Origin of the sequence: Paenibacillus sp. ICGEB2008 (assembly GCF_000307675.1) — a bacterium.
In the GTDB taxonomy this organism is placed as follows: Bacteria; Bacillota; Bacilli; order Paenibacillales; family Paenibacillaceae; genus Paenibacillus; species Paenibacillus polymyxa.
Map to the genome: position 1 here is coordinate 1 of NZ_AMQU01000009.1, position 57,671 is coordinate 57,671.

44 protein-coding genes, 2 rRNA genes and 4 pseudogenes (1 of these 50 running past the window's edge) are annotated in these 57,671 nt (G+C 44.3%); 34 read left to right on the top strand and 16 right to left on the bottom strand.

Features of this window, described 5'->3' with window-relative positions:
* The 5 genes from C400_RS0110050 to C400_RS0110075 form a co-directional block, all read left to right on the top strand.
* Nucleotides 1-412 (top strand): 23S ribosomal RNA (locus C400_RS0110050); the annotation flags it as partial.
* Nucleotides 413-564: 152 nt separating this feature from the next.
* Nucleotides 565-681, top strand: a 5S ribosomal RNA gene (rrf, locus tag C400_RS0110055).
* Between the two features lie 381 nt (nt 682-1,062).
* A complete protein-coding gene (locus C400_RS0110065) occupies nt 1,063-1,914 on the top strand; it encodes an alpha/beta fold hydrolase (protein ID WP_017426875.1) in 852 nt (283 codons plus the stop codon).
* Between the two features lie 419 nt (nt 1,915-2,333).
* On the top strand, nt 2,334-3,056 hold the full coding sequence (locus C400_RS0110070; RefSeq protein ID WP_016818751.1) for a YjjG family noncanonical pyrimidine nucleotidase: 723 nt from the start codon (nt 2,334-2,336) through the stop codon (nt 3,054-3,056).
* Complete coding sequence (locus C400_RS0110075; protein WP_017426876.1) at nt 3,057-3,617, top strand: GNAT family N-acetyltransferase; 561 nt, start codon at nt 3,057-3,059, stop codon at nt 3,615-3,617. It begins immediately after the preceding gene.
* 65 nt (nt 3,618-3,682) lie between these two features.
* Here the strand turns inward: C400_RS0110075 and C400_RS0110080 are convergent, their stop codons facing one another.
* Together C400_RS0110080 and C400_RS0110085 are read right to left on the bottom strand one after the other, a co-directional pair.
* Entirely contained in the window at nt 3,683-5,959 is a 2,277-nt protein-coding gene (locus tag C400_RS0110080; RefSeq protein WP_017426877.1) for an alpha-galactosidase, read from the bottom strand.
* Between the two features lie 39 nt (nt 5,960-5,998).
* The gene (locus tag C400_RS0110085; protein ID WP_016818754.1) at nt 5,999-6,997 is read right to left on the bottom strand and encodes a LacI family DNA-binding transcriptional regulator; all 999 of its coding nucleotides are present in this window, start codon (nt 6,995-6,997) and stop codon (nt 5,999-6,001) included.
* A 175-nt stretch (nt 6,998-7,172) separates the two neighbouring features.
* Here C400_RS0110085 and C400_RS0110090 point away from each other — a divergent pair, with 175 nt between their 5' ends.
* From C400_RS0110090 to C400_RS0110125, 8 genes are all read left to right on the top strand, one after another.
* Nucleotides 7,173-8,981 (top strand): cache domain-containing sensor histidine kinase, encoded by a 1,809-nt coding sequence (locus C400_RS0110090; RefSeq protein WP_016818755.1) that lies wholly within the window; start codon nt 7,173-7,175, stop codon nt 8,979-8,981.
* Nucleotides 8,974-10,080, top strand: coding sequence for a response regulator transcription factor (locus tag C400_RS0110095; RefSeq protein WP_016818756.1), 1,107 nt, complete (start codon nt 8,974-8,976; stop codon nt 10,078-10,080). The genes C400_RS0110090 and C400_RS0110095 overlap by 8 nt, the downstream gene beginning before the upstream one ends.
* A gap of 245 nt (nt 10,081-10,325) precedes the next feature.
* Nucleotides 10,326-11,579, top strand: a complete 1,254-nt coding sequence (locus C400_RS0110100) for an ABC transporter substrate-binding protein (protein ID WP_017426878.1) — start codon at nt 10,326-10,328, stop codon at nt 11,577-11,579.
* A 78-nt stretch (nt 11,580-11,657) separates the two neighbouring features.
* The gene (locus C400_RS0110105) at nt 11,658-12,536 is read left to right on the top strand and encodes a carbohydrate ABC transporter permease (protein ID WP_017426879.1); all 879 of its coding nucleotides are present in this window, start codon (nt 11,658-11,660) and stop codon (nt 12,534-12,536) included.
* A gap of 28 nt (nt 12,537-12,564) precedes the next feature.
* The gene (locus C400_RS0110110) at nt 12,565-13,407 is read left to right on the top strand and encodes a carbohydrate ABC transporter permease (protein WP_013371135.1); all 843 of its coding nucleotides are present in this window, start codon (nt 12,565-12,567) and stop codon (nt 13,405-13,407) included.
* A 194-nt stretch (nt 13,408-13,601) separates the two neighbouring features.
* A complete protein-coding gene (locus C400_RS0110115; RefSeq protein WP_017426880.1) occupies nt 13,602-15,203 on the top strand; it encodes an alpha-amylase family glycosyl hydrolase in 1,602 nt (533 codons plus the stop codon).
* A 167-nt stretch (nt 15,204-15,370) separates the two neighbouring features.
* Entirely contained in the window at nt 15,371-16,093 is a 723-nt protein-coding gene (locus tag C400_RS0110120; protein WP_068981553.1) for a hypothetical protein, read from the top strand.
* Between the two features lie 156 nt (nt 16,094-16,249).
* On the top strand, nt 16,250-17,314 hold the full coding sequence (locus C400_RS0110125; protein WP_017426882.1) for a Gfo/Idh/MocA family oxidoreductase: 1,065 nt from the start codon (nt 16,250-16,252) through the stop codon (nt 17,312-17,314).
* A gap of 110 nt (nt 17,315-17,424) precedes the next feature.
* Here C400_RS0110125 and C400_RS0110130 read toward each other — a convergent pair whose 3' ends face one another.
* Nucleotides 17,425-17,943 carry a DUF3231 family protein gene (locus C400_RS0110130; RefSeq protein WP_017426883.1) on the bottom strand — a complete coding sequence of 173 codons (519 nt, stop codon included), beginning with the start codon at nt 17,941-17,943 and terminating at the stop codon, nt 17,425-17,427.
* 151 nt (nt 17,944-18,094) lie between these two features.
* On the opposite strand from C400_RS0110130, the gene C400_RS0110135 reads away from it, so the two are divergent.
* From C400_RS0110135 to C400_RS0110155, 5 genes are all read left to right on the top strand, one after another.
* The gene (locus C400_RS0110135) at nt 18,095-18,358 is read left to right on the top strand and encodes a WGxxGxxG family protein (protein WP_016818763.1); all 264 of its coding nucleotides are present in this window, start codon (nt 18,095-18,097) and stop codon (nt 18,356-18,358) included.
* Between the two features lie 253 nt (nt 18,359-18,611).
* A complete protein-coding gene (locus tag C400_RS0110140; RefSeq protein ID WP_016818764.1) occupies nt 18,612-19,040 on the top strand; it encodes a MarR family winged helix-turn-helix transcriptional regulator in 429 nt (142 codons plus the stop codon).
* 215 nt (nt 19,041-19,255) lie between these two features.
* Entirely contained in the window at nt 19,256-20,278 is a 1,023-nt protein-coding gene (locus tag C400_RS0110145) for an NADH:flavin oxidoreductase/NADH oxidase (protein ID WP_016818765.1), read from the top strand.
* Nucleotides 20,279-20,542: 264 nt separating this feature from the next.
* The gene (locus C400_RS0110150) at nt 20,543-21,592 is read left to right on the top strand and encodes an AraC family transcriptional regulator (RefSeq protein ID WP_016818766.1); all 1,050 of its coding nucleotides are present in this window, start codon (nt 20,543-20,545) and stop codon (nt 21,590-21,592) included.
* 212 nt (nt 21,593-21,804) lie between these two features.
* Nucleotides 21,805-22,599, top strand: a complete 795-nt coding sequence (locus C400_RS0110155) for an SDR family NAD(P)-dependent oxidoreductase (RefSeq protein ID WP_016818767.1) — start codon at nt 21,805-21,807, stop codon at nt 22,597-22,599.
* Between the two features lie 76 nt (nt 22,600-22,675).
* On the opposite strand, the gene C400_RS0110160 is transcribed toward C400_RS0110155, so the two are convergent.
* The gene (locus C400_RS0110160) at nt 22,676-24,061 is read right to left on the bottom strand and encodes an MFS transporter (protein ID WP_016818768.1); all 1,386 of its coding nucleotides are present in this window, start codon (nt 24,059-24,061) and stop codon (nt 22,676-22,678) included.
* Between the two features lie 112 nt (nt 24,062-24,173).
* On the opposite strand from C400_RS0110160, the gene C400_RS0110165 reads away from it, so the two are divergent.
* The 7 genes and pseudogenes from C400_RS0110165 to C400_RS0110200 all read left to right on the top strand — a co-directional run bounded on the left by C400_RS0110165 (nt 24,174) and on the right by C400_RS0110200 (nt 33,885).
* Nucleotides 24,174-25,061, top strand: a complete 888-nt coding sequence (locus tag C400_RS0110165; RefSeq protein ID WP_016818769.1) for a LysR family transcriptional regulator — start codon at nt 24,174-24,176, stop codon at nt 25,059-25,061.
* Nucleotides 25,062-25,400: 339 nt separating this feature from the next.
* Nucleotides 25,401-26,774, top strand: coding sequence for an MFS transporter (locus tag C400_RS0110170; protein WP_016818770.1), 1,374 nt, complete (start codon nt 25,401-25,403; stop codon nt 26,772-26,774).
* Between the two features lie 274 nt (nt 26,775-27,048).
* A complete protein-coding gene (locus C400_RS0110175; RefSeq protein ID WP_017426884.1) occupies nt 27,049-28,113 on the top strand; it encodes a polysaccharide deacetylase family protein in 1,065 nt (354 codons plus the stop codon).
* Between the two features lie 223 nt (nt 28,114-28,336).
* Nucleotides 28,337-29,340 (top strand): annotated as a pseudogene (locus C400_RS0110185) (LacI family DNA-binding transcriptional regulator).
* A gap of 560 nt (nt 29,341-29,900) precedes the next feature.
* Nucleotides 29,901-31,382 (top strand): glycoside hydrolase family 5 protein, encoded by a 1,482-nt coding sequence (locus C400_RS0110190; RefSeq protein WP_016818773.1) that lies wholly within the window; start codon nt 29,901-29,903, stop codon nt 31,380-31,382.
* A gap of 381 nt (nt 31,383-31,763) precedes the next feature.
* Complete coding sequence (locus C400_RS0110195; protein ID WP_025364861.1) at nt 31,764-32,447, top strand: response regulator transcription factor; 684 nt, start codon at nt 31,764-31,766, stop codon at nt 32,445-32,447.
* Between the two features lie 433 nt (nt 32,448-32,880).
* Nucleotides 32,881-33,885 carry an aldo/keto reductase gene (locus C400_RS0110200; RefSeq protein WP_017426888.1) on the top strand — a complete coding sequence of 335 codons (1,005 nt, stop codon included), beginning with the start codon at nt 32,881-32,883 and terminating at the stop codon, nt 33,883-33,885.
* A 36-nt stretch (nt 33,886-33,921) separates the two neighbouring features.
* Here C400_RS0110200 and C400_RS0110205 read toward each other — a convergent pair whose 3' ends face one another.
* The gene (locus tag C400_RS0110205) at nt 33,922-34,743 is read right to left on the bottom strand and encodes a helix-turn-helix domain-containing protein (protein ID WP_017426889.1); all 822 of its coding nucleotides are present in this window, start codon (nt 34,741-34,743) and stop codon (nt 33,922-33,924) included.
* Nucleotides 34,744-34,872: 129 nt separating this feature from the next.
* Nucleotides 34,873-35,531 (bottom strand): annotated as a pseudogene (locus C400_RS0110210) (LysR family transcriptional regulator).
* 152 nt (nt 35,532-35,683) lie between these two features.
* Here C400_RS0110210 and C400_RS28565 point away from each other — a divergent pair.
* The 6 genes and pseudogenes from C400_RS28565 (at nt 35,684) to C400_RS0110240 (ending at nt 40,575) form a co-directional block, all read left to right on the top strand.
* Nucleotides 35,684-35,854: a hypothetical protein gene (locus C400_RS28565; RefSeq protein WP_155764922.1), complete on the top strand. Its 171-nt coding sequence runs from the start codon at nt 35,684-35,686 to the stop codon at nt 35,852-35,854.
* 136 nt (nt 35,855-35,990) lie between these two features.
* Nucleotides 35,991-36,503: pseudogene (locus C400_RS28570) on the top strand (oxidoreductase).
* Between the two features lie 253 nt (nt 36,504-36,756).
* Entirely contained in the window at nt 36,757-38,268 is a 1,512-nt protein-coding gene (locus C400_RS0110225) for an aminotransferase-like domain-containing protein (protein WP_017426892.1), read from the top strand.
* Nucleotides 38,269-38,304: 36 nt separating this feature from the next.
* On the top strand, nt 38,305-39,234 hold the full coding sequence (locus C400_RS0110230; RefSeq protein WP_017426893.1) for a D-alanine--D-alanine ligase: 930 nt from the start codon (nt 38,305-38,307) through the stop codon (nt 39,232-39,234).
* Nucleotides 39,235-39,371: 137 nt separating this feature from the next.
* Entirely contained in the window at nt 39,372-39,926 is a 555-nt protein-coding gene (locus tag C400_RS0110235; RefSeq protein WP_016818780.1) for a GNAT family N-acetyltransferase, read from the top strand.
* Nucleotides 39,927-39,963: 37 nt separating this feature from the next.
* Nucleotides 39,964-40,575, top strand: a complete 612-nt coding sequence (locus C400_RS0110240; RefSeq protein WP_016818781.1) for a DUF1349 domain-containing protein — start codon at nt 39,964-39,966, stop codon at nt 40,573-40,575.
* Nucleotides 40,576-41,021: 446 nt separating this feature from the next.
* On the opposite strand, the gene C400_RS0110245 is transcribed toward C400_RS0110240, so the two are convergent.
* The 4 genes from C400_RS0110245 to C400_RS0110260 form a co-directional block, all read right to left on the bottom strand.
* The gene (locus C400_RS0110245; RefSeq protein WP_017426894.1) at nt 41,022-41,750 is read right to left on the bottom strand and encodes an HAD family hydrolase; all 729 of its coding nucleotides are present in this window, start codon (nt 41,748-41,750) and stop codon (nt 41,022-41,024) included.
* A 30-nt stretch (nt 41,751-41,780) separates the two neighbouring features.
* Entirely contained in the window at nt 41,781-42,830 is a 1,050-nt protein-coding gene (gene gutB1 / locus C400_RS0110250) for a 2-amino-2-deoxy-D-mannitol dehydrogenase GutB1 (RefSeq protein ID WP_016818783.1), read from the bottom strand.
* Between the two features lie 34 nt (nt 42,831-42,864).
* On the bottom strand, nt 42,865-44,133 hold the full coding sequence (locus C400_RS0110255; RefSeq protein WP_017426895.1) for an aspartate aminotransferase family protein: 1,269 nt from the start codon (nt 44,131-44,133) through the stop codon (nt 42,865-42,867).
* A 223-nt stretch (nt 44,134-44,356) separates the two neighbouring features.
* A complete protein-coding gene (locus tag C400_RS0110260; RefSeq protein ID WP_017426896.1) occupies nt 44,357-45,565 on the bottom strand; it encodes an MFS transporter in 1,209 nt (402 codons plus the stop codon).
* A 307-nt stretch (nt 45,566-45,872) separates the two neighbouring features.
* Here C400_RS0110260 and C400_RS0110265 point away from each other — a divergent pair, with 307 nt between their 5' ends.
* Nucleotides 45,873-46,634 (top strand): SDR family oxidoreductase, encoded by a 762-nt coding sequence (locus C400_RS0110265; protein ID WP_016818786.1) that lies wholly within the window; start codon nt 45,873-45,875, stop codon nt 46,632-46,634.
* A 106-nt stretch (nt 46,635-46,740) separates the two neighbouring features.
* Here C400_RS0110265 and C400_RS0110270 read toward each other — a convergent pair whose 3' ends face one another.
* Entirely contained in the window at nt 46,741-48,348 is a 1,608-nt protein-coding gene (locus C400_RS0110270) for a mannitol dehydrogenase family protein (RefSeq protein ID WP_017426897.1), read from the bottom strand.
* Nucleotides 48,349-49,424, bottom strand: a pseudogene (gene uxuA / locus C400_RS0110275) (mannonate dehydratase). It abuts the gene before it with no gap.
* 159 nt (nt 49,425-49,583) lie between these two features.
* Between uxuA and C400_RS0110280 the strand changes: the two are divergent.
* A complete protein-coding gene (locus C400_RS0110280; RefSeq protein ID WP_017426899.1) occupies nt 49,584-50,237 on the top strand; it encodes a GntR family transcriptional regulator in 654 nt (217 codons plus the stop codon).
* A gap of 304 nt (nt 50,238-50,541) precedes the next feature.
* Here the strand turns inward: C400_RS0110280 and C400_RS0110285 are convergent, their stop codons facing one another.
* Both C400_RS0110285 and C400_RS0110290 read right to left on the bottom strand, forming a co-directional pair.
* Nucleotides 50,542-51,396, bottom strand: coding sequence for an SDR family oxidoreductase (locus C400_RS0110285; protein WP_017426900.1), 855 nt, complete (start codon nt 51,394-51,396; stop codon nt 50,542-50,544).
* 98 nt (nt 51,397-51,494) lie between these two features.
* Complete coding sequence (locus C400_RS0110290) at nt 51,495-52,307, bottom strand: AraC family transcriptional regulator (protein ID WP_017426901.1); 813 nt, start codon at nt 52,305-52,307, stop codon at nt 51,495-51,497.
* Between the two features lie 139 nt (nt 52,308-52,446).
* Here C400_RS0110290 and C400_RS0110295 point away from each other — a divergent pair, with 139 nt between their 5' ends.
* The gene (locus C400_RS0110295) at nt 52,447-56,091 is read left to right on the top strand and encodes a glycosyl hydrolase 115 family protein (RefSeq protein WP_017426902.1); all 3,645 of its coding nucleotides are present in this window, start codon (nt 52,447-52,449) and stop codon (nt 56,089-56,091) included.
* Nucleotides 56,092-56,180: 89 nt separating this feature from the next.
* Here C400_RS0110295 and C400_RS0110300 read toward each other — a convergent pair whose 3' ends face one another.
* Both C400_RS0110300 and C400_RS0110305 read right to left on the bottom strand, forming a co-directional pair.
* Nucleotides 56,181-57,068: a dihydrodipicolinate synthase family protein gene (locus tag C400_RS0110300; protein ID WP_017426903.1), complete on the bottom strand. Its 888-nt coding sequence runs from the start codon at nt 57,066-57,068 to the stop codon at nt 56,181-56,183.
* Between the two features lie 172 nt (nt 57,069-57,240).
* Nucleotides 57,241-57,671 carry the 3' portion of a YczE/YyaS/YitT family protein gene (locus tag C400_RS0110305; protein ID WP_017426904.1) on the bottom strand. It continues 223 nt past the right edge of the window, so only the last 431 of its 654 coding nucleotides appear in the window; the start codon falls outside the window, past its right edge; its stop codon occupies nt 57,241-57,243.

Below are 57,671 nucleotides of genomic sequence, written 5' to 3' on the forward strand. Positions count from 1 at the left end.
TCGACGGGGAGGTTTGGCACCTCGATGTCGGCTCATCGCATCCTGGGGCTGGAAGTAGGTCCCAAGGTTGGGCTGTTCGGCCCATTAAGCGGTACGCGAGCTGGGTTCAGAACGTCGTGAGACAGTTCGGTCCCTATCTGTCGTGGGCGTAGGAATTTGAGAGGAGCTGTCCTTAGTACGAGAGGACCGGGATGGACGTACCGCTGGTGTACCAGTTGTTCCGCCAGGAGCACCGCTGGGTAGCTATGTACGGAAGGGATAAGCGCTGAAAGCATCTAAGCGTGAAGCCCCCCTCAAGATGAGATTTCCCAATTAGTAAGACCCCTTGGAGACGACGAGGTAGATAGGTTGGGGGTGGAAGTGCAGTAATGCATGGAGCTGACCAATACTAATCGGTCGAGGGCTTATCCTAAAGATAAGGCGCAATGAGTTTCGGATCCAGTTTTCAGGGTGTAACACCTTGAAGGTATGTAGAAATACATACGACAAGCGTATGGCTATTCATTCACACAATCCGTGATGAACCGAATAACCTTACGGAAGAATTTGCGAGGCAAATTCATGTTTGGTGGCGATAGCGGAGGGGTTCCACACGTACCCATCCCGAACACGACCGTTAAGCCCTCCAGCGCCGATGGTACTTGGACCGCAGGGTCCTGGGAGAGTAGGACGTTGCCAAGCACGAAAAAAGAGCACAGCCATTAGGGTTGTGCTCTTTTTGTATAACCAATTTATTTATCGGTCACCTGAACGGCTCATGCCATGCCTTCGGTTAAAAGTACTACAATACTCTGGTTGTTCCTTATACAGTACTGCCTGGAGGGCACTTAAGGATTGAAGTTTATGGGTAATTTCCTTTTGCCACTTTGTATCTCCGACTTGTACGGCAAGATTGAGAAGATCCAAATTCGGTTTTGTTTTTGAAAAAATCATGTTAAACTTTTCTCATAAAATAAACGGACTTTCAGAGGTGAGTTGTAGTGCTGGAACGCTCTATGGAGAATACAAGGGATTTAAACAACGGAAAGGGAGTGATTTAAAGAAGAAAAGGAGACGATGAGGATGAGCACTTATCAAACGGTTATTAGTGATGGATTTGAGCTGAAATATACTATAAGAGGTAACGGAAAGTCGATATTGGTGATCGGCAGTAGTGTATATTCTCCTCGCATATTTTCAGACCATTTATATAAAAAGTTTCAGTTTATTTTCTTAGATCATAGAGGGTTTGCAAAACCGACTCGTGCTTTAAAACCAGAAGACTATACTTTGGATAAAGTCATCAAAGACATAGAAACAGCAAGACAATGCCTTCATTTAGATCCATTTATCATATTAGGACATTCCGGGCATGCTTTTATGGCTTTGGAATATGCTAAACAATACCCAGAATATGTTGAAAAAGTGGTGCTATTAAATTCAGCGCCTACGAACAGCCAAGAAAGACAACGGCAAAGCTTGTCATACTTTTATGAAACGGCCAGTCCAGCCAGAAAAGAACGTTTTGAAAAAGATATTATTTTATTAGAGGATGATATCAAAAGAGATCCCGACAGAAGATTTGTTCACATGTGTATACGTATGGGAGCCCAAAGTTTTTATGATTATACCTATGATGCAGCTCATATGTGGAATGATGTGCACACGAACATGCCTATCATTGATTATTTATGGGGAGAAGCCTTCGGAAAGATAGATTTGATACAGTCCTTGGCAGATGTCGATAAGCCCATGTTTATTGGTCTTGGAAGAACTGATTACTTAGTCGCGCCTGTTTCATTGTGGGATCGGGTCGATGATAGCTATACGAACGTAAAAAAGGTGGTTTTTGAGCATAGTGGCCATAATCCGATGTTTGAAGAACCTCATTATTTTGATCAAACATTAACCGAATGGATTAATGAAAATCACTAGGTTTTTAAAACAGTCGATTCCGGTACTGGAAACAGACCTGAAGATGATGGCAGGTTGACCCTAAAGATCTACGAATGGAGAACAAATAGTTTGAATTTTAAAAGGAGAATGTTTACCTTTAGGCTTGTCACTGAAGCATCGGGGACAACTTGAGTTAGCATTCTCCTTTCATTTATAAATCGCTATGGTAGTAGTTTGGCACGAAGCATGTTACTTCGCACTGGCTCAAACTCATAGAAAATATTACTCTATTCTTTTTGTCATGACTTGACGGATCAATGAGGTTCTGTATAATAACCGAGAGATCATACTGTAATGATTGTCTATTTTCCGTTTTTTTATATCCCATCTGGAACAATTCCAAGGCTCACGGAGCTTAACCACAAAGTAAAGTTATGATATGGAGGTTGGAGGTCGTTTTGAAATACGAAATTATTTTGTTTGATGTTGATGATACGCTGTTTGATTTTAAAATGGCAGAGAGTCATGCGCTACATAATACGTTCACCCAATTTGGATTGCCGCAAGGGGCCACAGAGTACAAATCCAGCTATGATGAGATTAATAGTGTGTTGTGGCGAGAGGCAGAGGAAGGACTTATTACCTCGGCACAGTTGCGGGTGGAAAGATTTAAACGATTGTTTACTGTCCATAAGCTAGACTTCAATCCAGACGCCTTTAGTGCTGCTTATTTACGTTATTTGGGTGAAGGTGCTTTTTTGATGGACGGAGCGGTTGAACTATGTGACGTACTATCTGAGTATCGTTTGGCGATTATTACGAATGGAATCAAAGAGGTACAAACCTCCAGAATTCAGCTCTCTCCGCTGCGTGATGTGTTTGAGCAGGTAATTATTTCAGAAGAAGTGGGTTGCCAAAAGCCACAAGCTGGTATTTTCGATTACGCATTTGCCAAGCTAGCCATTTCAGATAAAAGTAAGGTCCTTATGGTCGGCGATTCTTTAACCTCTGATATTCAAGGAGGGAATAAGTACGGAATTGATACCTGCTGGTTCAACCCTGCCAGAAAAACAAATACGTCTGGTATTCAACCCACTTATGAAATAACAAGTTTAATGGAACTACTGAGTAGTGTACTTTCAATAGGGTCTGTACTGAATCGTACGTCGGCGGAAATCTAGATGAATGATGTAGAAATCAGAAGACCGAAAGTTAAAGATGCCGAAAAGTTAAATGAATTGTTTAGAATAGTGATTACAGACACATTTGCTAAAGAAGGTATTGGAAGCAAGCTGGAGGATATAGAGGATGAAATTGAGACTAAAAGAGCGTATTTGGAAAGTGACTTAGAAAGCCACGGTGAGCAACGATATTTTTTAATCGCTGTAGACGGGGATCGAATAATGGGTTCAATTGAATATGGCCCGGCAAGTGAACTTATAAGTAAATCTACCAATGATGCATTAAAAAATTTGTGCGAGGTAGGAACTGTATTTGTTCACCCTGACTACCAGAGGATTGGAGTAGGAAATTTATTATTGAAATCAATGTATCTGGCGTTGAAAGATAGAGGAGTAGAAGAATTTTGTTTAGATAGTGGGTATCGTATTGCACAAAAAATATGGGAAAAGAAGTTTGGAACTCCTGATTATTTATTAAAAGATTATTGGGGAAAAGGCTTTGATCATATGATATGGAGAATCAAAATCAAGGATGCTATTAAATGGTCACAAAGTTATTAAACAAGGCAGGTCGGAAAATCGACCTGCCTTGTTTTAATTTTTTATCGTCACCGGCTGAACTATGATTAACAAGAGATAGCTTTAAGGCGGAAGGTAGAGCTGGCAAAATCCCCAGTGAGATCCGAGACAACAAGTCCAATCTTCATTAGACGGTCACCTCCAAAAATTTCACCGTCGAACGCCACACGGAAGGGGGAGACGCCATCTTCAGCCAAGGTACCACCGACAGGTTCTGAAGTATTGCTGGTTGCCCCGGTTTCGATTATATACTTTTTAGCTGGGTCAAGTCCTTTTAGAGTTAGTCGCCGGATAGGACCATTTGGCTCAGCCAACACACGGAAGTAAGCGACAAAAGCTTCGGACTGGTCCTCGCTAACAAACATCCAGGCAGTATTGCCTCGGCCCTCAAACGGACTAAGAAGTCGATACATATCTCCCTGCTGTACAAGGGAACGGATTTCTTTATACTGGGCAATTTGTCTGGCAGCAAGCTCTTTTTCTTCATTCGTAAATGCAGTAAGGTCAAGCTCGTAGCCAAAATTCCCGCTCATTGCCACGTCGCCACGTATGGCGAGGGAGGTGTTTCGTCCCACCTGGTGGTTCGGCACGTTCGATACGTGGGCCCCCATGGTACTGGCCGGATACACGATGCTGGTGCCGTACTGGATAGCCAATCTTTCAATAGCATCAGTGTCATCACTGGTCCATGTCTGCGGCATATAGTAGAGCATCCCGGGATCGAATCGGCCACCTCCACCAGAACAGCTTTCAAACAAGATGTCCGGGAAGCGTGAGGTCAGGCGTTCCAGCAGATCATAAAGTCCGAGCATATAACGGTGCGCAGTTTCTTTTTGACGTTCGCTAGTAGCGGTAGCCGAAGCAATCTCCGTCATATTACGATTCATGTCCCACTTGACATAAGTAATTGGGGCGATCGAGAATACGGAGCTCAGCGTCTCGTACAAGTAATCGCATACTTCCTTGCGGGAGAGATCAAGCACCAATTGGGATCGGCCTTCCGTCCGCCGCCGACCTTCCGCATGTAGGCACCAGTCGGGATGGGTGCGGTACAGTTCACTATCAGGTGATACCATTTCCGGCTCAACCCACAAGCCAAATTGTAATCCTTGTTCATTAACCCGTTTGGCTAGGTCGGTGAGACCTCCAGGTAGCTTGCGGCGGTCTTCGAACCAGTCCCCAAGCGAACTGTTGTCGTTGTCGCGCTTGCCAAACCAACCGTCATCAAGAACAAATAGCTCAATTCCAAGAGGTCCCGCTTCTTTGGCAATCGCCTCGATTTTATTGGCGTCGAAGTCAAAATATGTGGCTTCCCAATTGTTCACGAGAATCGGGCGTTCCTTGTCGCGATAAGTTCCTCGGCACAGACGTGTGCGGTAGAGTCGGTGATAGGTGCGCGACATGCCCCCAAGACCTTCTTCGGAAAAGACCAGCACGGCTTCAGGGGTCTGGAATGACTGACCCGGTTCAAGCCGCCAGGAGAAGTCAAAAGGATTGATTCCGATACTTACACGGGTCTGATTAAACTGCTCTACTTCCGCCTGCGCAACGAAATTGCTGCTGTAGATTAGACTGAAGCCGTACACATCCCCACGATCTTCTGTTGCATCTGGACGAAGCAGGGCCAGAAAGGGATTCATTTGGTGACTGCTCGAGCCTCGCCGGCTTTCCAACCGAATGGCGCCGGGTCCAAGATCGCGGCGTTGGATATGTCTTTCCCGAACCCAGGCGCCAGATAGATAGAGAGCTTGATAATTGGAATCGGCGAAGTCGACAGAGGCGCTCATTGCCTGCTCAATATTCATGACAGCGCTTCCCTTATGTTCAAAAAGAGTAGACCTAGCAATAGCGCTGTGATTCGCAAATACAGTATAGAGCAGTGTAGCCTTAAGACCTGAGTGCTGGTCCTCAAGGAACAACAGGAGAGTTGTTGCTTCATCATCCGATTCGGTATAGACGGAAGGGAGGCCTTCAAGCTTTGGTTTGCCCGGTTCAACACGGTGGCCACTATATTTTAGCTCCGTAGTTCGAGTTCCATCCGCAAGCGCAACCTGATAAGCCGGTTGACGGAAGTCGCTTGTCCCATACTGTGGATATTCCTGTGGAAGCGCATCCAAAGAAAGCGCACGATTAGAAGAAACGGGAGTGGGGGAGAAGGAGCAGCGCTCTCTAAGCTCCAATATACTTGCGAGACTTTGGTCATGATGAAGTTGAGCTCCCCAATAGACATGTGCAGGATATCCTTCGACCAACTGGATAATATAGCTGCAATCCTTGGACTGCAGGTGAAACAAACCAAGCGCTTCGTTAACATGAATGTTCATGATATTCACTCCTTAGGGGGTTATCATCTCGATTGACTCTCAAATATTGATTTTACTGTTGATGCATGAGCTTTCCCGTATGACAAGCTTAGTCCCGATCACGCTGTACGCAGGTGGTTCACGTCCCTCAAACCGTTCAGAGAGCAACTGCACGGCAGCTTTTCCCATTTGTTCGGGATAGGCACGTACAGTAGTTAGCGGAGGCTGCACGAAGGCCGCCATCTCAATGTCGTCGAAGCCGACAACAGCCATATCTTCGGGCACCTTGACTCCATGTCCATGAAGGGCGCGGAGGGCTCCAATGGCGAGCGGATCGCTGGCAGCGAAGCAGGCTGTCGGTCGTTCCTGCTCGGCTAGAAGCTCGTTCATCATGAGATATCCATCCGCAGTACTCCAGGCGCCTATGCGGACGAACTTCGGATTATACAAACCTCGTTCCCGCATGAATCGTTCAAAATAATGCGCCCTTCGCTCTCCATCGCTCTTCCCGCCAATAAATCCGATTTGTCGGTGGCCAAGCTCGAGCAGATGTCCAAGTGCCTGGTCCACCGCCTGCCGAAAATGGAGTCGTACGGAATCGTATTCCAGCTGCTCATGGTACTGGTCGACAAGGACAATGGTGTTCTTGTCCGGATACAGCTTGGACACCTCTTCAGGATCAACGCCGCCCACGACAATCAGACCATCCGCCTTCTGCAAGGTGTCGAGAGATGAACGGCCTCGCAGCGTCTGTCCCAATGTCAGGCCAAGCTCCTCACAGCGCAGTTCGATTCCACGGCGGATCGAGGCGTAATACGGATCGTCTCTTTCCTCCTCTATGGAACACCACAGCAGGAGGGAGACCGTTTTCCCGGCACGTTCCGTGTTCCTCTTTAACTGCCTCAGGCGGGAAGGCTTATACCCGAGCTGCTCAGCAATTAAAAAAATTCTGTTTTTGGTGTCTGGACTCACGGATAGTGACAGATCGTTATTTAAAACCCTTGAAACGGTTGCGGCAGACACTCCCGCTTCGCGGGCAATGTCTTTAATGGTTGCCAAAGAGCTCACACCTTTTTAGTTAATAATTTTACTAAAAATCGACTTTATCCTAACACATACTTTTGGTACTTTCAAGATGGATTGTTGAATTTTTTTAACATTATTTTAGTTCTACTACTGTTCAGATTAGTTGTGTTAACATGATGAATATTCTCTGATGACGGAGGGGTCTTATTTGAATATTCTGTCCCTAGCTCGTAAGTGGTTTGGTCGCCTTCGCTTTAAAAGCAAGGTTATAGCGGTATTTCTCCCGCTGATCATTATTTCTCTGCTCATTCTTGGACTTGTGTCCAACCAACTTTTCAGTCGTTCATTGATAGAGCAAACGACCAGCAACGTAGTTGACGAATCTCAGCTTATCCTGTCCCGGACCGACTACATATTCAGTAGTGTGGAAACGGCGGCCAACATTATGGTCACGAATATTAACCGGATGTATGATTCATACGGTGCTAGACCTGATACTGCCATAGATCGTGTTCAATTTGGTAACCTGATGCAAAGCCGTCTATCTATTGATTTATCAATCTTTCGCGAAGTGGATGCGGCGGTATTTATTGATAATGAAGGGACAATTTTTGCTTCTTATACCGAAAGTGGGGATGATAGTAAAGTCTATAGCATGCTCAAGCGGGTAAGGGAATCCGAAAGTTATGGACAAGCACTCTGGTTTGATATGGAGAAGAGAGATTTCCTAACACCGGATTCCAACTCTCCGGTTTTGACGCTGGGAAAGATGGTCATTAATATAGACACCGGCGAACCCTATGGAACGCTTTTTCTGTTAGTGAAGGAAGAAGGGTTGTCTGATTATTTTCGTTCCAGCGATCCCGATGCGCCCAAATCTTATTATTTTTTAGATAACGAGATGCGTGTGGCTGTGGCAGAAGACAATGGGATGCTGATGAAGCCAGTGAGTTCACAGTTAGCGGAGGCCATCCAAGGCTGTGGATCTGATGTGTCCCCAAAAACATGTTCATTTGAGGATGGCGGCAATCTCGTAACGGTCAATGATTATAACCGGATGGGTTGGAAGCTGGTCAATATTGTTTCTCTTAGCCTGCTTACAGCTGATGTCCGGCAAAATGTAAGGCTTTCACTCTTAATCGGCGTATTTTGTCTTGCTTTTTCCTGGCTCGGTGCTAGCTTCCTGTCCAAAATGGTCGTTAGTCCTCTCGAACAGCTGACTAGAGCCATGCGAAAAGTAGTAGCCGGCGATTTACAATCGGTTGCGATAGTTCGAACAGAAGATGAAATCGGTACCATTGCTGAAGCTTTTAACTTTATGATAAGACGGATTCGGGAATTGCTGGATGAAGTGAGGCAGGAGCAAAACCGCAAGCGTGAATATGAACTCGCACTGATGACGGCTCAAATAAAACCGCATTTTCTGTACAACACTTTAGATACCATTTATGCACTGAATGAGTTGGATCGTAATGATGAGGCTAGAGATACTACGAAGGCGCTGGCAGATTTTTATAGAATGGTGCTAAATAAAGGACGGGAACTCATTATTTTAGAAAAGGAAGCTCAGATTACTGATGATTACCTGACTATTCTGCAAATCCGTTATCCCGATGTGTTCCGCTATGAAGTGGATATCCCTCCAGAGCTTGCGGGTACACCGATCCCGAAACTCTCGCTCCAGCCACTTGTCGAGAATTCGATTTACCATGGTCTTAAGAAGAAAGGAACCAAAGGTTTTATCCGTATTTTCGCTTTTACACAGAACGATAGGGTGATCGTCCGGGTGGAGGACAACGGTGTAGGAATGGACGAAATTCAAGTTCAGAACATTATGTCCAGACATTTACCGAAAGAAGGAATACGATCAATCGGTACCTATAGCGTTCAGCAACGGCTGAGCCTGTATTTTGGCGAGGAGTATGGGATATCCGTGCAGAGTGTTCTCGGAGAGGGAACCATTGTTGACCTGTCGCTACCAACGCAGCCAAAGGGGAGTGTACACCAAGATGTATAAAGTGATGATTGTTGATGATGAGCCGCTGTTTCGAGACTTTCTGCGAATTAAGATAGACTGGGAAAGTCACGGCTTTCGGGTTTGCTGTGAAGCAAGGAACGGGCAGGAAGCACTTCAGGAAGCCGAGCGGCATCAGCCGCACCTTGCCCTCGTTGATATCAATATGCCCTTTATTGACGGAATTGAATTAGCCGAGAGGTTGAAAGTCAAGTTCGAACGAATCGTAATTGTATTCATATCCGGGCATAACGAGTTTGAATATCTACAGAAGGCCGTTCGAACTGGAGTGCAGGATTATTTGCTGAAACCGTTCAATGCAGAAGAAATGCTCTCAATGTTGGAGCGTATTAAAGCGAAATTACCAGTGCTTCCACAGGAGAGTGAAAGTGCAGAGTTAAGGGGACAGGACGGCGAAGTGTTGCATAGCAGAGCAGGTATGCCTGATTTGGGTCATCTACGCGATGCGGTTGTGCTTGACCTCCGAATGAAAGACAGTGAAACGCTAGAGGAGGTCCGCAAGGCAATCCGCCAGCTTAGTAAATATAAATGGGGAGATGAATACGCAGATGCGATGCTTATGGGAATCGTCTCTTTAGCCCTTTCTTTTGCCAGTGAACGTGGCATTCCTTATGACCAGCTATGGGAAAACGGAGGAGACAAGTCTCCTTACGAACGGCTGCGAGAGTTAGATTCCTGGGAGGCTGCTGAAGGTTGGATGCTCGCCCTATACCGCAAGCTGATCCTGCTGATGGAGAATATGCGTCCTACGAAGGCTTCCAATTTATTCGCGGCGGCGATCAACTATATTGAGGAACATTATGCAGACGCAGAGTTGTCTGCTGAGCAGGTGTCGTGCGGAGTATTCGTCGATCCCAGCTACCTGCGCCGCGTATTTCGCAAGGAGTCTGGCTTTTCCATAGTGGATCACATTACACACATCCGAATGAAGAAGGCTAAGGAGCTTCTGCTGAAAGGCAATCGGAAGCTGTCAGAAATCGCTGAAAGTGTCGGTTATAGTGACCCCAATTATTTCAGCAAATGTTTCAAGAAACGTTTTGGTATGACACCCACTGAATATGAGCAACTCAAAAAGAGATAGTATCTGCCTTGTGAGGCAGAACACATCAATTTAAGCCTGGCGGTTTTCCTATATGGAGGACCGCTGCTCTATTTGTCCCGTTTTTTACTGATAATACCCGTTTTATTCCTTAAAGAAGAATAGAGGCAGCGGTATACTGTAGTCAAGCAAATGAAAGCGCAATCATCAAAGACTCTTCATGAGGGGGATAAAACAAATGAAAAAAAAATCTTAAAATTTGGAGTGCAGCCTTGCTAGTACTCACCATGTCCGTAGGATTGGTTGCTTGTGGCGAAGACAACTCAGCCTCTTCCCATAACGGATCAGGGGACGGAACGATCAAATTGAAGGTGTATGCGCAGCATTTCGATGACGATACCATTAAGCCGTTCGATTATGCGGTGGCAGAGCTCAAAAAGAAGATGCCAAACGTAGAAATTGAATTGGATCCTGCCGTGCAGGACGGAGGCCAGAAGCTTAAAACATATGCGGCAACGGGCAACATGCCAGATGTTTATTTAGCGGATTGGTCTGTCCTGCAAACTTTTGCAAAATCGAAAAATGTCGAGGTTCTTGACAACTATGACACAACAGCCGAATTCAAGAAGAGTCTTAACCCGGGAGTTGAATCGCGTTTGGTAGCTCCTGACAATCATGTGTATGCTTACCCTGAAACTGGTATTGAATTCCAAATGATTTATTACAACAAGTCCATTTTTGAGAAGGTAGGAATCAAAACACCGCTTAAGACGATTGACCAGATGGCCGATGCAGCGAAAAAGTTAAAAGCTGCTGGTTATGTACCGATGTCGATCTTTGCAAAGGAAAAATGGATTACGACCGCTTTTTATAACGGACTGGTTACAAGAGAGCAGCCGCGTGGATTTGGAGCACTTGAGGAGAAGGATGTAAAAGCATTGCCAGAAGCATTCGTAACAGCAGCACAGCAAATGAAGCAACTGCAAAGAGCCGGATTGTTCGATGCCAACGCTACGAACACCAATTATGATCAGGCATCCTCCCTATTTTATCAGGGCAAAGCTGCCATGTTCGTGAATGGACAATGGGAAATTTACAGTTCCCAGGAAAAGCTGGGCGATCAAGTCGATTGGATGTACTGGCCTGCAAAGGATGAAGCAACCTACGAGAAGTCCAAATATTTTATTGACGGCTCAGGTTCTCCGCAAGGTTATGCAGTATCAGCGAATAGCAAAAATAAGGAAACAGCCATAAAGGTAGCGGCATTCCTTGCCTCGAAGTCAGCAGAGTACAGATACACTCAACTTGGAAGTCCGATAGTTCCAGTGAAAGTAGATAAGCCAATGGCCTCCAATGTTCCAGCAATGATGCAGCGAGTTGTCAAAGAGTTGCTGCCTAATGCGCAGGAATATGCTCAACTTCTGAGCAATACAAAAATTCAGAACACCATTAATGACAATACTCAAAATATGATGGTAGACAACTTTTCTGAAAACGATTTTGTGAGCAATCTGAATAGCACATTGAATAAAGAAAACTGAGAATTCAGGGAATCGGCAACCCTTGGCGGCATAAGGCGCTGGGGGTGCTGTTCCAAAGATAAGGGGTGGAAGCAAGACATGAATAAATATTTGGGGAACAAACCGGCGCTCGCACTGTTTCTCCTCCCTGCTTTGATACTGTATAGCGTGATTCTAATCTATCCTGTTTTGCAAACCGTTCTTCGCAGCTTTTATGATTGGGATGGTCTTAGTACGCTGACCTTTTCGGGATTGAATAATTACCGAGAATTATTCTCCGATCCTCTACTTGGGACTTCGCTTAAGAACGGATTGATCTTTGCAATTGTACTGGCAGTCTTTCAGATCGGACTGGGAACGATATTGGCACTAATCTGTGCGGACCCACGTACACGCGGGCGGAAAATACTGAAAACGGCTTATTTTATCCCAGTTGTCCTATCGGTAACCGTGGTGTGCCAGCTATGGATTGCAATCTACGATCCAACCAACGGATTAATCAACCGACTGTTTGACCTCTTGAACATCCCATATCAGCAAAATTGGTTGAGCTCCCCAACAACATCCATTATTGCCATCGCCTTTGTTAATGCCTGGCAGTTTATGGGATACCAATTCTCGTTGTTATATGCGGGAGTTAAGTCAATACCCGAAGACTACTTTGAGGCGGCCACGATTGACGGTTGCAGCAAATGGAAAGCGCATCTGCATGTTACGCTTCCTTTAATGAGGGAAACATACAAATTTTGCTTCATTATCGCGATAACCTCTGGAATAGGGGCGTTTGTGCAGATGCTGATTATGACAAATGGTGGGCCCGGCACTACAAACTATACAATGACATTCATGATTTATCGCTATGCTTTTATGGAGAGCAACTATGGTTATGCGTGTGCTGTATCCGTGCTGCTTGTATTAATCTCGTTATTGGCAACTGTAGTTATCAATAAGCTGTTCGACCGCGGACAAACCGCCTGATGAGGCGTGTATTGAAAAGGAGAACGAAATGAGTAAAACCGCTTTGAGCAAGTTCAGACATGCTGCCCTGCAGATACCACTGTGGTTGTATCTAATTGTTTCGGTCTACCCGTTGTTTTGGATGGTATCCTACTCGTTAAAGAACAACGATGAGATCTTCGTCTCTAACCCATTTGGACTGCCAACGCATTTTCGATACGAAAATTATATTAATGCCTGGACACAATTTAATATTCCCCGTTACTTTCTGAACAGTCTGGTCGTATCCACGATTTCGACTCTGTTTATCCTTTTACTAGCTCTGATGTTTGCCTTCGCAGTGGCTCGTATGAGGTGGAGATTTCGTTCTACCGTCCGGACTTATATGACCATAGGAATGTTTATGCCGCTTCAGGTTATCATGATACCGCTGGCGATTCTGGTTCGCGATTTTAATCTAACGAATACGTATGGAGCTCTTATTCTTCCTTATATCGCAATTGGCCTTCCTTTCTCGTCCATGATTTTCTATGGGTTCCTTACAGGAATCCCTAAGGAGATAGAAGAGGCAGCATGCATGGATGGAGCTAATATTTATAGACTGTTCCTGAAAATCATTGTACCCCTTGCATTACCTGCAATTGCAACTGTAGCCATTTTTCAATTTTTGAACAACTGGAATGAGTTCACTTTGGCCTATATTCTCATTTCTGATGAAAATATGAAGACATTGCCGCTAGGCTTGCTTTTCTTCCAAGGTTCTTATAGTACAGATTGGGGAGCCATGGGGGCTGTTATGACTATTGCCTCCTTACCGATGGTACTCGTGTATCTGTTCTTGAGTGAACAAGTGGAGCGGGCGATGACGGTAGGTTCCGCTGTAAAAGGATAAAAATAGACTTGCAAGCAAACTGCCTGGTTTAAGGATCAGAAAAAGATCCTCTAACCCAGGCAGTTTGTTCGATACAGACATCAAACAATAAAATCGATATTTTCCACTATAATAGATAATAATATCCCCTTTTTTTGGGTGGTTTTTCTTTATAATGAAGGCGCACCCATAACAATTAAAGGAGCTGATATGTTTTGACTCGTAACAAACGCTTAAGAAAATGGTCCACGATCCTGTTAACGGTGCCTATGCTCACGATGTTCGCCTCAAGTGCAATGGCCGAGCAGGATATGAACGGGCATAAGCCTCCGACTTCTGCTGGAAGCGGCGTGTTTTACGAAATTTATATCAATTCTTTTTATGATTCGAACGGGGACGGACATGGTGATTTAAAAGGTATTACGCAAAAGCTTGATTACTTAAACGACGGCAATCCCCGTTCGGGTAAGGATTTGCAGGTCAGCGGTCTCTGGCTCATGCCACTGAATCCGTCTCCAAGCTACCATAAATATGATGTAACTGACTACTATCAAGTGGACCCGCAGTACGGGAATCTGAATGATTTCCGCACCTTGACGAAAGAAGCAAAAAGAAAAGGTGTCAAGGTGATCATTGACCTTGTTATCAATCATTCAAGTAGCGAGCACCCTTGGTTCAAGGAGGCTAGTGCCAACCCGCAAAGCAAATACCATGACTATTACGTATGGGCTGATGAGAATACAAACCTGGATGAAAAGGGATCATGGGGCCAGCAGGTATGGCATAAGAATCCGAATGGCGAAGGGTATTTTTACGGTACCTTCTGGTCCGGGATGCCGGATCTGAATTTTGATAATCCCGAAGTCCGCAAGGAAATGATCAAAGTCGGTAAGTATTGGCTACAGCAAGGTGCAGACGGCTTCCGGCTTGATGCGGCGATGCATATTTTTAAAGGGCAAACGAAGGACGGTGCCGATAAAAACATTGCGTGGTGGAATGAATTCCGTTCCGAGATGGAAAAGATAAATCCAAACGTATATCTGGCAGGAGAGGTATGGGATAAACCGGAGACAATAGCTCCTTATTACGAATCGCTCCACTCTCTGTTTAATTTTGACCTGGGCGGAACGATATTGAACTCTGTGAAAAACGGTCGAGATCAAGGTATTGCTACATTCTCCGAGAAAACGCTGAAGCTGTACAAATCATACAATAAGGCGGCACTCGATGCTCCATTTTTAAGCAATCATGACCAAACCCGAGTTATGAGCGAGCTGGGCGGGGATGTACGAAAAGCCAAGCTGGCTGCATCCATTCTTTTGACGTTGCCGGGTCAGCCGTTTCTCTATTATGGGGAAGAGATCGGCATGAAGGGAGAGAAGCCCGATGAGTATCTTCGAGAGCCTATGCGCTGGTACAAGGGAGAAGGCCTCGGTCAAACAAAGTGGGAGGAACCCAAATACAACAAAGGCGAAGTATCGGTGGAAGCGCAGTTGCGGGACAATGATTCTCTGCTGGAAAGCTACCGCACGCTTATCCGTCTGAGGGAAGAACATGAGGCTCTTCGCAGCGACAGTCTAGAGCCGATCCAAGCAGGTTCTGCCAGCGTGACGGCATACAAACGTTCTTCAGGCAAAGAAACATTGTATGTATATCATAATCTGTCAGGAGAGCCGGTTACCATCCAGATGAAAGATCGAGATAAGGAAAAGCGGAAAGTGGTTTTCTCTACCTCAAAGGATGCTAAAGTAAGGAAAGAAACGGTGACGATTCCCGCTTACAGTTCTTTAATTACCCAAGAAGATAGAAAGAGCTGAGCTACGCAAACTTACAGCCACAATAAGGATGGATATTTATTGGTAAATACATGTGGGGGGTGTGAAGAACACCCCTCTTGTAAAACTGTAATATATACTCAAATATAAGCTCGTAAGGAGGATGCAACCTGATCTCTTCCACTCATCAAAAGCGTATAGTTGCTGTGATGAATTCGTTACCGGTAAAGCAAAAGTATTCTAAAAACGAATTACTGATTAATGATTTCAAATTAAAGTCTTCGGGAGACGTTGAAATGTTCTATTCCCCGCATAATGAATATATCAATTCTTCCGCGAAAGTAATGCTAGTTGGTATTACACCCGGTTGGCAGCAGATGGAAATTGCCTTTCGAACTGCCATAGTAACTTTGAAGGATCAACAGTCATATGAGGAAGCTTGTAAAAAAGCCAAATTTGCAGCAAGGATGGCCGGTTCCATGCGAGACAACTTAATAAATATGCTTCAAGAAATAGGATTGCATGATTTTTTGAAAGTGTCGCATGTACGTAAACTATTTGATTCAGATTGCTCGTTGTTACATACAACTTCCTTAATTCGTTTTCCAGTCTTCGTAAATAAAGAGAATTACAATGGACATCAACCTTCCATGATTAATCATGCTTTTTTGTATGGAGCAGTGCTTGAATCTTTTCTTCCTGAATTAGAATGTTTAGAGTATCCACTTATTATTCCACTAGGAAAGTCAGTCGAGACTGTTCTTCGTCGCTTGCTTGATGAACAGAAAATTCAAGAAAAGAAAATTCTGTGGGGGTTCCCTCACCCGTCTGGTGCTAATGGTCATCGAATAAAACAGTTTCAAAATTCAAAGAAGTCAATGCAGGAAATCTTGAGTGAGTATTTATCCAATACTGAATCCCCTAGATCTTGATATCCCCCTTTTTTTGGGGAAAGATTTCCTTTATAATGAAAGCGTATGCAATAACATCTTACAGATGACCTGCATGGCAGTACCCGATTTACAATTGAATTCGATCCGTGAGCAACCGTTTGATAGGTGGTGGCTCAATTTAGGAGTGGAAGGAAAATGAAAATGGACAATCGGAAATACAATGTAGTTATTATTGGTTATGGAGGTATGGGAAGCTACCATGTTCAATTAATTGAACCTATTGAGCAGCTTGCCATTGGCGGTGTATATGATATTGTCGATTATCGGATGGAATTGGCTGCAGCAGCCGGCTATAAAACCTATGCCAGTCTAGATGCCGTTCTCGGCGATCAGGACGTAGATATTGTATTAATAGCAACGCCTAATGACGTTCATAAAGAAATTGCGATCCAAGCATTGCAAGCTGGCAAACATGTTATTTGTGAAAAGCCCGTTACGATCACGAGCGCAGATTTCTTAGATATTGTCGAGGTGGCCAAGCAAGAAAATCGTCTGTTTACAGTACATCAGAATCGCAGATGGGATGAAGACTTCCGTATTGTCAAAGATATAATCAGTAGGAAGACTGTTGGCGATCTTTTCCATCTGGAATCGCGGGTTCAGGGAGCTAACGGCATTCCAGGCGATTGGCGGCAATTGAAGGCGTATGGTGGAGGAATGCTGCTGGATTGGGGAGTGCATCTGTTGGATCAGCTACTTCAGATTACGAACAGTCAAATCGAAAGCGTGACCGCTACCTTAAGTTATATTTTGGGGACAGAAGTGGATGACGGCTTTAGTAGCTTCATTGAGTTTAAGGACGGTCTTACAGCGGTCATTGAAGTAGGTACAACGAATTACGTAAAGTTGCCGCGTTGGTATGTTAAAGGAACCGAAGGAACCGCAGTGATCAAGGATTGGGATCTGAGCGGAGAGATTGTCACTCGGAATCCAGATGTCGCTCACGTGGAACCCAAACCGATTCAAGCAGGTCAAGGGTTGACGAAAACGATGGCACCTCCGTCTGAGGAATCCACCCTTAAGTTCCCGATTGAGAAAATACCTGCTGCTGCAGAAAGCTTTTACGAAAATTTTGTCTCCACCATTGAAGGAAAAGCCGAGCTTGCGATCAAAAGCGAAGAAGTGCACCGTGTACTGGTGCTGATTGAGACGATTTTTGAGGCGGCAGCGACCAAAAGCGTGATTCGAAGAGATATTTAACGAATTGTAAACAAATCTAACCCCCATTGTCCTCATTTTGAGGATAATGGGGGTTATTGTTTTAACTTTCAATCTGTTCTGAATATGGCTAGAAGCGATTTAATCTATTTTTAAACTTCAACAGCTTCAGGCCTTTTCACTTGAAGGGGAGGAGGCACCAGCCATCCTTTTTCTTTAGTCATTTGAAGAATCTTAACTCCTAAAGCAGTTTTGGTAGCATGATATTTTGCAAACAAGGCCCCTATATCCTCTCTAATGGATTGCCCCATCACTTGACTACAAGCCACCAGTCCCAATGAGGTATCAGACGCAATTTTAGCAGCAATCTCCGGGTCAGTGAAGCGCGCACCAACAGGAATATCTTCAAGTTTCACTGGAGGTCTTTCTGGTAAGGCTGGCGCTGGAGCAATCCCATTATCAGTAAGGAGTGTATCACACTCTTTAATTTCAAGTTTCGCTTGATCAATGAGTGCATCCAATGTTTTTTTCAAATCCTTATCTCCTGTATGATTCAGGAATGCTTGGTAGAAAGACAGAGCTCCTTTTGCGGCCAATGAAAATTGCCAAACACCGGAAATTTCACCATAGTGCATAGGTTCATCTTTTGGATTTCCACTTAATATTCCCATCATAACCGCTCCTTTAATATTTTTTACACCGATCTTATAGTTCCAATTAATGATTAAAAGTATCCAAATAAATTTGTAATTACACAATGGAATAAGGAGCAGTTTTTTGGAGAAATTATATGCATCACACTTTCAGGGAGGATTCCTTTTTATGAAAAAACAAATAGTCACTGCTGTAGCTTCCATGTTCTTCTTTGCAGCTTTAGTCGTTCCTTCATCAGCACAAAGTGCAAATGTAGATGTGGCCAATGACACAGCTAATAATGCTTATCACAACAACAATTCAACCTACAACGCTAACAGTGTACGAGCAAACGCCGTAGATAATGACAACGATATGGATTGGGGATGGATTGGCTTACTTGGGTTACTGGGACTGGCTGGAATGCGCAAAAGAGTATCTGACCATAAATAATTAGTAAACTACAATGGGTTTCAAAACAAAAACACCTTCAGGAGAATGCTTCCATTTCTAAAAGGAGGCCGATTTTGAAAGGTGTTTTTGTGTTGACCACTTAAGTCACTGCTTCAGAAAGGATTTTTTATAACCTCTATCTGTTCTTAAGGGTTTTGACCATTTCCAGTAACCCTGATAGAATTAATTATTCCCTATAATGACTCCTATAATATGTGTTATTTATACTTTAGAATAGAACGGGTGAGTCGAAATGCATAACAACAATACTATCGAACTTTTAAATATTTGGCTGTCCCTTACTAAACTCCAATCGAACATAAACGATGAATTGGAACATGCACTTCAAGAAAACTATAGTTTATCCTTAAATGAATTTTTGGTTCTGTATTTCTTATCTCAAACCGAGGAAAAGAAATTGAGATTGCAGCATTTACAAGAGATGGTTGGGTTAAGCCAAAGTGCATTATCTAGACTGGTAGTTAGAATGGAAGCAAAAAGCTGCGGAGCTTTGCAAAGACATATATGTGAAGATGATCGTCGGGGAATCTATACAAGTATGACTGATTTTGGGGAAAAGAAGTTTGACAGAGCGCTCGAAACCTTCAACCAAATTTTGGAGTCGGCTCTTTCAAAAGATGAGTTGAAGCAAAAATTACAATCACTCATTGAAAAAATATAATTCTATCATATAAAATTAAAACTTAATACGAAATTTAATGCCTGAATAGAGTAAAATTTAACCCTAGGTCTAGAGAATACAATCTCTGGGCCTTTATTTACGTAAATGCATAGTTTAAACGATAGTTGACAAATAAAAAATGCATGCTGTATTATATGCATGTGCATGCATTTAATAGAGTGTTCACTATAAAACCTAGAAAGGGGTCTTTCTTAATGAAAGATTTATTTAGTCCTTATAAATTTAAAGACTTGGAATTAAAGAACCGGGTCGTCATGCCTCCAATGTGTCAATATTCTGTTGACAAGAAAGATGGTATAGCTACCGATTGGCATTTTATGCACTATGTAAGTCGTGCCATTGGTGGAACTGGATTCATTATAGTTGAAATGACTGATGTAGAACCAGATGGACGTATTTCTGACTTTGACCTGGGATTGTGGTCTGATGAGCAAATTCCTGCATTGAAAAGAATTGTAGATGCCTGCCATAGTTATGGAGCAAAAGTAGGTATTCAAATTGCTCATGCTGGACGTAAAGCAGAAGATGCTGAAGTGCCTGTTGCTCCGTCCGCTGTTCCATTTGATGAGAAATCTAAATTACCTAGAGCTCTTTCAACACAAGAAGTTAAAGAAATGGTGGAGAAGTTCCGCGGTGCAGTAGCACGTGCTGTGAAGGCCGGATTTGATGCCATTGAATTACATGGAGCTCACGGATATTTAATCCATCAATTTCATTCGCCTCTTACCAACCAAAGAGATGATGAATACGGGAAAGATCTCCTGAAATTTGGTCGAGAAGTTATTCAGGCAGCCAAGGCAGAGATGCCGGAAGACATGCCGCTTATCATGCGCATTTCCGCTAAAGAATACGTAGAAGGCGGGTACGATATTCTAGATAGCATTTCTTTTGCCAAAGAATATCAACAAGCAGGGGTAGATATTTTTGACATTTCTTCAGGCGGGGAAGGACCTATCGCTGCATGGGGTAGACCAGGCAGTCACGCAGCATACCAGGTGTCACTTGCTCGAGAAATCAGACAAGCACTCGAAGTTCCAGTCATTGCAGTCGGAAGACTCGATGATCCGATCCTAGCTAACGCTGTAGTAGGAAATGAGGATGCAGATCTTGTGGCTGTCGGGAGAGGAATGTTAAGAAATCCTTACTGGGCTCTTGAAGCCGCAACAAACTTGAAAAAAGAAATAACGATCCCGAAACAGTATACTACAGGTTTTTAGATACAAAACCTTACTATACTTCCAGGTATTAAGAAGACAGAATACTTTAACATAGTAATTTAACATACACGTTGATACACCCTGGTGTTCTTGAAAATAAACTTGGAAGTAGAAATGACTCAAAAGCAACCGGTATGCCGGTTGCTTTTTTTATTATGGTGGTCAAACATTCAGTAAGCATATATTAACAAAATTCACTATACTGGAATGATCAGAGAGTGCAATTAGTAGGTAAAATGGAAGTAATAAAGGAGGTCTCTATGTATGAAGAAGTCTCATACTTCTGACCATATTAAAATTCCACCAGGATTTTGGACAGGTTTGTATCAATTAGGAATTTCCGCTCACGACGTAGCTTGTAAAGCAAGACTGCCGCTCACCATTATTCATGAGCCCGTAGTCACAAGCGTACAATATCTCGCGATCTGGCAGGCATATTCCGATCTCATTGGTGACACTGCAAAAGGAATCGTTAAGCTTGCAACTGTCTTTGAGACAGCGAAGTACCCACCAACCGTCTTAGCGACTTACCACGCTCGTGACTACCGCGACGCTCTAAACCGAATGGCTCGGTACAAACAACTATGTCCTCCCGAAACCTTACGTGTCACTGAGGAGGGGGAGCACTGTACCATAGAACTGGAATGGCTATATACCAAACAGCCCGGTCCACCGATGCTGACGGGTATTACACTTGCATGTCTTCTGGAGCTTGGGCGCCGAGGCACTGGTCAACCTTTGACGGCGCAGCTCGTAGAATTTTCGCAATCCATGGGAGATGTGCAGGCTCTTGAAGCTTATTTTGGGTGTAGTGTCCAGGTTGGTGCAAAATGTAATCGATTGACGTTATATCGAAGAGATTTGGACCGAACTTTTGTCTCATACAACCAAGAGTTGTTAGAGATTCTCACACCCGCTCTGGACCGGTCGCTGGATGAACAGTGCAGCCGCTCAATTACTGAGGCGGTCAAATGGATTATAAAACGTAGCCTCACCAGAGGACGCCCCGACATTCAGGCTGTGGCGAAGGAGCTCAGAATGAGCGATCGTACCTTGCAGCGCCGGCTTACTGACGACAATACGAGCTTTAAACAACTGTTAACACAAGCTAGACATGAGCAGGCACTAGAATACTTGGCAGATCCCTCGCTTGATATAAAAGAAGTGGCCTTTTTGATTGGATATGAAGACCAGAACTCATTTTACCGCGCTTTTCGTCTTTGGGAAGGGAATACTCCTTCAAATTGGCGCACTACACATTTAGATACCAACTCGATATCAAAAGAACCGCTAGGAAGATCGACTATCTATTAATAGTTTCCCAACTCCATTCATTCTACAGAGAGCTTGTAATTACTGACCTTATTCATCTGGCGTGTTAAACAAGAACTTTGGCGCAATATGCTAGTTACTGAGCATTGCTGCCCAAGGTAATATAATCAGATACCAGAGCTTAAGGTTGTTTTAAAATAAGCTAAGAATTCGCTTGCCAGCAAAGATAAACGAATGAGAGGGAGGAAAGTATTATGGATATGGGATTAAACAATAAAACAGCTTTAGTTACAGGGTCTACGAAAGGTATAGGTAAAGCAATAGCCATTGAGCTTGCCAAAGAAGGTGTGAATGTACTTATTAATGGACGGAATAATGAAGAGGTAGAACAAACTGTAAATGAAATAAAATCAAATTTTCCAACGACCTTTCCTCAAAATGCTACAGCCGATATTGTGGATCTGGAGCAGAGGGAGGTTTTGTTTGAAAAATACCCCAATATCGATATCTTAGTGAATAATATGGGGATTTATGAAATTATGCAATATGAAGACGTTGACGATGAAGTATGGGAAAAATATTTCCGTACTAATGTTCTTGCTGCAAACGGATTATCGAAATTTTATTTACCTAAAATGTTGAAAAACAATTATGGCCGTATTATTTTTATTGCGAGTGAAGAAGCAATCATGCCTTCAGGGCAAATGCCACAGTATTGTATGACCAAATCGATGCTGTTATCACTGTCAAAAAGCTTATCTAAATTAACAATAGGAGCAGAAGTTACAGTCAATACGATTATGCCAGGACCAACGCTTTCTGAAAATGTACACCAAATTATTGAGGGTATTTATGCCAATGAAGGTATGACTTTTTTAGAAAAAGAGAAACAATTTATGGCTGTAAATCTGCCTCAATCCGAAATACAACGATTTATTAGACCTATAGAAATAGGTAGAATAGCTACATTTGTATGTAGTCCTTATGCAGCCGCATTTAAGGGCTCTCCAATCCGTATAGATGGGGGAATGGTGCCAACTATTTTCTAACTAAACTCCTTTCTCTTTCGTTGAAAAGTTAACGTTAAATAAAGAGTAGAGGGGTTTATTTGAAGAACCGGTGAACCTATGACTCTCGCAATTGTCCTGACTCCCGGCGTCGCCGACTCATGAATACCAAAGTCAATGCAATTACCGTAAGGACAATCCCAAGCACTTGAAATCCCTCGAAGCTGAACTTACCCCCCATTACGATACCTATCAACAATGAAGAGAAAATGGTTCCCAGATATCTTGATGTATTAAATAATCCGGATGCTACACCGATTATTTCTTTTGGAGAACTTTGGAACAAGGCTGCTTGCATACCTACATTGTTCAGTCCGTTGCTAATACCGAATGCAGCCAAAGCCAAACACACGCTGATTACCGGAGAAGTTGGATTTAATGTTACAAGCCACACAGATCCCAATGTCATCAGGATTGCGGATACCAGTAATGTCGGTCTGGGTCCTGATTTATCAATCCATCGTCCTGCTATTGGAGAAGCAGCTAGCGAGCACAAGCCTAAGCTTAGCATGAGAATCCCTGTTTGGAACTCGCTTACATGCCTTACCACTTGCAAGTAGGACGGAAGCCCGAAAAAAAGCGAGTAATAGAGTACGTTAACGAACATGAATTCGACATTAACCCAAGTCAACGCAGGATATTTGGCGAACGTGCGTAAAGGAATAAAGGGTGACGTCGCTTTTAACTCATATCGTACGAATGCCCCCAGCGCAGCGAGGCCTATTAACCCGACAATGACGTTTTCTAACGAGATATGCCCAGATGATTTTGCCGAGAGCAATCCAACGAGCAAGGCAACCAGCCCTAATGTGAAGAGCAGGATTCCTCTTGCATCAATTAAATCAAACCATTTACGAAAGGACATGTTGCGTGCAACGGATGTTGGTGATTCGTCCTTAGGAATAGTCCTCCAAGCCAATAGAAAGCTGGCTACCACAAACGGAATATTGATGAAAAAGATGGCAGGCCAATTCCACCAATGAATCAAAACCCCGCCAATAAAGGGTCCAATTGCTGCCGCTCCTGATAGGAAAATGGACAAAACAGACAGCGCAGTCGCTTGTTTCTCTGTAATATGCATTCGAACAATGGCCATTCCAACCCCAACCATCATGCTTGTTCCGATGGATTGCACAATGCGGAACACGATGAGCGATCCAAAGTTTGGTGACAATGGGGCTAGTAATGATGCAATGAATGATACAACAAGACCTGTAAGAAATATCTTTCTACGACCGAATAAATCGCTGGCTTTGCCCATGACAGGTTGAGCGATGCTGCTTGCAATGTAGAAAGAAAAAATAATCCAGGAAACACCTGTAAAGTCAAGGCGAAATACCTTTTGCAGACTTGGAATCGCAACAGAAACCATCGAAGAATTTAATGGATTCAATAGTATCCCTAGACCAACTGAAATCATTAACCACCAGCTGCGAACACTCATTTCTGGTCCCCCTATAGCGAATTAATGTCATCGTACTCGAAATCGATTATTTATTCCAATGCATTTGATGTTATAATCTCATTGACTTGAGGGAATGAATGGAGGATGCGAATTGGAACTTCTTCAACTGCAATATTTTCTCGCTGTAGCTCGTTTGGAACATGTAACAGAAGCTGCACGAAGTCTGCACGTTACTCAATCGTCGCTCAGCAAAACGATTCAACGCTTGGAGGAAGATCTGGGGGTCCCTTTATTCGATCGAACAGGGAGAAAACTGCGATTGAATGAGTTCGGGAGCAAATTTCTTCACCGTGCAGAAAGGGCTTTGTTTGAATTAGAACAAGGGAAGCAGGAGCTCAGCGACTTATCCAATCCAGAACTTGGAACTCTCGAATTAGCTGTGACCACTGCAAGCACATTGCCAAATATCCTTCGAGAGTTTCGGAGAAAACGACCCTATATTCAATTTCATGTGCAAATGCTGACCACACAGGAAATGGTTACACTTCTTCATAGAGGGGAGGTTGATTTTTGCTTATCCTCACCTCCTGTAGAAGGGAATGACATCGAATGTAAAATCGTATGTATCGACCCCATTCTTGTAGCTGTTCCAAAGGGGCATCGGCTTGCGGATCGAAATAGCGTATCCTTGACAGAGCTAAGGGAAGAATGGTTTGTCGGCGTAAAGAGAGGCTATGGTACTCGTGATTTAGTGGACTCTGTATGCATGTCGGAAGGATTTGTGCCTAAATATGTGTATGAGGGGGATGAACCTGCAAGGCTTAGTACTCTTGTGGAAGCCGAAATTGGCATAGCTTTCATACCGAGCACGGCACGAAATTCGCAGGAACATCTCAAATACCTCCAGGTAGAGAATCACGAATTGATACGGGAAATTGCTTTATTATGGAACAGGAATCGGTATATTTCGCAGGCTGCTCAGGAATTCCGCGAGATAGTTGTAAAATATTTTGCGACGATTTCCAAACAAACAACTTAGTTCCATATATGTTTTTGATGATCTACCATTGAAAATAAATAAGTAGGAGATTGCGTTAATAAGATAGCGCAGAGGCTAAACATTGTTATCCAACGAGTAGGAACTAACCGTTTTTGCTTTACTTCGTCATGAATGATTATCGTCAAAAATAACAGGTGATATTTTTATTATTTTAGTGATAATATGGTTAGGTAATTGCAATTAAACAGATTTTTACTTTTATTTTGTGGAGGCGTTAGAATGAAGTACATAGTGAAAAGAAGGGCACAAATTAAAGGGGATAACGCATCACTGGCCCTATAAACTGCGTAATCCCTGGCATTTTTAAGGGTTTGCATAATGGAAAAATCGATTGAGAAACGTATTCCTAATTCTTTGATTTGGCTGTGCGTGCTTGCATTTTTCAGCGTATTGAATGAGACGGTGTTCAACGTATCGTTGCCCGACATTGCCGCTCAATTTGGAATTAAGCCATCCGCTGCAAATTATGTTAATACCAGCTTCATTCTTTCTTTTGCCGTAGGAACGGCCGTTTACGGAAAAATATCGGATATTTACGGCGTAAAAAAACTGATTTTCATCAGTATGATGATATACGGCGGGGGATCGCTAATTGGCTTGCTTTTTCATGCCTGGTTTCCGATTTTGCTTGTTGCACGATTTATCCAAGGAGCGGGTGCTTCTGCCGTCCCTGGGCTGATTATGGTCATCGTCACCAAAAGTATCGAAATGCAGCATCAAGGAAAAGCTTTTGGTATGATTGGATCGACCGTTGCCTTGGGAGAAGGTTTTGGTCCTATACTTGGAGGCTGGATCGCGGACTATGTACATTGGTCCTATCTGTTTTTCCTGCCCATGATGACGCTAGTCACACTACCGTTTTTCTTACGGACGCTCTCTGACGAACCTGTGAAAAAAGGTGGGCTTGATGTTCCGGGAGGCCTGCTTTTTGTTCTTGGAACGGTTTCGTTCACTTTATTTACGACACATTACGAATGGTGGTATTTGAACATCAGTGTCATTCTTTTCATAGGATTTGTGCTGAGAATTCGAAGAGCTAAGGAACCTTTCATAGAACCAGCTTTATTCAAGAGGAGAAGATTTATTGTCGGCGTATTTGTAGGTGGAATACTTCTAGGAACCGTTGCAGGATTTATGTCTATGGTCCCTTATATGATGAGAGAAGTGCACCAGATGTCGACAAGCCTTATTGGAGGCGGTGTTCTGTTTCCAGGAACGATTAGCGTGATTCTTTTCGGGATCGTTGGCGGTTCTTTGGTCGATAGGCAGGGAGCTCGTTTGGTCATGGTTGCAGGGTTATTGCTTCTGGGGTCGGGTCTTTTAATCGTTTCACTTTTTGCCGATCGTAGCCCCTGGATCATCTCAGGAGCATTGGTTTTGATTTTTGGTGGACTATCCTTTGTCAAAACGGTCATCTCAACCATTGTGGCAGGCTCGCTAAGTGCTGACGAATCAGGTTCAGGTATGGGTTTTTTGAATTTTTCCTGCTTTTTGGCGGAAGGGATCGGTATCGCAGTTGTAGGCGGACTGCTTACACAGCTGAGGTTCAACTTTTCTATTTTCCCAATCGTTACTGACGTTGCAGCATACTTATACAGCAATTTAACGTTACTTCTTCTAGCTGTAGTAATTACAGGCGGTGCCATTTTTATGATCGTGTTCAAGGGAGAAAAGGCTTCCTTGGATCATTAATAGGAAATAATAATTTTTATAGAGCTGACATTGATACATCATGATGTCAGCTTTTTTATACAAAAAACTAAACATTTTATAGTATAAGGTTAATTCTTTGCAGGTTAAATATGAAGAATTCGATGATAAAATACTATCTGTAAACGTTTACAATTAATAGATGCGTGGCTGTTTTTGGCAATTAAACCCGTAGCAGAGCAGGGGAATGCAAACGGAAAATCTTTCAGTCCAAATCTTGGTGAAAACAAATACTATATGAATAGGAGATACTTTTATGCTTAAAGCAAAGCTAGTAAAAGGCACAATGGCTCTGATGCTTATCGGTACATTGTTCTCCGTACCGATGATGTCTGTCGCCAGTGCTGCCGATGCGAGTTGCGCGAACGGTTACGTAGGTTTGACGTTCGACGATGGCCCAAATACCAGTAACACGACAAAACTGCTTGCGGCTCTGAAGCAGGCCGGTTTGCGCGCAACGATGTTCAACATCGGGCAGAACGCGCAGAATAGTCCGTCTCTGGTACGGGACCAAGCGGACGCAGGCATGTGGGTCGGTAACCACTCCTATACGCATCCGGATATGACTACGTTGAGTAGCTCGCAAATGTCGTCAGAAATCACACGGACGCAGCAGGCGATCCAGTCGATTACTGGAACTGCACCAAAGCTGTTCCGTCCGCCGTACGGTGCGACCAACTCGACCTTGAAATCCATCGAGAGCCAAAATGCTCTTACTGAAGTGCTGTGGAGCGTTGATTCCCAGGATTGGAACGGTGCCACTACGGCCCAAATCGTAGCGTCTGCGAACAGGTTGCAAAACGGCGACGTGCTCCTTATGCATGACCAGTACCAGACGACGCTCCAAGCGATCCCGCAGATTGCACAAAATCTCAAGAGCCGTAGCCTATGCTCTGGCATGATCTCGCCGACCACCGGTCGCGCGGTGGCACCTGACAGCTCTACATTTCCTCCAAGCGCAGGAACAAAAGTGGAAGTCGAGAGTATGACCAAAGGCGGTCAGTACACCGGGAATATCAGTTTGCCGTTCAACGGAGTTGCTTTATATTCTAACAATGATTTGGTGAAGTACACGCAATATTTTGCGAGCGGCACCCATCATTTTTCACTCCGTGGTGCTTCAAGTAATTCCAACATGGCCAGAGTCGACCTAAAAATCGGTGGACAGGCAAAGGGGACCTTCTACTTCGGCGGGAGCAATCCCGCGGTCTATACTCTAACCAATGTCAGCCATGGAGCCGGAAATCAAGAGATTGAGCTCGTTCTAACAGCTGAAAACGGAACATGGGATGCATACATTGACTATTTGGAGATCAACTAGAAGCAAAGGAAGTTAAAAATGCACAAAGAAGAAAAGGGTAAACTTGTTGTCACTGTTATCAATGGACAAAAACATATACGCTTGGAAGTCGCCATATTGGCGACTTTTTTTTGTTTATTCGATATTACTGAACGTTTCCTATGAGGCTGAGCATCGCGTATAATATATAGTAAATGGTTATGAACTGTGTGTGAATTCGTTATTTTGGTTTGGGGTGAGTGTAGTGGCATCTATCCATGAGGTGGCCAAACAAGCAGGGGTATCAGTGGCAACGGTATCCAAAGTGATTAATAATTATTCAGATGTCAGCAGCAAAACGAGGAATAAGGTAAACAAGGCGATTGAATTGCTAAACTACCAGCCGAATGTGGTTGCCCGAAGCCTCGTGAAAAAGCGTTCCTGGACGGTCGGGATGTTCCTGCTGGATTTCTTCACGAATCCTTTTATTTCGGAGCTTCTTGATGGGTTAAGAAAGTCTCTTGAAGATAGCGGTTATGACCTGCTCTTTCTATCACCGAATCTTAGCAATCCCGATTATACCTTCACTAAGCATTGCATCAGCCGCAATGTAGATGGAGTTGTCATGTTTGGTGTCGATCGAACTAATCAAAATTTTTTGGATCTGCTTCAGGCTGAGATGCGACGATGATGATTGATACCGATCTGCTGGGACCTAGAACCGGCTATGTAACAGCCGACAATCGCAGAGGTGCTTACTTAGGTGTTCAGCATTTGGTGGAACTTGGACATAAACGCATCGCCTTTATTTCCGGGGATTTGGGATGTCTGGTTGGTCAAACGAGATTTTCCGGGTATCAGGAAGGGCTGCGCTCGAACGATCTTCCTTACTATGCCAAATACGTTGAGGTAGAGGAATACAGCATTGAAGGTGGATATAAGGCGATGAAGCGCCTGCTACAGCTTCCGGAAGCACCGTCCGGCGTGATCTGCTCTTCAGACTATATGGCGACCGGTGCGATCGAAGCAATTCGCGAAATCGGAAAGCGAGTACCTGAGCACATTTCCGTCGTTGGGTTTGACAACACGTTCTATGCGGAGCTGACCATGCCTAAGCTTACGACGATCAATCAGAACATTACTCTAATGGGAATGAAAGCAGGAGAGCATATCATCCGAATGATTGAGAATCCCGATTATTCACCGCCGACGGAGATTATCCCGGCAGATCTGGTTGTACGAGACTCGACAGGACAGTATAAGGAATAGTTTTTTAAGAATTGACAAACACAAAAACAAATTGTATTTTAATTATGATGTAAGCGCTTAACATAAGTTTCCTTGAATCAAACATTCTTCTGCTCGTTCTTGTTTCATTCCCGAGTTATGGACAAAAGGGAAAGCCTCATATTGCGTCAGAGGGGAGGAAACTAGAAGAGATATGATTTTGAAAGAAGGTGATGACCCGGAAGACGTAGGGCGATATGTTGTAAACCCAATGCAAGCTTGGAGATGTTAATGGTTGAATCTATGGGAGCAGGAGGTTTTACTAACATTTTCAGCTTAATTACCGAAAACGTTTTCGATAATTAAATGCTAAGAACTTGATGCCGACTGATCAAATTTCATATTCTTCTTTGAAATCAATAAATTTATACTTTTTGTGAAAGATATAAAACTAGAAAATTGGTATTGAATTCTAAAACGTTTTCGATAACAAGTATGTATACTGTCACTGTTCTTGAACCCAGCCGATATGCTGATGAATATCGGGGCTACTTGCCGAAATTTTTCGCGTAACCATGCCATATTAAAGGGAGAAGAGAATTATGAAAATGTCGTTCAATTCATTCACTAAGTCGTTAACCATGATCCTACTGTTCAGCTTATTAACGCTGCTTTTTCAAGCGGTCATACCTGCAACGCCTGCTTCTGCAGCTGCCTGCGCAAACCCTGTAAGCTATTTCGGTGAAATGAAAGCAAGTGGAAACAAGATTAACGGCTCCAAAACGAATCGGCCGATGATGGTCAAAGGGGCGAGTTTCTTCTGGAGCAACTGGTCCGGTCCATTTTGGAATACCACCACGGTGAATCGGATGGTGGATGAATTTCAAGTAGAGATCGTAAGAGCGGCATATGGTGTGGACCCCAGCGGAAATCCGTATAACACGGCCGATGAGTCCAAAGTTCGTGACGTGGTCAATGCGGCAATCGCAAAAGGGATCTATGTCATTATCGATTGGCACTCACATGACGCGCACAACAACGTCAACGCTGCCAAAAGTTTCTTCAGCCGGATGGCGCAGGAATACGGAAGCTATGATAACGTCATTTTTGAGATATATAACGAACCTACCCAAGTCTCGTGGGGGACAATCAAAAGTTACGCTGAGCAAGTCATCCCGGCCATTCGTCAACATTCCGACAATCTGATTGTCGTTGGAACGCCGTTCTGGTCTCAGAGTGTAGATCAGGCAGCGAACGACCCCATTACATCCTCTGGTAATATCGCCTATACATTACACTTTTACGCTGGATCTCATTTTCAGTCGCTCCGGGACAAAGCCAACTACGCAATGAGCAAGGGTATCCCGCTGTTTGTTACCGAGATGGGCTTTGTTAACGCGGATGGCGACGGCGGCATTAATTACGATTCCACGAACCAATGGCTTGACTGGATGAACCAGAATAACCTGTCATGGGCCAACTGGGCGATTAATGACAAGACAGAAGGCGCCAGTATTTTCAATACGAACGGGAGTCTCACAGCAGGAGGTAACTATCTGAAAAGCATTTTAGCTGGGCACGCTCCATATGCCGAGTGGAGGCAGAATGCGGCTTGCGGTGGCAGTAGCGCAAACACATTATATGACTTCGAGGGTAGTACGCAGGGTTGGACCGGTTCGAATATATCCGATGGTCCATGGAGCGTAAACGAGTGGTCATCCAAGGGCAGTAATTCTCTTAAAGCGGATATCATCATGTCTGCCAATTCTCAGCACTACCTGCTTCTCTCACAAAGCCGCAACCTAAGTGGTAAGACCACGCTAAGCGCGACCGTCAAACATGCATCTTGGGACTCCGCAGGTGACGGACTCCATGCCAAGATTTATGCCAAGACAGGATCAGGTTGGGCTTGGTATGCTGGCAAAGCCGTCAAGATTAATTCGTCTGGAGGTACGACGTTGTCGTTCAACCTTACATCTGTACCTAATCTTGACGATGTTAGGGAAATCGGCGTACAATTTCTTGCCTCGGAGAACAGCAGCGGTAAGTCAGCCGTTTACGTTGACAACGTGACGCTGCAATAACACATTCCTAACAGGTCTTCATGAAGTACCGTGTTTTGTAGTTGGGAAAAATAAGGCTACAGCTGCGAGGACATATAATTTAAAATTTTGAAAGACAACTGGTAAGAGAAGAGTTCGTCACCCTCATCAAGCGAGGAATTGAGTAAAACCTCCTTTTAAGTGCAACCTTATCTTAGTCCTCGGACTGGAGCAAGGTTGTTTTTCTTTGTTATAAAATAGGCATCCTTCGTTGTGTGACACAAAACGCCAGAAACGGCTGATGTTTTCATGAACTGCAGTCCAAGGTGCAAAGATTACTGTATTATGTTCCGAGTTGATTATTCCCTAACTAATCATTAACATTATGATATCGCGGATTAACGAGAGAAGACGGGGGTTATGATGAATAAAGCAAAAATTCTCATTATTGAAGATGATACACCAATAGCAGATTTATTATCATACGGACTTTCAATGGAGGGGTTTGAAACGCGAACTACGGCAAATGGTGCAGCGGGGATGGTTGAACTTCAACAATTTCAACCTAATCTTTTGCTACTTGACTGGATGCTGCCGGATCAAAGCGGATTAGATATTTGCAAACAAGTAACTGCAAGTTATAACATACCGATCTTGATGATTACCGCGAAATCGGATATCACCGATAAAATCCTTGGTCTTGAATTCGGCGCGGATGACTATATTACAAAGCCTTTTGATTTAAGGGAGGTTATTGCTCGGATTCGGACAATCCTCCGGAGGGTAGATCAAGCAAACAATGGAAAAAATACGGAGAGTAAAGTAATTCGGTTTAAACAAATCGAAATTATTGTCGAGGAACATCTTGTCAAACAAAATGGTATTCCAATTGACTTGACTCCGAAAGAGTTTGATTTACTTATGACTTTGATAAATCACCGAGGCAAAACGTTCACACGCTCGGAACTGCTGGATATTGTATGGGGATATGATTTTGTCGGCGATACTCGGACTGTTGATACACACATACAAAGGCTTCGCAAGAAATTGGATGCAAGCGATCTGATTACTACCGTGTTTGGTATTGGATACAAATTCGAAAAATAGGTGAAAAGCAAACCAAGAATTAGCCCTTACATTGACACGAACTTATTGGTAAACGACATGTGAAGACTGGCTTCGGTCGGATATCAGAGCACCATCGGGAAAGCGAGCAAATTCCTCTAGAGAAACTATTCAAGGGTATTTATGCTGGCAGAATAAATCCAAAGTCGAATGCAGCGCCTTTTCAAGCAAGCCAAGAGCACATTACTCGCTCTTGGCTTCTTTTTTAGGAGCTGTCCTGTTATCTAATAACATTATGACATGTACTTTTATCACAGTGACATTCCAATACATAAGAATTGTTAGATATACTTGAGCTGCCTAAGGTTAAGTCCTCAACCTTATGACATGTCTTGAGGGAGGCATGAAATGAAAAATAAGAAGCGGGTACGTGGGAGGTCAGCATTTCGCTAGGAATGAGAAAGGATGAAATCAGGTGACTTATATCGCACAAGAAAATCGATACGAACAAATGAAATATCGGCGGATTGGACGGAGCGGCGTCAGGCTGCCGGCCATTTCGCTCGGCTTGTGGCAAAATTTTGGAGGGGACAAACCGTTTGAGAATAGTCGTGCAATGATATTACGCGCCTTCGATCTTGGTGTCTCGCACTTTGATTTGGCAAACAATTACGGACCGCCTCCCGGATCGGCCGAAGAGACCTTTGGACACGTTTTAAAAAAAGACCTTGCACCTTATCGGGATGAGCTGTTTATTTCAACTAAAGCTGGCTACTATATGTGGCCTGGTCCGTACGGTGAGTGGGGTTCGAGAAAAAACCTGCTTGCAAGCCTGGACCGCAGCCTTCAACGAATGGGACTCGACTATGTCGATGTCTTTTACCATCATCGTCCCGATGGTGATACCCCATTAGAGGAATCGATGGGAGCGCTTGCTCATGCTGTAAAATCAGGCAAAGCACTGTATGTCGGTTTATCCAATTACGGACCGGAGGAAACGAAGCAAGCAGCTATGATCCTTAAGAACCTTGGTACACCGCTGCTCGTCCACCAGCCTATGTATTCCATGCTGAACCGGTGGATTGAGAACGGATTGCAGGACGTGCTGACTGAAGTGGGAGCCGGCACAGTGGCTTTCTGCCCGCTTGGTCGCGGACAGTTGACGGGAAAATACATCGATAAGCTGGAAACTGAGTTTAAAACAGGCCAGCGCACACTGAAACCGGAGGCCGTATCTCAGGAGCGGATCAACAAATTCCGTGCGCTAGAGACGATCGCGAAGCGCCGCGGTCAGACGCTACCGCAAATGGCGTTGACATGGGCGCTACGCGAAGGCGGCGTCGATTCGGTGCTAATCGGTGCAAGCCGTGTAGGTCAAATTGAGGAAAACGTGCTAGCAGTACATGCGGATCCGCTATCAGCAGCGGATCTTCAAGAGATCGACCAGGTTATGCATAATATCGGGGATGTCCCCTGGTAATGTCAGAGCAACAATACGATTCATTAAACGAACAAATCAGTCAAGGCTTGAAAGACCCATTAAGCTGTCTCTTTTAAGCCTTGCGCGAAAGTGTGATGGAGAAAGTCCCTTCACTTTTTTAAACATTTTGGAGAACAGCAGCAGGTCGCTATAGCCAACAGAATAGGAGACTTCCGTGATGGACAGCTGCGAATTGTCCAGCAGATCGCTTGCTTTGTCCATCCGGAGGTTCAACAAGTATTGCTGAGGGGAAACATTAAGAATTTCCTTGAAAAGAACGGACAGATAGACACGATCAATGCCAACTATGTGTGCGACCTCGGAAATGGAAACTCTTTGGTTATAGTTCATTCGAATAAACTCGACCGCTTTACGGATGTAGGCGTCTTTGGGCCGTACCTCGGGCAGTAGTTGACTCGTAGCAACCAACATTTCGATCCAATCGGCAAGTAACCTGAACAAAATGCTCTGTCTTCGCAGTTCACTGGTGCTGTGGTTCACGTCGCAGGCGGAAAATTCCTCCAAATAAGAATCAAACCAAAACAACGGGGAGTACCTGAATACGGGATGAAGGGGAGAAATGTGCGCCTGCTCGAATAGAGGTATAACCCCGTTACCCGAAAAGGCTATCCAAGAATAAATCCAAGGATCAGTTTGGTCTGCCTCCATGTAACAAAGAATGTTATCGTATACGATAAATCCTTCGCCTTGCTGAAGATGAAAGGTCTTACCGTCAATCTGGTAAACGCCTCTACCCGCATGGATAAACATGATTTTGTATTGTCCTTTGATGCCGGGTCCCCATGAATAGCTGGGTTCACAAACTTGTTTGCCGTGATAACAGTAACAAATATCCATCTGGTTGCGTTCCTCCTAAAATAGTACATCATGATATATAAGACCCTGAAAGTCACTTGCGATATGTCAATATACAGAGAAGAACAATTTATAACTACAAAATACATATGATATCACCCTCACAGGAAACTAGACCCATTTCTCCGCATGTTTTTTAATGAACTTGATCATTTCCTTCATAGCAGGTGAGAGCCATTTATCTTTGTGATATGCCAAATATGTTGATATTGCAGGACAGTCTGGTCCAACCTCTTCACCCTGAAGCTTGTTATGTTCTAGTTCCTCTTTAACGGAGAAAAAAGGAACCATGGAGATGCCTAAACCGCTCTTAACACATTAGCTCCCCAGCCTTCTTTCTCCAAGGCGACAAGGAAATCAATCTCACCGGTCTGAACAGCATGAGAGACATCTTGATAATCCAAAGATTTCAGAGAAAGATTGACTTTGGGATACATTTGTCTATATTCAACAAGCAAGGATGGAATACGGCAGATCATTAATGACTCTGAGATTCCTAATGTCAAGTTGCCGGTAGGTTCATCATTGGTCGTTAGTGTCTGAGTGTAGAGTTCTATGATCTTAAGTGCATAAGGGAGAAACTGATGACCGTGATGGGTTAGAACCACCTTCTTACCTAAGCGATCAAAGATGGGCTTGCCGACCTCAGATTCCAATTCCTTAATATGTGTCGTGACAGAAGACTGAGCGTAACCCAAGTGTTCAGTTGCTTTTTTAAATCCTCCTGTTTCGACAATGGTTTTTAATGTGATCAAATAACGAAGTTCCATACGTCCACGTCTTTCGTTAATAACAGTTCAATTTTGTTGAATTAATCGTTCGATAACATCAATTTTACCGGTTTATAATGTACTTGTTCGATGATCATAAATCAAGTATTGAATGTGTTACGAATGAATCTAATGTTAGAGGTGGATGTGAATTGGGACAACTAAATACATTGTTTAAGAGCGTGCAGATAGGTAATAACGTGTTAATTAACTGTGTAGGCGTAGCTCCAATGACACGTATCAGTGCTACATCGGAAGGATTAGCCACTGATCAAATGGCGCGGCTTACTATGCCTCTTTCGCTCGTGGGGGCTTTGGTCTAATCATAACAGAAGGAACATATACAGACGAATTGTATAGCCAGTGTTATTTTAATCAGCCTAGTTTAGTGAATGAGGAGCAAACCACATCTTGGAAAAAGTGGTGGATGCTGTTCATACAGCAGGCTCTTCTATTGTTGTGCAGCTTGAGCATGCAGGAGCCTTATCACAAGGAAATCGATTCAAGTCCCAAAATCTAGCTCCGTCAGAAGTGCTTCCAAAGGGTGAACCTCTAGCTTTTTATGGTGGTGCTGAATCGTTTTCTACTCCGATCGCTGCAACGAAAGAAGATATTGAGGAAGTCATCCGTGGATTTGTTGCTTCAGCCGTTCGTGCGAAGAGCGTAGGATTTGATGGCGTGGAGATCCATGGAGCAAATGGTTATTTGCTTGATTAGTTCCTTAGGGACTATACGAATCGTCGAACAGATGAATACGGTGGATCCATTGAAAACCGGATACGACTCTTGGTTGAAGTGGCTACTGCAATTCGCCAAGCCGTTGGTCCCGATTTTACAGTAGGCATTCGAATTTCTCAGGCTAAGGTTAATGATTATCAGCATAAATGGTCAGGAAAAGAGGATGAGGCCGAAGTTATTTTCATGCAATTAAGGCAAGCGGGAAAGGGGCATTTGCAAATCATGATTGGATAAAGAAGGTTAGAAATGGTGATCCGTTATCTGAGCTGGATCAAAATAAAGTTTTAAAACCGGATGCAACCATTAAGGATTTCGAGATTAGTCAATAAGATAATCTTTGGGTAAACAACCATCTGGGGGCACGGTTATGGTGCGGAGGTGCTGGAATAAAATCGAAGGAACCATCGAAGGATGAAAAGTCCGGGGCGGTGGTTCTTTTTTTTCTTTTGTTACCTGTGCCATCATTGTAGATGGAGGGCGATGAACCATGTTCCAAGATTTTAAGCTTGTTGGTGACCGTCCGGTCGCGATACAAGTAAAAGAATATATTAAACGTTTAATTATAAAAGGGACGTTTCATAAGGATCAGAAGCTACCCTCCACACGAGAAATGAGCAGTGTGCTCAAGGTGAGTCGCAATACAGTTATTGCAGCCTATGAAGGTCTGGAGGACGATGGATTTACGTATACGATACCGAGTAGAGGCAGCTATGTGGCCGCTATGGTGGGCCGTTTGGCTGTGGATAACGGAGGGTCTGACGCCTCCTTCGCCTGGCAGATTAATTGGAAGACAAGAATGAGCAAGTACGCTGTATCGGCTGCAGAGCTTGATATGATGAAGCAGGGCATTCGCACCCCAAAAGGAACCATCTCGTTTACAAGCATCGCACCGGATGAGCAGCTGTTTGATCTGGGAGATGTAAGGCGAGCCTTTATGGATCGGATGGCAATCGAAGGGCAGGTGCTGCTCAACTACGGCTATGCCAAGGGTTACAAACCACTGATCGATTACCTGATGGGATATATGGAGAATAAGGGCGTCGATATAAGCGGCAAGGATATACTGATTACAAGCGGGTTTACAGAAGGCTTTGACATTGTGTTGTCGGCACTCCGCCCTTCAGCGCGCCGCGGTACGGTAATTTGTGAAAATCCAACCCATCACACAGCGATCAAAAATTTAAAACTACAAGGTTTTGAGATTACCGGTATTCCAATGGAGCGGGATGGTATTAATGTAGATCAGCTTGAAGCGGTATTGCAGAAGCAGACAAATAGCTTCGATCTCGCTTATTTGACTCCTTCCTATCACAATCCTACAGGCATTGTCATGTCGCCAGCAAAGCGAAGCGCTGTAATGAATTTAATGATGCGCTATCAGATTCCGGTGATTGAGGATGGTTTTAATGAGGAGCTGCGCTATTCAGGAGCTCATATTGCGCCATTAATAGCAACAGCAGGGCGAGGGAACGGAGTAATCTATATAGGCAGCTTCTCCAAGGTGCTGTTCCCTGGCTTGCGAGTAGGCTGGGTGCTTGGAGATCGAGCGCTGATTGACACTCTGGAAAGCATTAAGCGGGCGCGCACCATTCATACCTCAACGATCGACCAATCGATATTATATCAATATCTGCTCAATGGAAATTTTGAGAAATATGTAAAAAGAGCACGTATGGAGTATAAGCGCAAATACGAGCTTACAAAGGCATGCTGTGAAACCCATCTCTCTGAGGCGCAACTATCTGGCGATGGGGGCTTACATGTGTTTCTTACCTTTCCGTCAGGCGTAAATACGCGCCAGTTGCTTGAAGTATGCATAAATCAAGGGGTTATATATACACCTGGAGACAAGTTTTTTATACAAGAAGGTGAAGGGACGAATACTTTGCGGCTTGGTTTTTCCCGAGTAACCGATGAACAGATCGAGCGGGGGATTCAGATCATAGGCCAACAGGTGCGTAACTTTCATAAGGCATGTGGTCATAAGAACAACCTGTAATTGCACTATGATTTTTCAAGAAAATGGGGGGTCATGATGAAGATAGGCGTTATTATGGGAGGGACTTCCACTGAGCGTGAGGTTTCGCTGCAGACAGGTCAAGAGATGCTGAATCATTTGGACCGCAGCCGCTATGAAGTGGTTCCAATTGCGATTGATCAGCCAGCGGATTTAATCGCACAGGTTCAGCACGCAGGCATCGATTTTGCACTGTTGGCGCTGCATGGCCAATATGGAGAAGACGGCACGGTGCAGGGAGCGCTGGAGACACTAGGCATTCCCTATACAGGGAGCGGTGTTCTGGCAAGCAGCCTGTGCATGAATAAGCAGCTGTCCAAGATGCTGCTGAAGTCGGCAGGGGTGCATACGCCTGCAGGTCTCTGCTGGCAGGGAAGGGACGATTATGATCAGCAAGCGGTAGAGCAGTTGGGTTACCCCGTTATTGTGAAGCCGAATATGGGAGGATCCAGCATCGGCATCCAGCTTGTGCATAATGAGATGGAGCTTCACTCGGCTATTCAGGAGGCTTGCGGTTTGGATCAGACGCTTTTAGTTGAGCCTTTTATTCAAGGAACGGAGCTTACCTGCTCAATTGTGGATGGCGAGGTATTACCAATCATCGGAATTCGCTCCGCTCATTCTGAATGGTTTGACTATAAAGCGAAATATGAGATCGGCGGCGCTGAGGAGAAGGTAATCCAGCTTCCTCCCGTTATCGAGCAGCGTGTGCGCGAGACGGCACTTGTCAGCTATCGGCTGCTGCAGTGCAAGGTGTATGCAAGGGTCGATATGATTTTGTGTCAGGATGTACCTTATGTACTGGAGGTAAACACCTTACCCGGAATGACTGCTAACAGCCTGCTTCCGAAGAGTGCAGCTGCAGCAGGCATAACCTTTACGCAGCTGCTGGACCGTATTATTACTAGCTCACTTTATGAACGGAATCGGGAATGGGAGAAGGTTTAATATGTTTGATGGATTATACAGAAAATGGCGAAACTTTGTTATAATGGTTAGAACGGAACAGCGTTAAACTGATGTAGATTTGAAGAATGTGCAGTATTAATGCAATTTGATTTTGCTTCAAGATGGGGGAGGTGAAAATGGATATTTTAATCAGAGAACTGAAGGCTGAGGACGGTGAGCGTGGTACTAACATTGATGGTAGCTTTATCGTGGATTCTACCTTTGTCTTGCAATTAACGGGACAGCAAATCGAATATACGGTGAAGGAGAGGCCTATTAGCAAAAAAAGCTACGATGATGATCAGCTTGAGGAAGATACAGTTGAGGATTATTCGAACTATATCAGCAATCCCGATCAAATCATATATTTAGCGCTCGTAAATAATCAAGTTGTAGGTCAAATTGTTCTGAAAAGAAATTGGAACAAATATGCATATGTGGAAGATATCAAAGTCGACAAGCAATATAGAAGCCTCGGTATCGGTAAGAAACTAATCGAACAGGCTAAACGCTGGGCGAAAGATGGCGGAATGCCAGGGATCATGCTGGAGACACAAAGCAATAATGTTCGCGCATGTAAATTCTATGAAAGCTGCGGTTTTGTGATCGGTGGATTCGACTCCTACGTCTACAAAGGTCTAAATAGAGAAAGTGACGAGATCGCGATCTATTGGTATCTAATGTTTGCTTAGAACGACACACCTTTATTGAACAAGGGAGGACAAAAAGATGACTAAAAAGAGAATGGAATGGGAGGAAGGGAATTGGATCAATTCACCTCTATATGCCCGGAAAGAAGGAGATTTTCTTAAGGTTGCGCCTGAAAAGGGAAGAGACTTCTGGAAAAAGACTTTATATGGTTTTGAATTTGAGGATGGGTCCGCTCTATTATCGGATTGGAATCATAACACGGCGGTGGAAGTGTCGTTTCAACTCGCATCATTTACGGAGCTTTACGATCAGGCAGGTATTTTGTTATACCATGGCCCGGAGCAATGGATTAAAGCGGGGATAGAAATCAATGACGGCATTCCTCAGCTTTCCACAGTCGTAACCGCTGGATATTCTGACTGGTCGCTTGCGGCTGTGCCAGAGTGGGTCGGTGAAGAAGTCACCCTGCGCGCTTCCATCATCAAGGATGCTGTAATTATTCGCGCAAGGACGGAGCAGCACGGATGGCGAACGATACGTGTGGCGCGTTTTCCCTACACCACCGGAAATCAGGCCGGTCCTTACACCTGTTCGCCAACCCGAGAGGGTTTTGAGGTTACCTTTACTCGCTGGAACTTTACAGAGCGGGATCAAGACCTTCACAGTGATCCTCCAGTAGAACATCATTGAAAAACGACTGCACAACTGAGCACAGCAATATGAGATACTATAAACTAGCTTATATGCACATAAAGTAATGATTAAGAGCAAGCGTCTTATAATAAAATGGTTTTTAATGGACCCAAAAGGGAAGAGGTGTATTTGGGTGTGAAAGCCGGGACTGATGAGGATGGCCAAAGCGGAAAACTGCTACTTGACACATAAAATACATACTATAAAAATTCCGATTATGGCATTCTTAAGTTCAGTTTTTTCCGTAACAAAATGGGGTTAAAAAATATTTGATGTAAAGCATACCCCATAGATTACACACAGGGTAGGTTAACATACTCAACTGTGTACTCTATGGGGCATATTTATATATGTCCTCATCCATTTTAAAGGTTATGCGGTTTAATATATTTATAGAGGAGATATGCCTTCCAGCATCTTACGGTCCTTCTCTTGGCAGGCAACTATTCCCCGAATGGCAAGCTCTCTTTAAGCGCCCACAGATCATCATAGCTGAAAATATTGTGATCTGCCTTGGACAAATCCTGCTGGCCTGAGCCAGGATTGTGTAAACCAATACAGCGCATACCCGCACTCTTGGCTGCATGAACACCGTTCCGTGAATCCTCAATAACAATACAATGGGCTGGTGCTATACCTAGCAGTTCGGCGGCATATAGGAAGATGTCCGGAGCCGGCTTACCCTGGGATACTTCTTCTCCGGTGATTCGAATATCAAAGTAACGGCCCAGTCCTGTTTTTTCCATAATGAGATCAATCAACGACCGTGGAGAGGAAGAGGCTACTGCAACTGGAATTCCTTTTTCCCGTAGCCAGTCCAGCCACCGTTCCAGTCCGTTGATTGCCACCAGGCCCTCATGTGCTGTTATGGTCTGCATCACATTTTTTCGGTGATAGGCAAGCGCCTCTGCCAATGTATGAGTGAGTTGATGCCTGTCCAGCACTTGACGCCACATGGATTCGAGTGTCACTCCGACATAGGTATGGTGCTCTTCCTCTGTCATGGGTGCACCGAAATGGGCAAAGGAGCTGCGTTCAACTTCAAAATAAATCGGTTCGCTGTCTACCAACACCCCGTCCATGTCGAAGATGACCGCTTTGACCGGAACGGACGCTGATGGGTCTCCTGTGCATTCATTATTCGTCGGTGTAACATGATGAATGCTCGTCATGTCCATTCTCCTCCTTGTTAGTAGCTAAATTTAGTTGCTGGAGCCATTCGATTGCAGCACAATCTTGATCGCCTGCGACGAAGGCTGAAGTGTCCGCTCGCTGATATTGCATCCAAGCGTCTTGAAGGCTTCATGGTAGTCGTCCAGCGGATACGAGTGGGTAATGATTTTTTTGGCGGGAATGATTTGCTGCTCAATCAGGTAATGTGCCGTGGAGAACGTGCCCAGAGAATCAATGGAGCCGATGATTTTAAGGCTACGGTCAACTACCTCTTTCGGATTAAACGAGCTTATCCCATCTCTCAGCCCCACCAGCATCAAATACCCGCCGCTCGCAAGCTGGCTTAGTACCTCAGTGCCGACCACTCCTGTGGTGTCCACAATCATGTCCACCTGATTTTTTAACGGAGCCAGCTTATGAATGGCCGATTCCAGTGTGGCGTGCGCGGACCACCGTTCGGGGGCAATAGAATCCGCTATGGCGAGCCGTTCCTCCGAGATGTCAACAAGGCAACCAGTTACGCCTTTCGAAGCAAGAGCATAGCTGTACAGAATCCCGATCGGACCCGCACCTATAATAACGGTTGTGAAGTTAGGCAGCAGGTTAATCTGGTTGATTCCGGTCAGCATACAGCTCAGCGGTTCGGTCAGCGTCGCTTCTTCGTAGCTGATATGGTCCTTCAGCTTGTACAAAAAACGGTCCTCAGTCACATAATAATCGGTGAACGTACCGTCGGCGCTGACTCCGGTCTCTGTTACGGATTTGTGTGTGCAATGATTCTGTCTTCCTGTCCGGCACATTTCGCATTGCCCGCAGTAGTATGTTGGATCAATTACCACCCGGTCTCCAGGCTGTAGTGAACTGACGGCTGATCCTACAGCGATCACATCCCCCGCTGATTCGTGGCCCAAGATCGTGGACGGCACGGCATGATATTTGCCACTAATGATGCCTAGATCCGTACCGCATACGCCTGTCGCCCGAATCCGGACGAGTACATCGTTATCTTTTTTAATCTCCGGGATAGGTCTTTCCTCAAGTGCGACATCCCAAGCTGATTTGTATACCAGTGCAAGCATGAATAATTCCTCCTTTGGCCTATTGGGCAGATCGTTAGTGAAGGGTAGCAAGAACGGTGTCAAGCCGTTTAACAATTTCGACAATCTCATCTTCTGTAGCCGTGAGGGAAGGTCTCACTTTGACCACGTTGCCATAACCGTAACGGGAACCTCTGAGGATTAATTGCTGTTCCTCAAATGCACGATCGATAATTCCATTGCTTTTCACTGCATCCGGGCTATCGTCCTCGTCTACAATTTCCAGTCCCCACATCAGTCCGACGCCACGAGCCTCACCAATGCAATCATGCTTGTCAGCTATCTCGGTCAGCAGGGATCCGAGCAGGTTTCCTTTGGACCGGACGGCTTCCAGAAAACCGGGCTCGCTTACAACCTCCAGCGTGGATTTGGCTGCCGTGACCGAGATCAGATTGCTGCCCGAGGTAAAGGAATGCTCGTGCTTCTCCAGGACATCGAGACGAGACTGCATCAAGACCGCCGCAACCGGGACACCAATGCCGCCCAGACCCTTAGCAAGAGTAATAATATCCGGTTGGATGTCAAACAGCTCACTTGCGAACATGTAGCCTGTCCGCCCAATCCCAGTCTGCACTTCGTCAGCAATCAGAATCATCCCATGCTCATCGCATAACTGACGGAGACGCTTGAAATATCCTGCAGGCGGGATGATATTACCTCCGTTGCCCAGAATGGGTTCAATAATCATGCAGGCCACAGAGCCTGAGCTTGCATATTCAATGGCGTCCGATATGGCTTCAATACAGTGATGACCACACTTGTCTGGTGAAGAATTAAAGGGACAACGATAGCAGTAGGGGGCAGGCACATGCAGAGAATATGCCGCAGTTGAATTGGGAAAATTCTTGCGGCGAAAGGCATTACCGGAAATGCCTGTTGCGAACTGGGTCTGTCCATGATGTGACAGATGCAGGCTGATGATATCAGTTGCTCCGGTATATTTCTGGGCCAGTTTCACAGCACATTCATTCGCCGTGGAGCCGGTAATATCTCTCATCCACCCGGCATCGATGCCGTTCGGGGCATATTGGATTAGATGGTCTAGGACTTCTTCAACGTAAGGCTCGGTAAAGGATGAAGACATGTGGGCAAGATTGGCGACTTGCTCCTGTACTTTGGAGACGACATGAGGGTGATTATAACCGAGCGACAGATTGAAGGTGCCAGATACGCCATCCAAATACTCCTTACCTGAATCGTCAATCAAAGTAATGCCTTTTCCGTATCTGAAACGTTCTTTGGTCAAGGTATGCACGATATTTCCCCTCCATATCAGAATATACATTTCATTAAGTCATCCTTAAAAAGAGTAACGCCCAATCAGCCATAACGAGGCTGAACTCACCTCCCCAAAATAAGAAAATCACCTTCCTTGTCCTAATGGACAAAGAAGCCACAATTTGACTGTTCCTGCGATTTCACAGATATGAGAGATAACCGCAGCAACAGAATCTGCCCGAAAAGCAAAAACGCGATAGGCCTCACCTCCCCTAAGGACTAAAACAATATCATCCTTCCTTGCCCTGATGGACAAGGGAGTCAATTACTCGGCTGCCCCGATTATTCCACAGATGTGTGAGAATAAGTGCCAGCAGCAAAATCAAAGTAAATCCTCCTAAGATCCAGAGGCTAGCGGTCACTGGCCATTCGCTCATGCTCCAGCCTATTACGTATTGAAGCACTGAGCCGCCAATTCCGCCTGAAGCAATCAGAATACTGGTCGTCCGCTCCGTCATTCCCGGAATCAGTACGTTGGCGTAGACAAGTGCGATACAGAAGAGTCCAGACATGAATATCCCTGCACCAAAAATTAGAAGGTATGTAGCCCATTGGCTGGATATAAACACCATAGCGACTAAGAAACAGAAAGTTCCAATTGCACTCCATAGCAGATAAGGAATATATCCTGCTGATTCTGCAATCCTTCCTGAGAACATACGACCAATGATCATTGCAATCCAAAGCACGCTGACACCTAGCGAGGCAACAGATCCCTGAAGTTGTAGCGTTTCGGTCAGAATAGAAGGTAGGAAGTTCATGAGTCCAAGTTCAAGACCCATATAAACAAAGAAGAAAATAATGAAGATTCCTAGCAATACACGGTGCTGTCCTGAGTAACGGGCTTGTTCAACTGAACGCTCAGTAGTGCGGATGTCTGCTTGAGTGAGGTGAGTGGAGGCGGAAACAGGCATGGTAAGCCAAAATAGCAATAGGATAAAAGTGAGAAAGGAGATGGTGTAAAAGGTTAGATTCCAAATTCCAAACCAGATATACAGGCTAACGATCGCAGGCATAAGCAGTGCACCAAGTGCAAAATAGACATCCAGCTTGGACATCGCTACGGCTTTTTGCTCCTCCGTAAACTCAATGGTGAACGCTCCGATGGATGATTCAATAATGCCTGAGCCGAAGCCAATCCATATGGCCATTACAATGACCCAATTCCAAGAGGGAAGTAGGCCCAAGATAGTACATGAGACGACAATACTCCCCAAGGCAATAGCAAGCATGGACTTGCGGCCCATATGTAGAGCCATGAAGGGAGTGAGCAGAACACCGACAAGAAAGCCGAAAAACTGCAAGAACAGCAGTAATCCACCATCGCTGTACCCCCGTCCATAGTGAGGCAGAAAAGTCGGCAGTAATGCCCCAAGCACCACGCTGGTGACGCCGATTAATAGATAGAAAGCACAACTTAAAGCGAAAAGTCTCTTCAAGGCCTGTCCCTCCATAAGGTCATATTTTTTTATATGAGCATTGTTTTTACTAGAATATACCATTACTCTGGAAAAGTATATATATAATTCCACAGAAATTGTAAAAATAAATCGATAAACTCTTAATAATATGCATCCTGCTTCTTATCAACGTGATACACATCAGTTTTATCTTACAAGGGGACTATCAGGGTTATGGTATGAAAGATAGATTATTCGCCTGTACTTTCGTACAATTGACTTTGATTTAGCAGTTGATCCATACTTCAAATGAACGGTTGATTAAAAAACATTGGAGGGATCTTTCATGCGTTTGGGAGGAAAAGTTGCGGTCGTTACAGGCTCAGCATCAGGAATGGGGAAAGCGATTGCAGAATTATTTGCAAAAGAAGGGGCAAGTGTTGTTCTTTCAGACCTGAACATTGAAGGAGCAGAAGCGGTTGCAGCAGGAATTAAATCAGCTGGAGGAAACGCCATCGCAATAAAAACCAATGTTGCTGATTTGAATGATATACATGCTTTGATCGATACAGCTGTTAATGAATTCGGAACTCTCGACATTTTGGTTAACAATGCGGGCGTTATGGATAACATGGCGCCAGTAGGGGATGTGGACGACGAGACTTGGGATTTGATATTCGATATTAATACAAAAAGCGTTATGCGTGCGATTCGCAAAGTCATCCCGATCTTCCTGGATAAAGGAAATGGAGTAATTATAAATACGGCATCTACGGGTGGCTTCAGTGGTGCGCATGCAGGCGCTGCCTATACCGCCTCAAAGCATGCGGTAGTCGGTATTACGAAAAACACGGGATTTATGTATGCTCAAAAAGGCATCCGATGCAATGCCATTGCGCCAGGTGCAACAGCTACCAACATTACTTCAACGATTCATAACTTGAATGAGTTTGGCGCATCTCGAACGAAGGTCACGCAAGGCGTAATTCCTCGTGTAGGGCAGGCTGAAGAAATCGCGAAAATAGCCCTTTTCTTGGCTTCAGACGAGTCGAGCTTTGTGAATGGGGCAGTTATTGCTGCTGATGCGGGTTGGACGGCAGGATTCTAATCAGAGTTGTGGCCCGGTTCTACTGTTGACAACAAGCTAACAAACATGAGAATTACAAATCCCCCTGACCAAAGTTTCGTGGCAGGGGGATTGTTTAATGTAAGTTCTAGTTCACATACTTCTCTATGGTGCTTCGGACTGCTCCGGGACCTGATAGCATTTCATGAAACATGGCTTCAATCTTGTCGCCCAGACCAATCTCATATAATCGGACGCCGAACAGTTTTTCATCCTCAAGGAGGTTGCGAACCCCAGAGGTCTGATCGCCTAGCTTCGTATTCTGCAAATACCCCTGCAATGTATCCAGTAACGGGTCCGGACTGAGTGTGAAGGGTGCTCCTTGATCATCCACCCCCAGCAAATAGCGACACCAGATCGCAATGGTCAAGGGAATAGCAGTCAAGTTGGCAGGATCAAGCCCTGCTGTGCTAACATACAACTTTATGGTTTCGCCAAAACGGATGCTCATCTTTTGAGAAGTATCTGTTGCAATCCGCTGTGGCGTATCTGGAATATAGGGATTGGCGAAGCGTTCCTGCAATATCTCGTTAATGAACGCTTGGGGTTGGATAATTCCGGGATCAACCACAACAGGCAAGCCTTCCTTGTTGCCGATGGTTTCCACCAGACGACGCAAGGTGTAATCGTTCATTTCATCTGCAATGAGCTGATACCCGAGCAGACACCCGGAGAGGGCCAGCGCTGTATGTAGCGGATTGAGACAGGTCGTGACTTTCATCTTCTCCACTTTGTCTACCGTATCCCGATTCGTGAAGATGATGCCAGCTTCCTCCAGTGCAGGTCTCCCGTTTGTAAACTTGTCTTCAATGACCAAATACTCGCTAACCTCAGCATTGACAAAGGGAGCCGTATACGTATGCCTGGAGGTAACGACAATCTCCATGTCGGCTAACCCCAGCTCTCGAAGAGCAGATTGTATCTGTAAGGAAGGGCGGGGGGTGATTTTATCAATCATAGTCAGCGGGAAGGTTATTTTTTCCTCATTCTGCAGATAGTCTGCAAATCCTTTCTCTACCAGGCCTCTGCGCGTCCACTCCTTGGCGATAGCAATCATACTATCCTTTAACAGATCGCCGTTATGGGAGCAATTATCCATGCTTACCAAGGTCATTGGATGTTGTCCCTTTAAATAACGCCGATAGGCAAGCGAAGTAGCTATGCTCATCACATGCACCGGCTGTTCAGGACCATTCACTAAATCCCTCTCCACAACAGCCAGATACTTACCGTCGGGCCCGGTGAGGCCGTATCCTTTTTCCGTGACAGTGAAGCTGGCCATTTGCAGAGTCGGATTTTCAAATACTTCAAGCAGACGGAGATAGTCGTCCGGACGATTCTGCTCCGTTGCAAGGCTCTCAACGATGCTTGCGACCACACTTTTGTGAAATTTACCGTCTGCACTCATTAACACCAGTAAGGTTAGATTGTCGTAAGGCTTGTAGGCTTTGTCAATCATTTCAAAATCAAAGGTTTCGGCCGCAATTATACCTGTATCCGCTTTCAAACTATTCAGCAGTTGTTGCTGTGCATTGGCTACGAACCCCCGAAAAATATTGCCTGCGCCGAAATGCACCCATTGCGGTCTAACTCGGGTGTTATGGGCTACAAGCTCCAGATCATACTTCGGTAGTTCAATGCCTGCTGCTTCCCAGGCCGCCTTATCTGAAAGGCTTTTCCGGTCAAGCTGGAGCATCTATTTCACTCCCTTGCTTTGAGCAAGACTATCCCAGACACCAAGCAAGTACATAACTCCCAGTGCACGGTCATACAAACCGTATCCTGGCCGACAATTCTTTTCTTCTCCCCATAGATGTCTACCGTGATCTGGGCGCACATATCCCTGATAGCCTTTTTCGTGATAAGCTCTAACTACTTCTGGTATATCGACGCTTCCGTCTTTCCCGCGATGTGACACTTCAATAAAGTCGCCATTCTCAAACACCTTGACATTACGAATATGCGCAAAATGAATACGATCATGGAACTCCCGAATCATAGCTGGCAAATCATTCTCAGGGTTAGTCCCCAGTGAGCCTGTGCAGAAGGTTAGACCATTATATGGACTGTTCACTGCATCCAGGATGCGCCGGATGGTCTCACGACTTCGGACAATTCTCGGCAGCCCGAAGATGGGCCATGCCGGATCATCAGGATGAATGGCCATCTTGATGTCAACCTCCTCGCAAACCGGATGATGCGCTCAAGAAAATACTTTAGGTTGTCAAACAGCTTGTCTTCGGTGACATCTGCGTAAGCAGCAAACAGTTCATCCAGTCTCGCCAACCGCTCCGGTTCCCAGCCTGGCATCGTGAACTTCCCGGCTCCTTTGAGAATCCGATCCACCATTTGACGGGGGTTATCGGTAATGGCAGCCTTTTCATAAAAGAGGGCGTTGGACCCGTCTGGCAGTTCCTTATAAAGCTCCGTTCTGGTCCAGTCAAAAATAGGCATAAAGTTATAACAAATCACCTTGACTCCCACTTTGGCCAATTTGCGAATGGTATCAATATAAATGTCAATATATTGATCGCGGGATGGCAGGCCGATTTTGATATCATCGTGGACATTTACACTCTCTACGACTGCCGTACTAAAGCCCTTGCTTGTAATCTGATCAGCTACCTCCTGAATTCGCTCCATTTCCCATATTTCACCGGCTATCTTTTCATGTAAAGACCAAACAATGCCCATAACTCCTGGAATTTGCCGGATATGATCCAGTGTAATATTGTCATTGCCTTCCCCATACCATCTCCAGGTCATGTTCATAACGATACCCTCCCTGATTGATTTTTTTAATCTTGTATACAAGATTGACTTGATCATAAAATGCAAAGTTTATCCTTGTCAATGACAATTTTTGAGGAGTCTATCACATCAAAATGCTTTATAATAAGACTAGATTTATAAAGTGAAGGCAGGAATGTTATGTTTACAAAGGAAGAAATCAAGCAGCTTTTGAAAAATGATATTTTGTCGTTGACCTTAAAGCCTGGGACTCTGCTCAGCGAGACGACCTTGTCAGAACGCTTCCAGTTGTCCAGAACTCCGCTGCGCGACGTGTTGAAACAGCTTGCGCTGGAGTCTTATATTGATATTTATCCCAAGAAGGGGAACATTGTCTCTTATATTGATCTGGAGTCCGTAGAACAAATGAGCTACTTGAGAAGCGCAGTGGAAAAAGAGATTATGAAGGAGCTTTCTACGCAATTTGCATTAAGCGATATACAGAAGCTGAGCGAAATTTTGGACAGGCAGAGGGCTGTCATTGATGACGATCATGCTACGGATCAATTTCTCATTTTGGACGATCAGTTCCACCATACTATGTTCCGATTGGTGGGCCGAGAATTTCTTTGGCAGCTTATTCAGCAATCAAATGTTCACTATATCAGATATCGCAAGCTCCATATGCTGGAAGCAGGGAAGCTGATGGAAATCTGGCATGAGCACCAAACTATGCTTGAATATATGTTGAATCAGGATACAAGCAAAATGGATGATCTGGTTCACCATCATCTCCGAAAGGATATACATTCTCTCGAATTCCTCCGGCAGTTCGCTGACTATATCAAGAAATAATGCTGGTCTGTGTTATTCATTTTTTTGCTCGTGAGTCTAGTTGTTTGCCGTCAAGCGGTGGATGGAATTGAAGGATTTTCATAGAGGTTCGATATCTTGTATACAAGACAAGTGTAATCCTGCTTGAATATACGCATAGGAGAATGTGATAAATTAAAGCATGACCAATTGAGCAATGCTTCCTTCGACTTATTATTTATGTAAACGGATTCAGTTGAAACTATAGTAGAGCGTTGTTGACACACTAAGCCCCTTGCCACTTCGTAATTGTAAATAGAAGGGCAAGGGATGGAAAGTGAAGATTCTATACCCCCGAATAGGCCATAAAACCACCATCTATAGGAATGACTGCACCGGTCACAAAACCGGAAGCGGTTTCATCTGCCAGCCAAAGCAGCGTTCCGAGGAGGTCTTCAGGCTCACCGAAACGGCGCATAGGGGTGTGGGCAATAATCTTGGCCGAACGCTCGGTAAGCGAGCCGTCCTCGTTGGTGAGCAATTGTCGGTTCTGCTCTGTCAGGAAAAATCCGGGGGCAATGGCATTCACCCGAATGCCAGATTCGGCTAGATGTACGGCCAGCCACTGGGTGAAGTTGTTGATGGCGGCTTTGGCAGCGCTGTAAGCGGGAACCTTGGTCATTGGGCTGGGAGCGCTCATGGAGGATATGTTAAGGACCACAGCGCCAGGTCGTCCGATCATGCCTTTGGAAAAAACCTGTGTTGGGATTAAAGTCCCGATAAAATTTAAATCAAGCACATTGCGGAAGCCAGGTACACTGAGATCAAAAAAGGTAGTGATTCCAGACTGGTTCAGATCTTCAGGATGAAATGTCTCCAAACTCGTATTCGCACTGGGGTGGTTGCCGCCTGCTCCATTGATCAGAATATCGCACGGACCGAGCAGACGACGGACCGTCTCCTCAGCCTGCTTCACGCTTTCAACATCGGTCACATCGCAGGCAACAGCGATGGATTCTCCACCACTCTCACAAATTTCCTTGGCTATCAATTCGCCCTTATCAGCAGTACGGTTCAAAATAGCGACCTTGGTACCCTGGCGGGCAAGTTCCTTGGCCATGGAGCTGCACAACACGCCGGAGCCGCCGGTTACCACAACTGTTTTTCCAGACAAAGCCGGATGCAGGGGAAGACTAGTCAATTTACATTCCTCTTTTCGTTGGAAGATAAGCCCGCATTACGCTTATACGCGTTCCACAAGCTGTCATGAATTTTAGCCTAAAACTATAACAGATGATCTTATCTAGCTTTCTTTCTAAATTCCCTAGGTGTCATAAATACCGTTTGTTTAAAGATCTTACAAAAATACATGGACGAGTTGAAGCCACATTCGTTACCAATCTCGAGTATCGTTAACTTTGTATTGATCAGCAAGTTGCAAGCATGTTGAATCTTAATGTTATTTAAATATTGAATAACCGTAAGTCCCGTGGCTTCTTTAAAACGATGACACAAATAATATTTGGACATGTAAAACGACTTTGCAATATCTTCGATTTTGGTGATTTTGTTATAGTTTTGGTTGATGTACGACAGAATAGGTCCAAAGTTAGCGTACTTGGAAGACTGCTGCTCCACTGTTTGGGAATCCTTATTATTATTTAATAGAGATAACAGTTCAGCTAAAAGTATAAAAATACGGTCACTCTCACCCGAGACGTTTTCTTTCTCCAGGGACTTTAATAGTCTTTTCACTTTCGCAAATACTTCTTCTTTCAAAGAGATAATTTCTGTATCAAAGCAGCCTAATAAAGATTTTATTGCCCGTTCCGTAAAATATAATCGCAAGAAACGCTCCGTAAAATAGACACATGTTCTGGCACAACCTTGATTTTGGTAGCTTTTATGGAACAGATTTGGTTTAAACAGTGCAACATCATGCAGCTTAATGTCATAGATGGAGTCCTGGATCAAAATCTGATGATACCCTTTTTCTAGAAAATAAAGTTCATATGCATCGTGATAATGAAAATTGGTCATGTTGTGGTCTGCATCATGGACGACATACTCGATTGAAAATAGGGGGTGCGTATGACTTACATCAGCAACCATTGCTCAACCTCCATCCTATAGCAATATAATATAATAAATCGATAATTCGGCAACATATTAAAAGATTATTGCTTGGTATTCAGGTATAGTTTAGCTACCAGATTTTCTTCCGAATGGAGCACATGAGGAGGTTAGACACTTGATATCACACCAAACCCAGAATGAATTTGAACTGTTGAAAAGAAATCACGAGGTGCCTGTTTTTGTTTCCGAAACGGAAAACAGCGCGGTGCATCTTGCTTTTTGCAATCTTATGCGAGATATTGATTGGGTTTGCGGTTGTAAGCTAGTGCGAGCAAAAGAAATGGACCAAAGCAGCATCGTGATCGGCACGATCACAGACAATGAGCCGTTACTCGCTTATCTGCAAGATAAAGGGGTATCGCTGAAAAAACTGATGCTGGAGGATGGCTCGTATCGGTGGGAAGCATTTCTTCAGGAAGTCATTGACGGTGTGTTATATATCATAGGAACCGACAGGCGCGGTACCATCTTCGGAATCTATGACTTGTGCGAGGCGATGGGTGTGTCTTCGTGGTATTACTGGGCGGATGTACCGGTGAAAACCTGCGATGTATTTTGTTTGCCTTTGGACTTCTCCAAAGCAGATTGGCCAGCGGTTCAGTACCGGGGAATTTTCCTGAATGATGAGGAAGAGCTTGATGACTGGGCCAAGATTCATACTCAAGATGGCACAATCGGACCTGACGCATATCAATCTATTTTTGAACTTTTACTTCGTCTGAAAGCCAATTTCATTTGGCCTGCCATGCATGTGAATTATTTTAATGAGAATCCCGAAAATGGAGCACTCGCGGAAAGAATGGGGATTGTAGTAGGCACGTCGCATTGCGATATGTTGCTTCGCAGCAACCAGAATGAATGGGAGCCATGGCTCGCAGCCAAGGGTTATGACGACGCCTCATACGATTATTCCATCGAAGGTCGAAATCGCGAAATTCTACAGGAATATTGGCGGGAAAGTGTCGAGAAGAATAAAAATTACGAAGTGTGTTATACGGTTGGCATGCGTGGAATCCATGACTCTGGATTTCATACGCAGTCCATTGATGATGATAATTCCATGTCTAAGGAAGAACGGGCAAAAGCCAAGAGTTCTCTCTTAGGAAAGGTTATACAGGATCAAAAGCGAATTCTCAAGGACGTGATCGGCGAGTCAAAAGAAAATGCTTCATTACAGACATTTATCCCGTACAAAGAAGTATTAGAGCTATATGACCGAGGTCTTGATCTACCTGAAGGTGTGACCCTCATTTGGGCAAACGACAATTTTGGGCATATGCGCCGATATCCGAATGAGAAGGAGCGTCAACGCAGTGGAGGCAACGGTTTGTATTATCACAATTCTTACTGGGCAGCTCCAGGAACGGCGATGAGTTATCTTTTTATCAATTCAATTCCATTGGCCCATACAGGGAATGAATTGAAAAAATCGTATGAATCGGGAATCCGGAAATTGTGGATTCTGAATGTTGGCGGGTTGAAGCCCCTTGAACAGGATATGGAATTCTTTTTGCGATCTGGCTGGGAAGCCGGCAAAGAAGAAGGAATGACCAAGAATGCATCTCAATTCGTCGAATCTTGGATAAACGCCAATTTTTCCGGCAACCACGGATCTGAAGCTGCGGAAATATACGAAACATTTGCACAGGTCACTAACGTACGAAAGATCGAACATATGCAATCCAATGTATTTTCACAAACTGTATTAGGTGATGAAGCAGGGCGTAGATTAATGCGGTTGGAGGATGTTTTTCGTCGAGGCAATGCCATAATGTACAGCCTTCCGGTGCAGGAGCGGGTTGCATTTTTCCAGATGTTTCTCATGAAAATTCACGCATCGTATTATACCAACCATGAGTTTTATTTAGCCGACAGAAGCACGCTTTCTTATGAGCGCGGAAACATGCAGGCTGCTGACCTATATGTGGAGCTTTCGGTAAAAATGGCGGACTACAAGCGAAGAATGCTTCATTTCTATAACGCAAAAATGAGTGAAGGCAAGTGGAACGGAATCCTGACACCGGAAAGTTTTCCACCACCGCCTACCGCCTTGTATCCTGCGCGAAAGCCCGCATTGAAAATTGCTCAAGGTGGCATGAGAATCAACCTTTGGAATGAAGAACCAACGCTGCGCTTTTCCATCCATGGTCAGAAACAAAAATGGTTCGAGATTGGAAACCAGGGGAACGGAACCATTCCATTCACGATTGAGGTAATGGAAGACGCAGATTGGATCATTCTTTCCGAAAGTGAAGGATCGATCCAAACGGAGAAAAGAATTCTTGTCTCGGTCATCGATCCGTATAAGCATGCGGGAAAGACTGCGCAACTGACCGTCCGAAACCATAAAGATATGACATCTGTTCCAATAAAGGTGCAAGTTGAGAAAGGTGTAAATGTTCCTGAAACGTTTTACGGACATATAGAGGCAGACGGGTATGTGTCTATCCCAGCAGCCTCCTACGACCATAATGTTCCCGGTGTAGATTCGACCGATAAGTCCGGTTGGGTGGCCATACCGGGGATGGCAAGGTATGAGGGAGCCGCGATGATGGCCTGGAGCGGTGAAATACGACCGCTTGCAAGAGAGCTTAAGAATCATCCATATTTAGGATACGATATTTTTTTGAAAGAGGCTGGACAGTTTACCTTAGAGATTCATCGTTTTCTTACTTTAAATTCGACAGGCAACATTCGTTTCGGCATCGGAGTCGATGATACAGCCCCCATTCTGGTAGAATCAGAGACTCGTGACGAGTGGCTGGGCACCTGGCAGGAATCCGTCTTTAATAACGGTGAGAAAATGAGAGTGGAGCTGCCCTACCTGGCTTCCGGTATACATGTCTTAAAAATTTATATGGTAGATCCTTATGTCACTATCAACAAGTTCGTGATATATACGGAAGAGCAAAAAACGAGCAATTTAGGACCGATTTCCAGTGAGCATCATCATAGGCTGGTTACCGATCATGGACTGGAAAGTTCTACTGTGAATTGGAATGAAGTCGAACAATTATGTAATCAATTTTACGAAACGGGAGAGCATGAAGTACCTCTTCCCGTCGTCCTTTATGCCACAAGAGATTTTTACGCCACCATCGATGAAATCTTCTTGAAATGTTTTGATGTTCCGCAGACCACGTTAGGGGATAAACGCTATGCAAACATTTGTGATGCTGATGGTACAAAGGATGTTATAAAAGAATTTGGTGCGGGTATGTTTATCGAATCGAACGGCATCGTTGCGATCGAAGCCGAATATGCGTTGGAAAACTCTGAAAATGCATATCTCACGTCCAGTAAAGACGGTACTGCTATTCATTGGAGCCACTTACAGGCAGAAACCAATGGAAGGACAGGTTTCGCCATGCATGTTTCTGAGCCTGGAAGACAGTGGGAGAACCCGGAGATTGCTCCAGCCATGCATTACAAAATAAATATCACAAATTCAGGTCTTTACCATATTTGGATTTTGGTTCGACATCATAACGACCAATCCGATTCATGCTACTTATCGCTGGACGGCGTAGTAAGACCGTTATCCGAACAACTGGGCATGGGCACACTGCATACGTATAACACCGCTCAAGTGTACTATTGGTGTTTACTGTCGGATTTGGAATTGCCCAGTGGTGTTCACCTGTTTTCGATCTTAGCTCGAAAGTCACAACTCAGAGTCGACCGGATATATATGACACAAGGGAGCGAATTACCGCCTGTGGATGCTCTCTGGACGGATTCGATAAGAAAACAGTCCTAAGCTAAAGCAGCGTCTCCATGCTGAAAGAGCGGAATCTAGATACATGTTGAGATTCCGCTCTTTTTTTGATAAATAGTAAAAGAAACAATTCATTCCTGAAGATTCTTTAGTATAAGTTTCAAGTGTTCTCTAGCTGATTGATTCAATGGTTGTAAGGGCAAAGGAAGACTGGAACTTGAGATTAAGCCACTTATTTCTGCTGCTGCTGAAACAACACGAAGGCTACCATACTGATGAAATAACGTCCAAATAGGTTCAAGTAGTGTCGAGAGTCGTTCTGCTTCGTCAGCAAAACCGTCCTGGGCCAATCGGGTTATTTTTAGACACGCCTTTGGAAACAAACCGGCGAGAACGGAGTACCATGCTTCACAACCTGCATTCAAGCCGGTGACTGCAAATGAATCTCCACTTACTCCTATAGTTACATGGGGAGGAATCGACTCTCGTAGTTTTTTGATGCGTGTCTTGGCTGCTTCGGGATCAGTAGGTACTCCGGGAATCTTAATAGAACCAACATGAGGTAACCCAGCAATTCGGCCGTGCAATTCGTCACTGAAATGAAAATGGGAGGTACCTGGATTATCATAGACACAAAGTGGAATGGAGAGTGAACGGGTTACCTGTTCATAGAGTGAAAATACTTCTTCATTCGTTAGTGCTTGATAGGAGATAGGGGCTAGCAGCACTGCACTTGCTCCTGCTCTTTGTGCATCTTCCGCTAATCGAAGTACTTCTAAGGTACGAATCGCACTTATACTTGTCATCACGGGAATCCCGTCTGCTGAGTGGACTGCAAGTTGAAGAACCCGGAAACGTTCTTCTCGATTAAGATATGCATAATTTCCAGTTGAACCCAATGCCCCAATTGAGTCTACACCAGCTGCAACTAATCGTTGAATCAGTGCTACAAATGCTTTTTCGTCAATGCCTGTCTCATTCACCGGGGTGAGTGGAAAAGCAGATAATCCGTGGAACATAAAGTTACACTCCTTTATGAATTGACCTTCAAAATACAAACACATTATAAAAATGAATTAGGCACAATTAAAGTACCAATTAAGAGACAAATAACTGTACCAATTCTTTTAGAGAAACTTAAAACTGAAAACAAAGATTCTGTATTGAAATTAATGTAATGATATTATGCCTTCAGATCAGGTTAGTTGAATGCTTTTTATCTTTATCATGATTTGGTGATGTACCAGAGTGTGTTAATATGCGGTCTAATACTTTTCCAGTGAGGGGCATGAAATAATTGAGTATTACCCCCCCTAAACAAACAGTTAACAAAGTTCCAATGCCAATGGGTCCATTTAAAATGAATGCTATGATCAGGAAGATAAGGTAAATGAATGTTCTCGAAAAAAATAGATTTTTTCCAGTTAATTCTTGTATGATTATGGTTAATCGGTCAACTGGAATGGGTGCAAAGTTTGTCTGTAAATAGGTTGCAGTTCCTAATCCCACAATAACTAAACCAATTCCAAAACAAACAACTTTGCTGTACCATAGTTCAGGTGTTATTAAATCCTGCAATAAAAAAAGCCACATATCAATACCAATCCCCGTTATAAATGCTG

Excerpts from the sequence above, each read along its gene's own strand:
- C400_RS0110255 (WP_017426895.1), bottom strand. The coding sequence starts at position 44,133 with ATGTATATTCTGATATGGAGGGGAAATATCGTGCATACCTTGACCAAA.
- C400_RS0110265 (WP_016818786.1), top strand. The coding sequence starts at position 45,873 with ATGCGTTTGGGAGGAAAAGTTGCGGTCGTTACAGGCTCAGCATCAGGA.
- C400_RS0110290 (WP_017426901.1), bottom strand. The coding sequence starts at position 52,307 with ATGGTTGCTGATGTAAGTCATACGCACCCCCTATTTTCAATCGAGTAT.
- C400_RS0110205 (WP_017426889.1), bottom strand. The coding sequence starts at position 34,743 with ATGGATATTTGTTACTGTTATCACGGCAAACAAGTTTGTGAACCCAGC.
- C400_RS0110280 (WP_017426899.1), top strand. The coding sequence starts at position 49,584 with ATGTTTACAAAGGAAGAAATCAAGCAGCTTTTGAAAAATGATATTTTG.
- C400_RS0110160 (WP_016818768.1), bottom strand. The coding sequence starts at position 24,061 with ATGAGTGTTCGCAGCTGGTGGTTAATGATTTCAGTTGGTCTAGGGATA.
- C400_RS0110080 (WP_017426877.1), bottom strand. The coding sequence starts at position 5,959 with ATGAACATTCATGTTAACGAAGCGCTTGGTTTGTTTCACCTGCAGTCC.
- C400_RS0110095 (WP_016818756.1), top strand. The coding sequence starts at position 8,974 with ATGTATAAAGTGATGATTGTTGATGATGAGCCGCTGTTTCGAGACTTT.
- C400_RS0110075 (WP_017426876.1), top strand. The coding sequence starts at position 3,057 with ATGAATGATGTAGAAATCAGAAGACCGAAAGTTAAAGATGCCGAAAAG.
- C400_RS0110235 (WP_016818780.1), top strand. The coding sequence starts at position 39,372 with ATGGATATTTTAATCAGAGAACTGAAGGCTGAGGACGGTGAGCGTGGT.
- C400_RS0110170 (WP_016818770.1), top strand. The coding sequence starts at position 25,401 with ATGGAAAAATCGATTGAGAAACGTATTCCTAATTCTTTGATTTGGCTG.
- C400_RS0110110 (WP_013371135.1), top strand. The coding sequence starts at position 12,565 with ATGAGTAAAACCGCTTTGAGCAAGTTCAGACATGCTGCCCTGCAGATA.
- C400_RS0110145 (WP_016818765.1), top strand. The coding sequence starts at position 19,256 with ATGAAAGATTTATTTAGTCCTTATAAATTTAAAGACTTGGAATTAAAG.
- C400_RS0110140 (WP_016818764.1), top strand. The coding sequence starts at position 18,612 with ATGCATAACAACAATACTATCGAACTTTTAAATATTTGGCTGTCCCTT.
- C400_RS0110100 (WP_017426878.1), top strand. The coding sequence starts at position 10,326 with ATGTCCGTAGGATTGGTTGCTTGTGGCGAAGACAACTCAGCCTCTTCC.
- C400_RS0110270 (WP_017426897.1), bottom strand. The coding sequence starts at position 48,348 with ATGCTCCAGCTTGACCGGAAAAGCCTTTCAGATAAGGCGGCCTGGGAA.
- C400_RS0110195 (WP_025364861.1), top strand. The coding sequence starts at position 31,764 with ATGAATAAAGCAAAAATTCTCATTATTGAAGATGATACACCAATAGCA.
- C400_RS0110150 (WP_016818766.1), top strand. The coding sequence starts at position 20,543 with ATGAAGAAGTCTCATACTTCTGACCATATTAAAATTCCACCAGGATTT.
- C400_RS0110190 (WP_016818773.1), top strand. The coding sequence starts at position 29,901 with ATGAAAATGTCGTTCAATTCATTCACTAAGTCGTTAACCATGATCCTA.
- C400_RS0110130 (WP_017426883.1), bottom strand. The coding sequence starts at position 17,943 with ATGGGAATATTAAGTGGAAATCCAAAAGATGAACCTATGCACTATGGT.
- C400_RS0110105 (WP_017426879.1), top strand. The coding sequence starts at position 11,658 with ATGAATAAATATTTGGGGAACAAACCGGCGCTCGCACTGTTTCTCCTC.
- C400_RS0110120 (WP_068981553.1), top strand. The coding sequence starts at position 15,371 with ATGAATTCGTTACCGGTAAAGCAAAAGTATTCTAAAAACGAATTACTG.
- C400_RS0110125 (WP_017426882.1), top strand. The coding sequence starts at position 16,250 with ATGAAAATGGACAATCGGAAATACAATGTAGTTATTATTGGTTATGGA.
- gutB1 (WP_016818783.1), bottom strand. The coding sequence starts at position 42,830 with ATGCTTGCACTGGTATACAAATCAGCTTGGGATGTCGCACTTGAGGAA.
- C400_RS0110065 (WP_017426875.1), top strand. The coding sequence starts at position 1,063 with ATGAGCACTTATCAAACGGTTATTAGTGATGGATTTGAGCTGAAATAT.
- C400_RS0110245 (WP_017426894.1), bottom strand. The coding sequence starts at position 41,750 with ATGACGAGCATTCATCATGTTACACCGACGAATAATGAATGCACAGGA.
- C400_RS0110240 (WP_016818781.1), top strand. The coding sequence starts at position 39,964 with ATGACTAAAAAGAGAATGGAATGGGAGGAAGGGAATTGGATCAATTCA.
- C400_RS0110175 (WP_017426884.1), top strand. The coding sequence starts at position 27,049 with ATGCTTAAAGCAAAGCTAGTAAAAGGCACAATGGCTCTGATGCTTATC.
- C400_RS0110230 (WP_017426893.1), top strand. The coding sequence starts at position 38,305 with ATGAAGATAGGCGTTATTATGGGAGGGACTTCCACTGAGCGTGAGGTT.
- C400_RS0110225 (WP_017426892.1), top strand. The coding sequence starts at position 36,757 with ATGTTCCAAGATTTTAAGCTTGTTGGTGACCGTCCGGTCGCGATACAA.
- C400_RS0110135 (WP_016818763.1), top strand. The coding sequence starts at position 18,095 with ATGAAAAAACAAATAGTCACTGCTGTAGCTTCCATGTTCTTCTTTGCA.
- C400_RS0110155 (WP_016818767.1), top strand. The coding sequence starts at position 21,805 with ATGGATATGGGATTAAACAATAAAACAGCTTTAGTTACAGGGTCTACG.
- C400_RS0110300 (WP_017426903.1), bottom strand. The coding sequence starts at position 57,068 with ATGTTCCACGGATTATCTGCTTTTCCACTCACCCCGGTGAATGAGACA.